General features: G+C 46.7%; 56 protein-coding genes and 1 tRNA gene (2 of these 57 running past the window's edge). 27 read left to right on the top strand and 30 right to left on the bottom strand.

Annotated features, from left to right (window positions below; all coding sequences use genetic code 11):
• The 6 genes from LSG34_RS07380 to nudF all read right to left on the bottom strand — a co-directional run.
• Positions 1-880, bottom strand: partial view of a hypothetical protein gene (locus LSG34_RS07380; RefSeq protein WP_233008183.1) — the 5' portion only. It extends 551 nt beyond the left edge of the window; 880 of the gene's 1,431 nt are visible here — the first part of the coding sequence; the start codon lies at positions 878-880; the stop codon falls past the left edge of the window.
• A 29-nt stretch (positions 881-909) separates the two neighbouring features.
• A complete protein-coding gene (parE, locus tag LSG34_RS07375) occupies positions 910-2,805 on the bottom strand; it encodes a DNA topoisomerase IV subunit B (protein WP_233008182.1) in 1,896 nt (631 codons plus the stop codon).
• Positions 2,806-2,939: 134 nt separating this feature from the next.
• Entirely contained in the window at positions 2,940-3,509 is a 570-nt protein-coding gene (locus tag LSG34_RS07370) for a YqiA/YcfP family alpha/beta fold hydrolase (RefSeq protein WP_233008181.1), read from the bottom strand.
• On the bottom strand, positions 3,510-4,280 hold the full coding sequence (locus tag LSG34_RS07365; protein WP_233008180.1) for a metallophosphoesterase family protein: 771 nt from the start codon (positions 4,278-4,280) through the stop codon (positions 3,510-3,512).
• Positions 4,280-4,723 carry a DUF1249 domain-containing protein gene (locus LSG34_RS07360; RefSeq protein WP_233008179.1) on the bottom strand — a complete coding sequence of 148 codons (444 nt, stop codon included), beginning with the start codon at positions 4,721-4,723 and terminating at the stop codon, positions 4,280-4,282. Before LSG34_RS07360 ends, LSG34_RS07365 begins: the two co-directional genes overlap by 1 nt.
• 43 nt (positions 4,724-4,766) lie before the next feature.
• Positions 4,767-5,414 (bottom strand): ADP-ribose diphosphatase, encoded by a 648-nt coding sequence (nudF, locus tag LSG34_RS07355; RefSeq protein WP_233008178.1) that lies wholly within the window; start codon positions 5,412-5,414, stop codon positions 4,767-4,769.
• A 104-nt stretch (positions 5,415-5,518) separates the two neighbouring features.
• Here nudF and tolC point away from each other — a divergent pair, with 104 nt between their 5' ends.
• The 3 genes from tolC (at position 5,519) to LSG34_RS07340 (ending at position 8,621) form a co-directional block, all read left to right on the top strand.
• Positions 5,519-6,865, top strand: coding sequence for an outer membrane channel protein TolC (tolC, locus tag LSG34_RS07350; protein ID WP_233008177.1), 1,347 nt, complete (start codon positions 5,519-5,521; stop codon positions 6,863-6,865).
• Positions 6,866-6,995: 130 nt separating this feature from the next.
• On the top strand, positions 6,996-7,919 hold the full coding sequence (lpxL, locus tag LSG34_RS07345) for an LpxL/LpxP family Kdo(2)-lipid IV(A) lauroyl/palmitoleoyl acyltransferase (protein ID WP_233008176.1): 924 nt from the start codon (positions 6,996-6,998) through the stop codon (positions 7,917-7,919).
• Between the two features lie 93 nt (positions 7,920-8,012).
• A complete protein-coding gene (locus LSG34_RS07340; RefSeq protein ID WP_233008175.1) occupies positions 8,013-8,621 on the top strand; it encodes a TcpQ domain-containing protein in 609 nt (202 codons plus the stop codon).
• Positions 8,622-8,655: 34 nt separating this feature from the next.
• Here the strand turns inward: LSG34_RS07340 and glnE are convergent, their stop codons facing one another.
• Positions 8,656-11,481 (bottom strand): bifunctional [glutamate--ammonia ligase]-adenylyl-L-tyrosine phosphorylase/[glutamate--ammonia-ligase] adenylyltransferase, encoded by a 2,826-nt coding sequence (gene glnE / locus LSG34_RS07335; protein WP_233008174.1) that lies wholly within the window; start codon positions 11,479-11,481, stop codon positions 8,656-8,658.
• A 7-nt stretch (positions 11,482-11,488) separates the two neighbouring features.
• Entirely contained in the window at positions 11,489-12,364 is an 876-nt protein-coding gene (locus tag LSG34_RS07330; protein WP_233008173.1) for a CYTH domain-containing protein, read from the bottom strand.
• Between the two features lie 247 nt (positions 12,365-12,611).
• Here LSG34_RS07330 and LSG34_RS07325 point away from each other — a divergent pair, with 247 nt between their 5' ends.
• From LSG34_RS07325 to brnA, 3 genes are all read left to right on the top strand, one after another.
• The gene (locus LSG34_RS07325; protein WP_233008172.1) at positions 12,612-13,235 is read left to right on the top strand and encodes a TIGR04211 family SH3 domain-containing protein; all 624 of its coding nucleotides are present in this window, start codon (positions 12,612-12,614) and stop codon (positions 13,233-13,235) included.
• A gap of 437 nt (positions 13,236-13,672) precedes the next feature.
• Positions 13,673-13,939, top strand: coding sequence for a BrnT family toxin (locus tag LSG34_RS07320; protein WP_233008171.1), 267 nt, complete (start codon positions 13,673-13,675; stop codon positions 13,937-13,939).
• Positions 13,926-14,168 (top strand): type II toxin-antitoxin system BrnA family antitoxin, encoded by a 243-nt coding sequence (brnA, locus tag LSG34_RS07315; protein WP_233008170.1) that lies wholly within the window; start codon positions 13,926-13,928, stop codon positions 14,166-14,168. The genes LSG34_RS07320 and brnA overlap by 14 nt, the downstream gene beginning before the upstream one ends.
• Positions 14,169-14,269: 101 nt before the next feature.
• On the opposite strand, the gene LSG34_RS07310 is transcribed toward brnA, so the two are convergent.
• Entirely contained in the window at positions 14,270-14,737 is a 468-nt protein-coding gene (locus LSG34_RS07310) for an Lrp/AsnC ligand binding domain-containing protein (RefSeq protein ID WP_456300272.1), read from the bottom strand.
• A 176-nt stretch (positions 14,738-14,913) separates the two neighbouring features.
• Here LSG34_RS07310 and putA point away from each other — a divergent pair, with 176 nt between their 5' ends.
• Both putA and LSG34_RS07300 read left to right on the top strand, forming a co-directional pair.
• Entirely contained in the window at positions 14,914-18,687 is a 3,774-nt protein-coding gene (putA, locus tag LSG34_RS07305; protein ID WP_233008168.1) for a bifunctional proline dehydrogenase/L-glutamate gamma-semialdehyde dehydrogenase PutA, read from the top strand.
• A 136-nt stretch (positions 18,688-18,823) separates the two neighbouring features.
• On the top strand, positions 18,824-20,038 hold the full coding sequence (locus LSG34_RS07300) for an HD-GYP domain-containing protein (RefSeq protein ID WP_233008167.1): 1,215 nt from the start codon (positions 18,824-18,826) through the stop codon (positions 20,036-20,038).
• A gap of 8 nt (positions 20,039-20,046) precedes the next feature.
• On the opposite strand, the gene LSG34_RS07295 is transcribed toward LSG34_RS07300, so the two are convergent.
• Positions 20,047-20,865 (bottom strand): general secretion pathway protein GspB, encoded by an 819-nt coding sequence (locus LSG34_RS07295; RefSeq protein WP_233008166.1) that lies wholly within the window; start codon positions 20,863-20,865, stop codon positions 20,047-20,049.
• Between the two features lie 9 nt (positions 20,866-20,874).
• Entirely contained in the window at positions 20,875-21,783 is a 909-nt protein-coding gene (locus LSG34_RS07290) for an ExeA family protein (protein ID WP_269822821.1), read from the bottom strand.
• Positions 21,784-21,986: 203 nt separating this feature from the next.
• On the opposite strand from LSG34_RS07290, the gene LSG34_RS07285 reads away from it, so the two are divergent.
• On the top strand, positions 21,987-23,231 hold the full coding sequence (locus LSG34_RS07285) for a multifunctional CCA addition/repair protein (RefSeq protein WP_233008165.1): 1,245 nt from the start codon (positions 21,987-21,989) through the stop codon (positions 23,229-23,231).
• Here LSG34_RS07285 and folK read toward each other — a convergent pair.
• Both folK and folB read right to left on the bottom strand, forming a co-directional pair.
• Positions 23,194-23,703: a 2-amino-4-hydroxy-6-hydroxymethyldihydropteridine diphosphokinase gene (gene folK, locus LSG34_RS07280; RefSeq protein ID WP_233008164.1), complete on the bottom strand. Its 510-nt coding sequence runs from the start codon at positions 23,701-23,703 to the stop codon at positions 23,194-23,196. The two genes, LSG34_RS07285 and folK, sit on opposite strands and share 38 nt — an antisense overlap.
• Positions 23,703-24,056: a dihydroneopterin aldolase gene (gene folB / locus LSG34_RS07275; RefSeq protein ID WP_233008163.1), complete on the bottom strand. Its 354-nt coding sequence runs from the start codon at positions 24,054-24,056 to the stop codon at positions 23,703-23,705. Before folB ends, folK begins: the two co-directional genes overlap by 1 nt.
• A 137-nt stretch (positions 24,057-24,193) precedes the next feature.
• Here folB and plsY point away from each other — a divergent pair, with 137 nt between their 5' ends.
• Positions 24,194-24,817, top strand: a complete 624-nt coding sequence (gene plsY, locus LSG34_RS07270) for a glycerol-3-phosphate 1-O-acyltransferase PlsY (protein ID WP_233008162.1) — start codon at positions 24,194-24,196, stop codon at positions 24,815-24,817.
• Here plsY and tsaD read toward each other — a convergent pair whose 3' ends face one another.
• The gene (gene tsaD / locus LSG34_RS07265; protein ID WP_233008161.1) at positions 24,818-25,831 is read right to left on the bottom strand and encodes a tRNA (adenosine(37)-N6)-threonylcarbamoyltransferase complex transferase subunit TsaD; all 1,014 of its coding nucleotides are present in this window, start codon (positions 25,829-25,831) and stop codon (positions 24,818-24,820) included.
• Between the two features lie 169 nt (positions 25,832-26,000).
• Here tsaD and rpsU point away from each other — a divergent pair, with 169 nt between their 5' ends.
• From rpsU to LSG34_RS07220, 9 genes are all read left to right on the top strand, one after another.
• Positions 26,001-26,216: a 30S ribosomal protein S21 gene (gene rpsU, locus LSG34_RS07260; RefSeq protein WP_008899776.1), complete on the top strand. Its 216-nt coding sequence runs from the start codon at positions 26,001-26,003 to the stop codon at positions 26,214-26,216.
• Positions 26,217-26,232: 16 nt separating this feature from the next.
• Complete coding sequence (locus LSG34_RS07255) at positions 26,233-26,676, top strand: GatB/YqeY domain-containing protein (protein WP_233008160.1); 444 nt, start codon at positions 26,233-26,235, stop codon at positions 26,674-26,676.
• A 76-nt stretch (positions 26,677-26,752) separates the two neighbouring features.
• The gene (gene dnaG, locus LSG34_RS07250) at positions 26,753-28,477 is read left to right on the top strand and encodes a DNA primase (protein WP_233008159.1); all 1,725 of its coding nucleotides are present in this window, start codon (positions 26,753-26,755) and stop codon (positions 28,475-28,477) included.
• 103 nt (positions 28,478-28,580) lie between these two features.
• Positions 28,581-30,431, top strand: a complete 1,851-nt coding sequence (gene rpoD / locus LSG34_RS07245; protein WP_233008158.1) for an RNA polymerase sigma factor RpoD — start codon at positions 28,581-28,583, stop codon at positions 30,429-30,431.
• A gap of 171 nt (positions 30,432-30,602) precedes the next feature.
• Positions 30,603-30,679: transfer RNA gene (locus LSG34_RS07240), tRNA-Ile, on the top strand.
• Positions 30,680-31,578: 899 nt separating this feature from the next.
• Complete coding sequence (locus LSG34_RS07235) at positions 31,579-31,758, top strand: hypothetical protein (protein WP_233008157.1); 180 nt, start codon at positions 31,579-31,581, stop codon at positions 31,756-31,758.
• Positions 31,759-31,928: 170 nt separating this feature from the next.
• Complete coding sequence (locus LSG34_RS07230; protein WP_233008156.1) at positions 31,929-33,695, top strand: MotA/TolQ/ExbB proton channel family protein; 1,767 nt, start codon at positions 31,929-31,931, stop codon at positions 33,693-33,695.
• Positions 33,692-34,393: an OmpA/MotB family protein gene (locus LSG34_RS07225; protein WP_233008155.1), complete on the top strand. Its 702-nt coding sequence runs from the start codon at positions 33,692-33,694 to the stop codon at positions 34,391-34,393. The genes LSG34_RS07230 and LSG34_RS07225 overlap by 4 nt, the downstream gene beginning before the upstream one ends.
• Entirely contained in the window at positions 34,394-35,542 is a 1,149-nt protein-coding gene (locus LSG34_RS07220; RefSeq protein WP_233008154.1) for an HNH endonuclease signature motif containing protein, read from the top strand.
• Positions 35,543-35,653: 111 nt separating this feature from the next.
• Here LSG34_RS07220 and LSG34_RS07215 read toward each other — a convergent pair whose 3' ends face one another.
• From LSG34_RS07215 to LSG34_RS07200, 4 genes are all read right to left on the bottom strand, one after another.
• A complete protein-coding gene (locus LSG34_RS07215; RefSeq protein WP_233008153.1) occupies positions 35,654-36,769 on the bottom strand; it encodes a methyl-accepting chemotaxis protein in 1,116 nt (371 codons plus the stop codon).
• Positions 36,770-36,847: 78 nt separating this feature from the next.
• The gene (hmpA, locus tag LSG34_RS07210) at positions 36,848-38,041 is read right to left on the bottom strand and encodes an NO-inducible flavohemoprotein (RefSeq protein ID WP_233008152.1); all 1,194 of its coding nucleotides are present in this window, start codon (positions 38,039-38,041) and stop codon (positions 36,848-36,850) included.
• 40 nt (positions 38,042-38,081) lie between these two features.
• Entirely contained in the window at positions 38,082-39,317 is a 1,236-nt protein-coding gene (locus LSG34_RS07205; RefSeq protein ID WP_233008151.1) for an NnrS family protein, read from the bottom strand.
• A gap of 3 nt (positions 39,318-39,320) precedes the next feature.
• Positions 39,321-39,590 (bottom strand): hypothetical protein, encoded by a 270-nt coding sequence (locus LSG34_RS07200; RefSeq protein ID WP_233008150.1) that lies wholly within the window; start codon positions 39,588-39,590, stop codon positions 39,321-39,323.
• A 208-nt stretch (positions 39,591-39,798) separates the two neighbouring features.
• Here LSG34_RS07200 and norR point away from each other — a divergent pair, with 208 nt between their 5' ends.
• A complete protein-coding gene (gene norR / locus LSG34_RS07195; protein WP_233008149.1) occupies positions 39,799-41,370 on the top strand; it encodes a nitric oxide reductase transcriptional regulator NorR in 1,572 nt (523 codons plus the stop codon).
• 6 nt (positions 41,371-41,376) lie between these two features.
• Here the strand turns inward: norR and LSG34_RS07190 are convergent, their stop codons facing one another.
• Positions 41,377-42,084, bottom strand: coding sequence for a glutamine amidotransferase (locus tag LSG34_RS07190; protein WP_233008148.1), 708 nt, complete (start codon positions 42,082-42,084; stop codon positions 41,377-41,379).
• A 12-nt stretch (positions 42,085-42,096) separates the two neighbouring features.
• Positions 42,097-42,657, bottom strand: a complete 561-nt coding sequence (locus tag LSG34_RS07185) for a MarR family winged helix-turn-helix transcriptional regulator (protein WP_233008147.1) — start codon at positions 42,655-42,657, stop codon at positions 42,097-42,099.
• A gap of 142 nt (positions 42,658-42,799) precedes the next feature.
• Between LSG34_RS07185 and LSG34_RS07180 the strand changes: the two genes are divergently transcribed.
• The 4 genes from LSG34_RS07180 to LSG34_RS07165 all read left to right on the top strand — a co-directional run bounded on the left by LSG34_RS07180 (position 42,800) and on the right by LSG34_RS07165 (position 44,626).
• Entirely contained in the window at positions 42,800-43,054 is a 255-nt protein-coding gene (locus tag LSG34_RS07180; RefSeq protein WP_233008146.1) for a DUF2024 family protein, read from the top strand.
• Between the two features lie 43 nt (positions 43,055-43,097).
• The gene (locus tag LSG34_RS07175; RefSeq protein ID WP_233008145.1) at positions 43,098-43,373 is read left to right on the top strand and encodes a Rho-binding antiterminator; all 276 of its coding nucleotides are present in this window, start codon (positions 43,098-43,100) and stop codon (positions 43,371-43,373) included.
• Between the two features lie 261 nt (positions 43,374-43,634).
• Positions 43,635-43,877 (top strand): thioredoxin family protein, encoded by a 243-nt coding sequence (locus LSG34_RS07170; protein ID WP_233008144.1) that lies wholly within the window; start codon positions 43,635-43,637, stop codon positions 43,875-43,877.
• Between the two features lie 8 nt (positions 43,878-43,885).
• Entirely contained in the window at positions 43,886-44,626 is a 741-nt protein-coding gene (locus LSG34_RS07165; RefSeq protein ID WP_233008143.1) for a hypothetical protein, read from the top strand.
• 42 nt (positions 44,627-44,668) lie between these two features.
• On the opposite strand, the gene LSG34_RS07160 is transcribed toward LSG34_RS07165, so the two are convergent.
• Genes LSG34_RS07160 through LSG34_RS07150 form a run of 3 tightly spaced genes read right to left on the bottom strand, consistent with a single transcriptional unit; the run spans position 44,669 to position 46,349 of the window.
• Positions 44,669-45,154, bottom strand: a complete 486-nt coding sequence (locus LSG34_RS07160; RefSeq protein WP_233008142.1) for a CC0125/CC1285 family lipoprotein — start codon at positions 45,152-45,154, stop codon at positions 44,669-44,671.
• Between the two features lie 2 nt (positions 45,155-45,156).
• Positions 45,157-45,864: a hypothetical protein gene (locus LSG34_RS07155; RefSeq protein ID WP_233008141.1), complete on the bottom strand. Its 708-nt coding sequence runs from the start codon at positions 45,862-45,864 to the stop codon at positions 45,157-45,159.
• Positions 45,861-46,349 (bottom strand): RNA polymerase sigma factor, encoded by a 489-nt coding sequence (locus LSG34_RS07150; protein WP_233008140.1) that lies wholly within the window; start codon positions 46,347-46,349, stop codon positions 45,861-45,863. Before LSG34_RS07150 ends, LSG34_RS07155 begins: the two co-directional genes overlap by 4 nt.
• 125 nt (positions 46,350-46,474) lie before the next feature.
• Here LSG34_RS07150 and LSG34_RS07145 point away from each other — a divergent pair, with 125 nt between their 5' ends.
• Positions 46,475-47,821, top strand: coding sequence for a S8 family serine peptidase (locus tag LSG34_RS07145; RefSeq protein WP_233008139.1), 1,347 nt, complete (start codon positions 46,475-46,477; stop codon positions 47,819-47,821).
• Here the strand turns inward: LSG34_RS07145 and LSG34_RS07140 are convergent.
• The 7 genes from LSG34_RS07140 to hemN form a co-directional block, all read right to left on the bottom strand.
• A complete protein-coding gene (locus tag LSG34_RS07140; protein WP_233008138.1) occupies positions 47,818-48,732 on the bottom strand; it encodes an outer membrane beta-barrel protein in 915 nt (304 codons plus the stop codon). The two genes, LSG34_RS07145 and LSG34_RS07140, sit on opposite strands and share 4 nt — an antisense overlap.
• Before the next feature lie 45 nt (positions 48,733-48,777).
• Positions 48,778-49,359, bottom strand: a complete 582-nt coding sequence (locus LSG34_RS07135; protein ID WP_233008137.1) for a hypothetical protein — start codon at positions 49,357-49,359, stop codon at positions 48,778-48,780.
• A gap of 55 nt (positions 49,360-49,414) precedes the next feature.
• Positions 49,415-51,046: a sensor domain-containing diguanylate cyclase gene (locus tag LSG34_RS07130; RefSeq protein WP_233008136.1), complete on the bottom strand. Its 1,632-nt coding sequence runs from the start codon at positions 51,044-51,046 to the stop codon at positions 49,415-49,417.
• A gap of 1 nt (position 51,047) precedes the next feature.
• On the bottom strand, positions 51,048-51,488 hold the full coding sequence (locus tag LSG34_RS07125; protein WP_233008135.1) for a nucleoside deaminase: 441 nt from the start codon (positions 51,486-51,488) through the stop codon (positions 51,048-51,050).
• 120 nt (positions 51,489-51,608) lie between these two features.
• Positions 51,609-51,824 (bottom strand): YfhL family 4Fe-4S dicluster ferredoxin, encoded by a 216-nt coding sequence (locus LSG34_RS07120; RefSeq protein ID WP_233008134.1) that lies wholly within the window; start codon positions 51,822-51,824, stop codon positions 51,609-51,611.
• Positions 51,809-53,137: a prephenate-dependent tRNA uridine(34) hydroxylase TrhP gene (trhP, locus tag LSG34_RS07115; RefSeq protein ID WP_233008133.1), complete on the bottom strand. Its 1,329-nt coding sequence runs from the start codon at positions 53,135-53,137 to the stop codon at positions 51,809-51,811. The genes LSG34_RS07120 and trhP overlap by 16 nt, the downstream gene beginning before the upstream one ends.
• Before the next feature lie 85 nt (positions 53,138-53,222).
• Complete coding sequence (hemN, locus tag LSG34_RS07110; RefSeq protein WP_233008132.1) at positions 53,223-54,584, bottom strand: oxygen-independent coproporphyrinogen III oxidase; 1,362 nt, start codon at positions 54,582-54,584, stop codon at positions 53,223-53,225.
• Positions 54,585-54,787: 203 nt separating this feature from the next.
• On the opposite strand from hemN, the gene LSG34_RS07105 reads away from it, so the two are divergent.
• Positions 54,788-55,951, top strand: coding sequence for an efflux RND transporter periplasmic adaptor subunit (locus LSG34_RS07105; RefSeq protein WP_233008131.1), 1,164 nt, complete (start codon positions 54,788-54,790; stop codon positions 55,949-55,951).
• Between the two features lie 18 nt (positions 55,952-55,969).
• On the top strand, positions 55,970-57,671 hold the 5' portion of the coding sequence (locus LSG34_RS07100; RefSeq protein WP_233008130.1) for an efflux RND transporter permease subunit. It continues 1,430 nt past the right edge of the window; only the first 1,702 of its 3,132 coding nucleotides appear in the window; it begins with the start codon at positions 55,970-55,972; its stop codon lies off the right edge, out of view.

Raw genomic sequence — 57,671 nt, 5'->3', positions numbered from 1 at the left:
CTTTTTCGATATAAGCCAAAGCTGCATCCAGCTTTTCATTGTCTTTACTGGTGGAGGCCAACCCCAGATAGGCAAAATACAAATTGGCCTGATCCTGCTGGGCTACCGCCAGTTGCAACAACTGATCATAACTTTGCATGGCTTTGTCGTATTGTTCTAAGTAGCTGTAACTTCTGGCTAAATTAAACAAAACATCCATTTTATCTTTTTGCCAGCCTAAAGCGTCGTACCCTTCGATCGCCTTTTCCATAAAGTCTATGGCTTCTTTATCAAAACCAAGACCCACGTAAAGCAACCCGAGTTCAGCATTTACATAAGCCAGAATTTCCGGATCTTTTAACAGCACAGCTCTGTCGTAACTGCTTTTCAGCAACACCAAAGCTTCCTGAAATTTATCCTGAATGCTGTAGATGGCGGCAATATTAATGTCGGCTTCGATATGCAGCTTCTCGGCTTTTAGCTTTGCAGCCAAAGCTGAAGCCTGCAGATAATAATGCAAGGCCTGCTGATACTGACTTTGCATCTCGAGTGCAAATCCAAGATTATTCCAAAAATCGATAGTGGTTAAATCCCGGCGCTCGCCCAGCAAAGCCAGACCACGTTCAGCCACTTCCTGCTGCTGTTGGTGTTTACCTAAACTTTCATACACATCACAAAGCTGCAATAAAAACTGCACCTGCAGTTCAGCATTCCACTCACCATAAGAGGCTTGCTGTTGCTGTAATACCAGTAACATTTGCTCTGGTTGTTGAGCTTTTTGTTGCTTCACCTGCACCAGCCAGTCAGGCAATACAGGCTCATTAGCCTGTAGGCTAAAAGCCAGACAGAAGCAGAGGCTTAACAGTGTTCCCCATGATCTGAGGTATTGTTTTTGTTTCATCTGTAGTCCTTCAGGCAAGTAACTTAAAGCTACACAGCCACTATAGCGCGGTCGCCTTTCATCTCCAGCCAATCTTTTCTGTCGGTTGCCCGCTTCTTCGCCAGCAACATATCCATCATTTCCATCGTCTGCACCAAATCATCTATGGTCAGTTGCACCAGTCGTCTGGTGTTTGGATCTATGGTGGTTTCGCGCAGCTGCAATGGGTTCATTTCACCCAAACCTTTAAAACGTTGCACGTTAATTTTGCTACGTTTTTTCTCCGCTTCTAAGCGGTCCAGAATGCCTTTTTTCTCGTCTTCATCCAACGCATAAAACACTTCTTTGCCACAGTCGATACGGTACAAAGGCGGCATAGCCACATAGATATGACCGGCTTCGACCAGCGGACGGAAATGGCGCATAAACAAAGCACACAATAAGGTTGCGATGTGCAAACCATCAGAGTCGGCATCGGCCAGAATACAAATTTTGCCGTAGCGCAGTTGGCTTAAATCAGCTGAGTTTGGATCCATACCTATAGCTACAGAAATATCGTGCACTTCCTGTGAGCCCAGAATCTGTTCAGATTCCACTTCCCAGGTGTTCAGAATTTTACCGCGCAGTGGCATCACCGCCTGAAACTCACGATCCCGTGCCTGCTTGGCTGAACCACCTGCAGAATCCCCTTCGACAAAAAACAGCTCTGTGCGGTTTAGATCCTGTGATGAACAGTCAGATAACTTGCCTGGTAAGGCAGGACCAGCCGTCACTTTTTTGCGGATAATTTTTTTCGCAGCACGCAAACGTTTTTGCGCGTTGTTGATACAAAACTCAGCCAGTTGCTCAGCAATATCTGTGTGTTCATTCAGCCATAAGCTAAAGGCATCTTTCACCACACCGCTGATAAAAGCCACGGCCTGACGTGATGAAAGTTTTTCTTTGGTCTGGCCGGCAAACTGAGGTTCCTGCATTTTTAACGACAGGATATAACTACAACGATCCCAGACATCTTCAGGAGTTAACTTAATGCCACGGGGCAATAAATTACGGAATTCACAAAAATCACGCAGTGCTTCTAACAAGCCCTGACGTAAACCATTAACGTGGGTACCACCCTGAGCTGTTGGGATCAGGTTGACATAACTTTCAGTCACCAGCTCGCCACCCTCAGGTAACCAAAGCACAGCCCATTCAACCGCTTCGTGACTGGCGCTTAAGCTACCAACAAAAGGCTGCTCAGGCAGCGCTATCATGTCTTTGACCGCATCCATTAAATAATCACGGATACCAGCCTGATAACACCACTGATAACTTTGATTATTGACCTTGTCGTCAAACTTGATGGTCAGGCCCGGACACAATACAGCTTTGGCTTTCAGCACATGCAGCATGCGGCTGACAGAAAACTTAGGCGAATCAAAATAATCCGGTGCAGGCCAGAAGCGTACTCTTGTGCCTGTATTACGTTTGCCTACAGTACCGGTAATCGCCAGTTCGCTGACTTTATTGCCATGCTCAAAAGCTATTTCATAGACATTGCCATCGCGGCGTACCGCCACATCAACCCGACTTGACAGGGCGTTGACGACAGAAATACCTACGCCGTGCAAACCACCGGAGAACTGGTAGTTTTTATTGGAGAATTTACCACCGGCATGCAAACGACAAAGGATCAGTTCAACACCTGATACCCCTTCTTCAGGGTGAATATCCACTGGCATACCACGGCCATTGTCTATGACTTCCAGCGATTGATCCTCATGCAGAATCACATGCACTAAATCGGCATGGCCAGCCAAAGCTTCATCGACGCTGTTATCTATAACTTCCTGACCTAAGTGGTTAGGACGGGTGGTATCGGTATACATACCTGGACGGCGCTGCACTGGCTCAAGGCCTGTCAGCACCTCAATGGAATCGGCGTTGTATTGCTGGTCTGTCATAAGGCAAACATCACTTCTTTTTTAATAACTCGTTTTAGTCTATCCAAAGTCATTGGAGTTGCAGCGAGAGAAAACGCCCGACAAAGCTGCGGCTTCAAGTACGCAGGATATAACTGTATTAACAACCAGTTGTTTTACGCTATTTGGCAAAACTTGACAATAGCGGGCAGGCAATTGACGTAGCCTTGATAACTGTGATCACCACCTGGTTGCACATCCACTGTACAACCTGCATAAAACTGCACCGCTTTGCGATAATCCAGCACTTCATCCCCTTCCTGTAGCAGCACCAAATAACGATCCAAAGCCGAAGGTTTATGCTCAAGTTCAGCCAGCAGCGGCATATGCTGAGGTTCAACGTTAAAATCCTGTTTCAATACCGGATGATGATAAGTACCAAAATGCTGACTTAACAGCTCATAAGGTGCCACAGCCGGGTTAATCAGCGCGGCATAACAGCCGGTCTTTTCGGCCAGATAAGTGCCTAAAAAACCACCTAAAGAACTGCCTATCACCGCATCAGGACGACGGCCATTCAATGCCTGCTCAATTGCGGTTACTGCCTCTTTTGGCGTGTAAGGTAAATCCGGCATCAAGAGTTCCACATCAGGCAACTCTTGCTGGAAAAAAGCTTTGGTCATTAAGGCTTTTTCGGATTGAGACGAGCTGGCAAAGCCATGTAAATAGACAACAAGTTTAGACATTTACCCTTCCAGAAATTGCCAACGCACCGCGGTATCCGCATTAGCATTGGCATTAAAAATCCATTCGATATAACCAGGACGAGCAGCAACAGGCTGATAATCCGGTGTTAGCAGAAACTGCACTGAGCTGGCAGGACAACCCACCAGGTGAATACCCTGCTGTATTTTGGCATAGGCATAATGGCAATGACCATGGGCAAAACCTTTGATCCGTCGATCAGAGCCAATAATCTGCCACAAAGCAGCGGCGTCGAGCTGAATATGCTCATCAATAAAACTACCCATAGGGCTGATATGATGATGACAAAACAACCAGACAGCGGAATCAAACGGATAAGACAACAACTGCCGCTGCAACTGCTGTTGTCGTGCTGTATCAAAATAGCCTGCCGGTGTTGGCCCTTTGCTATTGAGCAAACAGAGCCGCCAATCGCCCAGGCTTAACTCTGTATCCGCAGAAAAAGGTGTTGATGCAAATGCCTGCTGCATCAATTCCAGATCATCATGATTGCCGGGCAGATAAAACACAGGGCAAGACCAGTCACTAAACAGTTGTGAGATCAACTGATAAGAAGCCAGACTATGATCCTGAGTTAAATCTCCGGTCAGGAGCACAGCATCAGGTTGATTGGATTGAAGTTGAGATAACAGCAGTTCCAACTGACGATAAGGCTGTACGCCACAAAACCAGCCCTCGGGTTCAGATACTAAATGACAATCAGAAATATGCACCAGACGATAAGAATCTTGTTTGCTGAATACCACAGCCATCAGGCCAATAACCCTGTGTTTTGATAACCACGGCGTGAACACAAATTCAGCCAGTCGCGCAGCAACAAATTAATCTGCCGTTTTTCATCCGGCAATAACATATCCACATTTGGGTAACTGTATACGGCTTTGAGCTGACGCACCTGCTGACAAGCCAGTACTTCAGCCAGCCGCGCATCGTGATACAAACGCACTTCAAAACGTGGCTTAAACCAGCCCACCATAGACTGACTAATGAGTTCAATACTGACAGTCGTAGTGTATTTACACAGCTCCAGCAATTCCACCTGATAACTTTCGCTGGCGTTGATATGAATCAAACAACGCTGGCCCTGACGCTGGTTACCTGGCAAGAAAAAACGTAGCTGTGCGTAATTGCGCTCACATAAACTGAGAAAATCAGGCAGGTAAGGCACATAACGTTTTCGGGCCAGATTTGGCATACCAGCTACTTAACCTCTTTAACTCGTGTTGTGATCATGAAAATTATACAGCCCAGCTTTTGCGTACTTCATCCAGATTCAAGGTTAACCATTGCAAGGCTATGACAGTTGCAGCGTTATCTATTTTTCCAGCCTGTAAAAGTTGCATCGCGGCCTGACGTGACAAGCTATGAACTTTAATATCTTCCTGCTCGGATGCCAAGCCATAAACCCCGATATCTACCTTATCTTTAAGCCGCGCCAGCACTAAATAAATTCGTTCTGTACTACCGCCAGGGCTGCTTTGATAACTAAGCATAGGCCAGAATTCTGTCAGCTTCAGACCCGCTTCTTCTTCCGATTCACGTTGTGCGACTTGTTCAACAGTTTCTCCCGTTTCAATCATGCCTGCTATCGCCTCCAGCAACCATGGACCGTTTGGATTCTGTAAGGCGCCGATACGGAATTGTTCAATTAATACCAGACTGTCATTTTTTACATCATAAGGCAGTACTATGACCGCATGACCGCGCTCAAATAATTCGCGCTTTACTTCTGCACTCCAGCCACCGTTAAATAACTTGTGCCTTACTTTGTAGCTGTCGATCCGGAAAAAACCCTGAAAAACTGTGTTCTGGTCGAGTATTTTTACATCAGCGCTATGAAAGGATGGATAATTTTCTGGCTTGAAATCAGGCATTTGAGGACTCACATTCTGTTACACTTGAGCATATGCTGTTTACGCTTTAATCATTACTTAGTTAATACCAACAAGGTATTATTGGCTCACTTTCGCAAAACTATGGACTTTCGGTTATGAAAAAAACCTTGTTAGGCACGTTGGTAGTCTCGGCACTGGCTCTTCTGAGTGTGCAGGCGAATGCCGAAAATTTGCAAACCATTTATCAGTTAGCTACCAAAAAAGACCCGCAGGTATTAAAAGCTGCAGCTACCCGTGATGCAGCCAAAGCTGGGATCGACGTGTCCAAAGCCAGGTTATTACCGCAAATTAATTTAACTGCCGGTGCTGATAAATCCTACAGTGACCAGTTGGATAACGACACAGGTGGTCAATACAAGTCAGAAAGCACATCCACTAATGCTGGTATAGGCTTACGCCAATCAATTTTTGACTGGAGTCGTTATGAGAACCTGTCTATCGCTGAAAAAGCAGCCATGCAAGGCCAGACTGCTTATGACGCAGCAGTACAGACGCTGATCGTACGAGTCTCTCAGTCTTATTTTGATGTATTAACAGCTGAAGATAATTTAAGTTTTGTTGTGGCTGAAAAACGTGCCATTGAACGTCAGTTAGAACAAACCAAACAACGATTTGCTGTAGGTTTAACCGCCATTACTGACGTACATGAAGCTCAGGCTCAATATGACAGCGCTGTTGCCCGTGAAATAAGCGCGCAAAATGATCTGGAAACAGCTCGCGAGTTTTTGCGGGAAATTACCGGTGAATATCATGCTCAGCTGGATCCATTAAACACAGCCCGTTTCAGCACCAGTCAGCCAACCCCAAACAATCCACAGGATTGGGTGGAAACAGCGCAGGACAATAACCTTGAACTGAAAATCCGTAAGCTGTCGTTAGATATTGCAGAACACAATATCCAGATTGCTAAATCTGGCCATTACCCGACTGTTGATCTGACAGCTCAAACAGGCTTCAACAACAGCACCAACAAAAACCGCGATACAGGAGCAGGTTTCAACTCTCCACGTTCAGACAGTAGTTCTGTTGGTATAGAGCTGGTACTGCCTTTATACGCTGGTGGCGGCACTGTCGCTAACGAAGAAGTAGTTCGTGCTAACTATGTAGAAGCAGCTGAAGATTTAGAACTGAGTCACCGCAGCGTGATCCGTCAGGTTCGCAGCAACTACAACAATGTAGGTGCTTTGATCTCCAGCACCAAAGCGTTACAACAAGCAGTAATTTCAGCGGAAAGTGCGTTAAAAGCCACTGAAGCAGGTTTTGAAGTAGGTACCCGTACTATTGTTGACGTATTGCAAAGTACCCGTAACCTGTTTGATGCCCGCCGTAACCTGTCTAAAGCCCGTTACGACTACATCCTGTCTGTTTTAGCTTTAAAACAAGCAGCTGGTACTTTAACTGAAGAAGATTTATTCACTGTAAACAGAGCTTTAGGTAACTAAATTTCTTTTCAGACTTTCTCACCTGAAGCTGCAGTTGCGGCTTCAGGTGAGCCTGTTCCTACCAGTTAGCACTTTTTTCCCCGCTTTTTTTCGTTACAATAGCCGCACTTTTTTTGCCTGAGGATTTGCTGTGGTTCATGTTCCACGTTTTACCATTGGTTTTTTATATCCAAAGCATTGGCCCTTATGGTGTGGTTTAGGCCTGATGTGGATCCTGCTGTGGTTGCCTTACCCTGTGCTGATGAAAATGGGCGAAGGTGTCGGCTGGTTGCTGATGAAAGCGATGAAATCCCGGGTGAAAGTAACTCGCCGTAATCTGGAGTTGTGTTTTCCGGATATGCCGGAAGCCGAACGTGAAGCCTTAGTAAAACAAAACTTTAAAGAAACAGGTAAAGCCGCCTTTGAAACCTTTATCGGTTGGTGGTGGCCAGACTGGCGCGCCCGTCCTTTGTGTCATTTCACCGGCAAAGAACATATTCAGGAGATCTTAGATCAGGGCAAAGGTGTGCTGCTGCTCAGCGGTCATTTTTTATCGCTGGAAATGATTGCCCGTACCTTTGGTTTTCATTGCCCTGCTGTAGGCTTTTACCGCCCTAATGACAATGAAATTATGGAGTACTTCCAGTATCACGGCCGTGTACGTTCCAACCGCTACCTGATTGGTAAACGGGATGTCCGCACCATGATCAAAGCCTTAAACGAAAAAGAAGTGTGTTTTTATCTGCCCGATCAAGACTATGGCCGCAATAAAGCCGAGTTCGTACCATTTTTCGCCGTAAAAGAAACAGCCACCACCACAGGTACTTTGTTGTTTGCCGGCAGTGCCAATTGTGAAACTGTACCTATTCATTGTTACCGTTTACCTGGTTATCAGGGTTACCGTGTGGATGCCCTGCCTGCCTTTGAAAACTTTCCAAGTGGTGATGACAAAAACGACGTAACCCGTGTCAATCAATGGCTTGAACAAGGTGTGTTGGCACACCCTGAACAATACATGTGGCTGCACCGTCGTTTTAAAACCCGGCCTAACCCAGACGATCCAAGTCTGTATTAACAATAGCTGCTGCAACTTCCGCCTAAGCATGGAAGTTGCAGCGCAGCGTGAAGGCAGGATATGATGCTGTGACGCTGACCAGGGATAAAAGCTATGTGGTTTTGGATCAAGCACTTATTGCTTGCAGCTTTATTGTTTATACTTGCTGCTATCGTGATGTTTAAACCGGAATTGCTGTATTTCAAGCCGGAGAAACTGTCTGAAAAAAGTTCAGAGGCAGTCAAAGGCTTTACCAATTTTTATAGCAATATTCGTAGTTCTTTTACCAATAAAGACGAAGACTCAGCTGACTTTGTTATTGAACTCACTGAAGATCACAGCAATCTGATCCCGCTTTTACAAGACAGAGCCAACCGTATGGTCGCTTTGCCAGAAAACTGGAAAGGCAATGAAACCGACAGACGTTTCCGTGTTGGCGATACCTTAAAAACAGTGCTGACCATGCAAGGCAGAAAAGAAGGTGTTGAGCTGTTTTGGGTTTTATCCAAAGACTACAAAGTAAAACACTATTTCCAGACCGACTTCAGTTATATCAGCGCCATCCAGGAAGCTTCACAAGCTATATCCTCTGACTTTGAGCAACCAGTGCAGGCTTACTTTTGTAATGTGTCCAGAGCCGTCGTACTAACCGATAAAATCATTCCGTTTTTGCAGCAAAATTGCATCAATATCAACGCACCACGCCGCAGAGTAAATAGCTGATTTATACTCTGCGTGGCATGGCATATTAAATTCTTCAGCTAAATAACTGATCCCACACTTGTCGCACTTGCTCCATAGCTTGTTCTAATTGCTGAGCGGTTTCGGTAGCAGGATCCAGGGTTTGTCTGTGACTGACCCCTCTTAATTGCTGATACGCCTGCTGTAGCGCCTGGGTTTGTTCCAACTGCAACAAACCAGCGGCAGCGGCCGCATCCAGAATACGAATATTGTCACTGTAGAAATACAAATCCGCATACTGACTGCCATAAGCCAACACCAGATACTGGCTGATAAACTCAAGATCCACTATGCCACCGGACGCATGTTTCACTTCAGTCGACTGCTCGCCATGATGCTGCCGCAGCTTTTGGCGCATTTCAGTGACTTCAGCTTTAAGCACTGCTAAGTCCCGCGGTTTAGCTAACACTTCACTGCGTATTTGATTAAAGCGCTGAGCGATTTTCTCATCACCATAAACTAAACGGCTACGTACCAGCGCCTGATGTTCCCAGGTCCAGGCTTCTTTTTCCAGATAATCAGCATAAGTATCAATATGCACAGCCAATAAGCCTGCGTTGCCTGCAGGGCGCAGGCGGGTGTCTATGTCATACAACACGCCACTTGGGGTTCTGGTGGTAAACATATGGACGATGCGCTGCACCATCTTGATATAAAACTGACGTGAATCAATGACTTTCTCGCCTTGAGTCGGCGCAAGATTGTCGCACTGATGCACAAAAACTAAGTCCAGATCCGAACCATAACCCAGCTCCAATCCACCCAGTTTGCCATAAGCCAATACTGCAAAAGCTTTGGCGTCTTCTGGTTTTAAACCTGCAGGTAAACCGTACTTTTCTGCCATTTGCTGCCAGGATAACTCCACTACTGCGGCAATAATGGCTTCGGCTAAAAAGGTCAGATGGTCACTGACTTTCATCAAAGGCAAAATACCCGTGATATCGGCCGCCGCAATGCGCAGTTGCTGTGCCTGTTTAAACTGGCGCAACACTTCCATTTGCAGCTCTAAATCATCGGTCGGCACCCTTAGCATGCTTTGACGTAATTTATCCCGGTAATCCGTTGAATCCGGTACCTGATACAACTGAGATGGGTCTATCAGTTCGTCCAGCAACAAGGGGTAACGCGCCAGATGTTCGGCCAGCCAACCACTTTTATGGCATAACATCACCAGTTGCTGCAGCGCAGGTGGATTCTCAGAGAGCAGCTCAAGGTAGGCCGTGCGGCTAACAATCTGCCGGAATACGCCCAGCACCCGCTGCAATACCAGAGCCGAGCCTTGCTGTTTAGCCAGTTGATGCAATAAAAACGGAATAAGTTTTTCCAGCAGTTCACGACCTCTTGGGCCTACACTGCGCTTTTGGCAATCCTGCTTAAACTGCTTTAAATGCTGCAGCAGTTGCACTGCTTCATCGGCTGCTAACCAGTCCAGATGTTCAGCTAAATCTTCTGACGGCAATTCACTGTCCCAGCATAAACGCCCTAAGACCATTTCTTCAGGTTCAGGATTGTCGCCTTGATCAATGACCAGTTTAAAATGCTGATGAATACGACCCATGGCCTGTTCTGTGGTGTCGGTCAGTTGTTGCCAGTTGCTAAAGCCTAAACCCAGCACCATGCGTTGCCGGTTCAGCTCATCGGCTGGTAAGGTTTGAGTTTGTTGATCGTCCAGGCCTTGTAACAGCTGCTCGACTTTACGCAACCACAGATAATCCTGCCGCAATTGCTGATGCTGATCCGGCTCTAATAACTGCTGACTTTGCAAAGCGTCTAATGCTTTAAAAATAGAAACTTGCTGCAACTGTGGAATACGACCACCACGAATAAGCTGCAGAGTTTGCACCACAAACTCCACTTCGCGTATACCGCCTGCACCGAGCTTAATATTGTCTACGCGGTTGCGACGGCGGTTTTCCTGCTCTATCAGCTGTTTCATCCGGCGTAAGGATTCCAGCGCCGAGTAGTCGATGTAACGGCGGTAGACAAAAGGTTTTAGCAGCTGATTTAATTCCACCGCATGCACTGGATCCGGGTTCAGAATACGGGCTTTAAGCATGGCGTAACGTTCCCACTCCCTGCCCTGCGCCTGATAATAATCTTCCATAGCCGCAAAACTCAGCACCAACGGGCCGCTGTCGCCAAAAGGCCGCAAACGCATATCAACTCTAAACACAAAACCATCGGCCGTGACCTGATGCAAAGCTGATATCAGCTTCTGGCCTAACTTGGTAAAAAACTGCTGATTTTCAACAGACCGACGGCCACCACTGGTTTCGCCGTTGTGCGGATAAGTAAAAATTAGGTCGATGTCGGATGAGAAATTCAGCTCACCACCACCGAGTTTACCCATACCTAAAATCAGTAAAGGCATAGGTTGGCCGTGCTGATCCAAAGGCTGGCCCCACTGAATGGCTACATCCTGATAAGCCCACTGATAAGCGCTGTTAATCAGGTTGTCTGCCATAGCTGAGATATCCAGCAGGCACTGCTCTGTCGATTTCACAGCGAGAATATCGGCTGCCAGAATTTGTGCCAGTTGTGCATTACGGCAACGGCGCAAAGCTTTAAATACAGTAGCTTCGGTTTGATTGGCAAGATCAGGCAGAGGGTTCTGATGTGTTAAAGGCTTAGCCAACAGCTCTTTATTCAGCAGCACAGCAATCAGTTCTGGTTGCTGTTGCATCACCCGGCTTAAAAATGGGCTGACCGCCAGTAAAAGCTTGAGATCCTGCTGCTGTTCAGCATTTAAATCCGGCATCACCAAAGTGGGTAATACCAGATCGACTTCATGCTGTAACTCAGACGGCAATACAGCGGCTAACCGGGCGGTCAATTGGCTCATCAGTACCTCAGGCAGAAAACAAAGATTCAGAACAATTCAGCAAAGCACAGTTATAAGCTGCACTGCTGAAAAAACACAAGGCTTGTGTCGCATCAGCTGACGGCAAAGCCGCGAAGTCTGCAGACACTAGAGACAAAGCCTTTACACATTGACCAATTACCTGCCATGACTGCGGATCCTGACTACGTAAAAAGTAGCTTTCGTGATACTGCAGAGATTTTAATAAAGCCGCTGTACTGCTGTGATCGGCTGGTATAAAAACCAAAGGCTGATTCTGCACCAGACGGTAACCCCGCTCTGCTTTAGACTGCCAGCCCAAACGCAGTTGCAACAACTGCACCAGCTGGCGTGACAGTGCAAATAAAGCTTTAACATCACCTTGTTGCAGCTCCAGTTCCAGCTCAAATATCGCTTCGCTTTGATCTCCTGATACCACTTCGCCCTGATCCAACACGGCTTCTACTGTGCTGCCATCTGCTAAGGTAAGTAACCAGCTTTGACGAACAAAGTCAGTGCGAAACAGCTGTTTCAGCTGACTTTGCAGCAGTGCTAAATCTGTACCTTGCGGCCATATTTCAGCTGGAAAAGCATTTAATTCAGGCCAGACCGAAGCACAAGGCAGATTGTATTCAGGCCGCAGATGCAAACCACCATGCTGCTGCCCCGCTAATTTAATGGTTTGTTCAAACTGACCTTTCTTGAGCCGGGTGCGAAGGCCAGCATCAAAACGACGAAACCACAGATCATCAGTTTCATAATAAGCATTCAATAACTGCACGCTTTCATGCTTCTGTACTGTGACTGCCAGCTGCTGCCATACAGAGTTCAAAGCAGGTAGTGTGCTTTGGGTAAGTAAAAATTTAAGTTCAGCTTCCATCGCCATAGCGGCTTATTTCCTGTTCTGTAAACGCATTTCACGCCCTAAGTAATTGGTGTTGCAGTGCGGCGGCAAGCGAATGAGTCCCCATGAACATAGATAAACTATGTGATTGGGGCGAGAGAACGTAGCCAACAAAACTGCAACTTCAAGTACAACGGGGATAAGCTCTTGTCAATTGATCATCTTCTGGCCTATGATCGGCTCAATTCTTCATTTTGGCCAGATGTTGGTCGGTTTTTTTAGGATTTTTATGTTGATCACCTCAAGACCATGGCAAGCAGGAATGCTACTGGCCACAGTGTTGCTAAGCACAAGCGTCACTGCACAACAAGAAACAACAGGCACTCCGGTCAGCCCACAAAACGCCTATATCAGCGATAAGCTGATCACTTATCTGTACAACGGCCCAGGCCGCGACTTTAAAATTATTGGCAGCATTGCCGCTGGCGAAGAAATTAAATTGATTGCTGAAGACAGTAGCTCAGAATACTGGCAACTGACCGACAGCAAAGGTCGCACCGGCTGGATTTTAAAACAGTACGTCAGCTTAACCCCTGTATTTGGTGGTGAAGCAGGTGAACTGCAGCAACAATTACAGCAGCAACAAAGTCTGGTTTCACAGTTGCAGCAAGAAAAAGATCAGTTGCAACAACAACTCAATGAAACCGACGCCGCAGTACAACAAGCAGAAAAAGCCACAGCCACAGCGCAGCAAACTATTGCACTGCTAACACAGCAACTGCAGGAAAAACCATCCGCCTTCTGGCAAGACAAAATGGTATTAGGCTCAATTCTGGGTTTTGCCGGTTTGTTATTAGGTTTACTGGTCCCAGCACTGATTCCAGGACGCCGCCGCAAAGAACGTTGGATGTAATTTAAGGCTATTAGCCTTACCTTCTGAAATACCGCTATTTATTGTTGAAAAATCAGGTGCTGAGTTGGCTGTAAAGGCTCAGCATCTGGTTTTAGCCCCTTCAGCTTGCGTCAGTTCAAAACCTTTAACTATTCCGCTTTTATGGTCAGAACTGCAGATCCAGTATTGGCTGCAATTACAGCTGTGTTATCTAAGTAAAATCTGAACAACTCCTGCACTGTCTTGCTTTGGATACCTCTTTTTTGGCAAAGCAAAAGATAGTATCTCGTCTGCAGCGAAACGCCTTGAACTCAAATATTATCTAATTTGTTGCTGCAAGTTTCATTGTTGTGCGCAGCTGTGCAACGAGTACAGCCTATAAGAATAATCCTCTCGATTTTAAAACCTTAACCTGGACAACATTTGCTTTATGAGTAAAAAAGGTTTAATTTTTACTCATGATTGAGTTTGAATTTGATCAAGACAAAAGCAGAAGCAATCTCAAAAAACATGGTATTGATTTTCATACAGCACAAGGCTTGTGGAATGATTCAGACCTTGTAGAGATCCCTGCTAAAACTATCGACGAACCACGATCTATAGTGATAGCTATGCTTGATGGCAAACGCTGGTCAGGTGTAATTACATACCGGGGTTCAACGATAAGGATCATATCTGTCAGACGTTCGCGAAAATCCGAGGTAGAGCTGTATGAAAGCGCATGAATTCGATGCCAAATTTGAAGCAGATGAAGATGTAACAGAGGATCTTGATCTGACCCAGATAAAAAAACCAATGCTAAAACAAAAACGGGTCAATGTAGATTTTCCTGCCTGGATGCTCGAGTCATTAGATCGTGAAGCGCACAGAATAGGGGTGACTCGTCAGTCCATCATTAAAATCTGGCTTGCGGAAAGGCTGGAAGCTATACCGCAGCATAATACTGGCAGCTGATTGCCATTTTAGACGGGCGGGTGCAAGACCCGCCCCTACAGTTGAGCCGCGGATGTGATTAGCCGATGTAGACCTCGCTATACCATGCCGAATAGCCGCGATTAGTCGGTTTTAACCTCAGGCGCCGCAGCAAACTTCAAAGGCAAACCCGCATCCTGCTTTACCTGCTCAATCACCACATAAGTATGAGTCTGTAACACGCCCGGCAAATCCACGATCAAGCCCAATACGCCGCGATACGCCTCCATACTGGATAAGCGTAGTTTCAGCAGATAATCAAAACCACCGGCCACCATATGACATTCCGCCACTTGTGGAATTTTCACCACAGCATCGCGAAACTGATCAAAGACAGCGCCTGTGGTTCTGTCCAGCGTCACCTGAATAAAAGCCGCAGTACCAAACCCCAGTTTACTGGCGTTTAAACGGGCGCCATAACCTTCAATAAAACCGTCCTGCTCCAGCTTGCGAACCCTGTCTATGCAAGGGCTTGGGCTTAAGTTGACCTTTTTTGCCAGTTCGACATTAGAAATACGTCCATCTTTTTGTAGCGTGTCTAGAATTGTCATGTCGATACGGTCCGGTAACCGGCCTTTGGCGCTTTGAGTCATGGCAGTATTTTTTCGGGTTTTATGATTTATAAACCGAATTATATAAGGTTAGTTTGAAAAAGAAACCACCAAATAGGGCTGCGCTTTCACTAAAATGCAGCATAATTTTTTTCAATTCACTGGATTAAAACCCTATGTTATTCCAAGGCCAACTGACCACCAGTCACGCTATTCGTCAAACCATGCGCGATCATTACCGCGCTGATGAAGATCAGGTACTCAACAACTTATTGCCTATTGCTGATATTGGCCCTGCGGCGCGCAGCCGTGCCTGGGAAAAAGCCCGTCAGTTGGTAGTGAATATCCGTGAAGCTCAGGTCGGTAAAGGTGGTGTAGACGCCCTGCTGAACGAGTTTTCGTTGTCGACCGAAGAAGGTTTAGTGCTGATGTGTTTAGCCGAAGCCTTATTACGTGTGCCAGACAAACATACGGCCGACCTGCTAATTCGCGACAAGTTATCCAACGGGGATTGGAGCTCGCATTTAGGCAATAGCGAATCCTTATTTGTGAATATCTCGGCCTGGGGTTTATTGCTGACCGGCAAGCTGGTGAATTACAGCGATGATCAGAAAAAAGCTCAGTTTGGTTTATTAAAACGTACCTGTGGCCGTATGGGCGAGCCAGTGATCCGTCAGGCCGTGCGTTATGCGATGCAAATTATGGGCACCCAGTTTGTCATGGGCACCAGCATTGAAAAAGCGGTAGAACGTGCAGTAGAGCTGGAAAGCAAAGGTTTTACTTACTCCTACGATATGCTGGGTGAAGGCGCCCGCACTATGGACGACGCCAACCGTTATTTCGACAGCTACATGATGGCCATTAAAGTCATAGGCACTGCAGCGAAAAAACGTGGCCCATTAAAAAGCCCTGGCATTTCAGTGAAATTATCGGCCATTCACCCACGCTACGAATTTACCCATCGCGACCGCGTGATCAGCGAATTAGTACCCCGCTTAAAACAACTGGCGATTGCTGCTAAAGCTTATGACATCAGCTTTACTGTGGATGCTGAAGAAGCTGACCGTTTAGATTTGTCGTTGGATATTATCGAAGCTGTATTCTCCGATCCTGAATTAAACGGCTGGGAAGGTTTTGGTTTAGCAGTTCAGGCCTACTCCAAACGTGGTTTGTTTGTGATTGAATGGCTGCGTGAGCTGACGGTCAAAGTTGGCCGTAAAATGATGGTGCGTCTGGTGAAAGGCGCATACTGGGATACTGAAGTAAAAGTCAGCCAGACCGAAGGTTTAAGCGACTTCCCGGTGTTCAGCCGCAAGCCGTCGACCGATGTGTCTTATCAGGCTTGTGCCAAAAAGATGCTGGAATACCGCGACAGTATTTACCCTATGTTTGCCACTCACAACGCTTATACCGTCGCCACTATCTTAGAAATGGCACCGGATCGCACTGGTTATGAGTTCCAGCGTTTACACGGTATGGGTGATGCGCTGTACGATCAAATTGTGGCTGATGACAAAGTACCTTGCCGTATTTATGCCCCTGTCGGTGAACACTCAGACTTACTGGCCTATTTAGTCCGTCGTTTATTAGAAAACGGCGCTAACAGCTCTTTTGTGAACAACATTGTTGATGAAAATATTCCGGTTGAATCTTTATTAAAAGATCCGGTGGAAACTGTGCGCGCCTGGAGCAAAAAACGTAATAACTCTATTCCGTTACCAGATCAGCTGTACGGTGCGGCTCGCCTGAACTCTAAAGGTCAGGACTTTACCGATATCGATCAGGTCACAGCTATGCGTGCAGCTATGGACACATGGCTCGCTTCTGTCAGCCAGATTGAAGTACCAGCAGGTGCTTTTGCTGTGACTAACCCGGCCAACACCAAAGAAGTGATAGGTTTCCATCATCACAGCAACAGTGCTCAGATGGAACAGACGGTAACCAACGCTGAAGCCGCATTCCCGGCCTGGTCTGCGACTGCTGTGACTGAACGCGCTCTACTTTTAAATAAACTAGCTGATCAGCTGGAGTTACACCGCGACGAATTACTGGCTTTATGTATTAAAGAAGCGGGTAAAACAGTGGGCGACAGCATGGCCGAAGTACGCGAAGCTGTTGATTTCTGTCGTTATTACGCTGCTGAAGCCAGCAAGAACCTGCAAGCATCTCAAGCCCGTGGTGTAGTGCTTTGTATCAGCCCGTGGAACTTCCCATTAGCTATTTTCTTAGGTCAGGTCAGCGCAGCTTTAGTGGCTGGTAATACAGTAGTAGCTAAGCCTGCCGAACAAACCAGCTTAATTGCTGTGCGTACTCTGGAGCTGATGAAAGCTGCTGGTTTCCCGGACAATGTAGTTCAACTGGTGATAGCACCAGGTCGTCAGGTTGGCGAAGTCATAGTGCCGGATACCCGTATTCAGGCCGTGATGTTTACAGGTTCTACTGAAACAGGTGCCTGGATTGCCCGTAAACTGGCCGAACGTGGTGGCGAGCCAGTGCCTCTAATTGCCGAAACCGGTGGTCAGAACTGTATGATTGTTGACTCTACCGCTCTGCCTGAGCAAGTGGTTGACGATGTGATCTCTTCTGGTTTCCAAAGCGCTGGTCAACGTTGTTCTGCCCTTCGTGTGCTGTTCCTGCAGGAAGATGTCGCCGATAAGATCATCACGATGATCAAAGGCGCTATGAAAGAGCTGCATGTTGGCGACCCGGCCTGGTTAAGCACTGACTTAGGTCCTGTTATTGATACCAAAGCTTTAGAGCGTTTAAACCAGCATGTGCAGTATCTGGAAGGCAAAGCCACCTTGCATTATGTCTGTGATGCACCATCTGCAGGCGATCACTACTTCTTCGCACCACGTTTATATGAAATCAGCAGCCTGAATCTGCTGGAACGTGAAGTCTTTGGCCCAGTAGTGCATATCATCCGCTTTAAAGCGGAAGAGCTGGATAAAGTCATTCAGCAAATTAACGCTACAGGTTATGGCCTGACTATGGGTATCCATAGCCGTATTGCACAAACCACTATGAAAGTCGCCAGCGAAATCAAAGCAGGTAACATCTATGTGAACCGCAATATGATCGGTGCTGTGGTGGGTGTTCAGCCATTTGGTGGCCGTGGTTTATCTGGTACTGGCCCTAAAGCCGGTGGCCCGTTCTACTTAAGCCGTCTGGTAAAAGAACATGAATTACAGGCCCCTGCTTTGGATGCTGCTGTACAACAACAGTTGGAAGCGGCCAGCGGTTTTGATGCTCAGTTGAATACTCAACTGCAGCAAATAGCTGTGGCTCAGGTGCCGTGGCTGAACCAAAACGTGACAAATCGCGGCTCTGTGTTACGTCGTTTTATCGCTCAGCTGGCTGGTAACAAGCTGGTATCAGAGCAAGAACACGACTTAAACGACGTGATCACCGCAGCCCGTGAACAGCTGCAGTTTATCGAAAAAGAGCTGGCTCAGCCTATGACTCTGCCAGGACCTACAGGTGAGTCCAACCAGTTGCATCTGGAAGCCAAAGGTGTAGTGGCGCTTATTCGCAGCGAACACAGCAGCTTCCAACACTGGATGCTGGCGTTAATCACGGCTCTGGTATCAGGTAATGCAGTGGTCAGTACTGCAGGCGAAGCTCAGCATGCAGAAATGGATACCTGCCGTAAGTTGTTACTGCAGGCTGGTTTACCAGCGAACTTGTTCCATTGGGTGAAGCTGCCAGCCTTAAAAGCGCTGTTAGCTCATCCTGCCCTTGCAACAGCTGTGATTGAAGGCACTAACCCGCTGAAAGCTTTATCTGCGCAGTGGATGGCGGCCCGTGATGGCGCTATCAGTGCTTTAGTCACCAGCCCTGCGGATCATCAGTTATTGCATCGTTTAGTGACAGAAAAAACCGTTACTATCAATACAACAGCTGCAGGTGGTAATGCCTCGTTAATGACGATGACAGACAACCTGGGTTAAAACTTCAGCAAAAGCTAATTAAATGTCAGGCCCGCCTTGTTGCGGGCTTTTTTTTTGCCTGAAAACGATGTATCATTTTTTTCATATTTACACATATTAACGAATTTCCGAAGTTCGGCAATTCCAGAGTCAGCCTATGACAGCACCAGCTCAGCTTAAAGTTCTTAGAATTACCGAATTGCAGCCAGGCATGTACGTGGTGTCTGTGCATAAGCAAAAAGGCAATGTCGAAATTAAAACCCAGGGCTGGGCCAGAACTGAGGCTGTGATAGAGCAACTGAAGAAAAAAGGCGTGCTGGAACTGGTGGTGGATTTAAGTAAAACTTTGGAGCAACCCAAAGTGGAAGCAGCCGCATCATCAGAACCTATGCCTGTAGCGTCAACAGGAAGAATACGCGAAAAAGTCAGTTTCGAACAAGAGTTAGGCCAGGCCAACACCTTATACCAACAAGCCAAAGGCCTGCAGAAAAAAGCTTTTGCCGATATTCAGGCGGGCCGTGAGTTGAACCTGCAACAGTTTCAGGACTGCGCTACGGGCTTTATCGACTCGGTATTTCGTAATCAGGATGCCCTACTCTGCATCAGCCGCATCCGCGAAAAAGATGCGTACCTGCTGGAACACTCGGTCAATGTGTCTATTCTAATGACCATTTTTGCCAAACAAATGAAATTTGACGAAGAGCTGATCCAGCAACTGGCCACAGGCGCCTTGTTGCACGACATAGGCAAAATTCTGGTACCGGACAGCATACTGAATAAACCCGGCAAACTGACGGCTGAAGAATTTGGTGAGATGCGCCGCCATGTGGTGTATAGCCATGAAATTTTACAGAAAATACCAGGCTTAAGCCCCATCAGTATTGATGTGGCGGCCGTGCATCACGAGCGGCTGGATGGCAAAGGTTATCCTCATGGTTTGGCTGAGCAGCAAATCTCTGTTTATGGCCGGATGATTTCTATAGTCGACACGTACGATGCCATTACTGCACAACGCTGTTACAAAGAAGGCCAGACCGGTATTTCGGCGCTGAAAATATTAAAACGCGAATCCCCTCAAAGTTTTGACCCTGTGCTGTTGGCGCAGTTTATTAAAGCTATAGGTATTCACCCTGTTGGCACGCTGGTCCGGCTAAGCAATGACAAACTGGGCATAGTGATTAAAACCAACGAACAAGATCCGCTGCGTCCTGTGATCAAAGTGTTTTACAACTGCAAGTTCAGACGTTATATCGAAATTTCTATTGTTGATCTGGCGAGTAATAAAGTGGATCTGGAGATTGAAGGCGCTGTGATGCCTGAAGATTTTGGCATTGATATTATTCGTTTTTTCCGTCAATCAGTGCTGGAGTAACAACGCCTTTAACGGCGTTGATAACTCCAGTCAGCTAAGGCTTCGACACTAAACTGTACCTGATTAAACTGCAGCACCACATACTGCGGCAATATTTCTTTGACCTGAATATCAGCGGTCACCCACTGGCCTTGTTGCAAGTCTTTGCCATTTACTTTGATCCAACGTTGTTTGGCATCCGTTGCGTAGACATGAGCTTCAAAGCGTAACGAAGGTAACTGGCGCTGTAATAAATCATCCAGCTGATTAATATCCTGGGCCGGGACATCGTGGTAATTAATTTCTTGTTTGCGTCGCTCCGGACTTTCGGCGGCCGCCAAAGCAGACTCAAATTTACCACGAAGTTCAGCTGATACATCGGATTCTTCCAGCTCTGCTGCTGGTAATAATTCGTCAACCGGGGTTAATTCTTCTTCTGTGTCCGCTTCCTGCATTTGTTCAAAATCAACAAAGTCTTCATCGGTCGAGCGCCCTAATACTTTCTCACCGCGTTTGGCCGATACAACCAATTGCGGATCTTCTTCCGGCACTGCTTCCAGTTGCACAGGCTCTGTTGGTTTTAATAAATCGGCCGCCAGTTGCAGTTCCATCGCGATATCAGCCGCATTGGCAATAGCAGGTGCAGCCTGAACAACAGGAGCAACCACCACTTCAGCGACAGGCTGTTTTTGATCGAATTGATACTGGCCAATAAAAAAGCCCAGCAGTAAACCTAAAACCACTAATAAAGTTAAAGCAGCAATACGCCAGCCATGGCCTGATGCAGCTTTTACTGCGGCCACCGGCACTTGCTGTTGTTGCTTTAACGCATCCATTAATAACGACATGACGGGTTCCTACCAAATAAATGCAGACAGCCCTGCACCAACACCTAACGCCACCAGCGTTAACACCGGCCATAACCACACAGGCCAGGCCGCTTTTTCCGGTTGAGGTTTTATCGCCAGCACTTCTGAAGCCGCCTGATTGACCAGACCTGCGTCAATTAACGCCTTTTGCTGACTATAACCCCCTAACAAAGCGCGGTCGCAGATTAAATTGAGCAGGCGTGGAATACCACCTGATAATTGAAATAATTTTTTTACCGCAGAAGCTGTAAACACAGGACGGCTACAACCAGCAACTTGTAAACGATAACTGATGTACTGCTGCACTTCCTGCTCGGTCAAAGGCATTAAGTGATAACGCGCCGTGATCCGCTGCGCCAGCTGACGTAAATCCTGACGCTGTAACAGCTGCTGCAATTCAGGCTGACCTATTAAAATCACCTGCAGCAGTTTTTTAGTATTAGTTTCTAAGTTGGTTAACAAACGCAGTTGTTCGAGCACGGCGGGCTGTAAATGCTGGGCTTCATCGATAATTAAAATGGTATTTTTACCGGCCTGATGGTTTTTCATCAGACGGTTGGTAATTTTGTCGGTCAGCATTTTTAAGCTGGCGTCGGATTTTTTGTAGCGGATTTTTAGCTGATCACAAATAGCAGCCAGCAATTCCAGTTCGTTTAAAGTGGGATTTAAGATAAAAGCCACTTCAGTTTGATCGGTCAGTTCCTGCAATAAACAGCGCGACACTGTGGTTTTGCCAGTACCGACTTCCCCCGTTAACAACACAAAACCACCAGCCTCACCTAAACCATAACGCAAATGCGCCAGAGCTTCGGCGTGGCGAGGACTTAAAAATAGAAAGTCAGGGTTAGGCGCTATGGAAAAAGGCTGACTGGTTAAACCGAAAAATCCGGTATACATAAGGTTCCCGCTGCTGAGTTTTGGCGACAACGCCAAGCAAAAATTTTACCCTAAGTAATTGAAGTTGCAGGGAGGCGACAAGCGAACGAGACCCCATGAGCATAGTTTTCCTATGTGATTGGGGCGAGAGAACGCAGGCAACAAAGCTGCAGCTTTAAGAACGACGGGTATATAATGGCAAAAAAATCAGGGGTGTGAAAGCATTGAAAATTTATCTTGTGGGCGGAGCTGTTCGCGACGAGCTGTTGGGCTACCCGGCTTTGGACCAGGACTGGCTGGTGGTTGGTGCTACACCTGAACAATTACTGGGGTTGGGTTATCAGGCTGTGGGCAAAGATTTCCCGGTGTTTTTGCATCCCAAAACCAAACAGGAATACGCTTTAGCCCGCACAGAACGTAAACAAGGCCAGGGCTACACAGGTTTTGCCTGTTATTTTGCACAAGACGTCACCTTAGAGCAGGATTTGCAGCGTCGTGACCTAACCATCAATGCGATAGCCAAAGATGATGCAGGCCAGCTGCACGACCCTTATGGCGGTGTGGCTGATATCAACGCAAAAATTCTGCGTCATGTCTCCCCTGCTTTTAGTGAAGACCCACTGCGGGTATTAAGAGTTGCCCGTTTTTATGCCCGTTATTTCCATAAAGGTTTTACTGTTGCTGCTGAAACTCTGCAGTTAATGACAGAACTGAGCCACAGTGGAGAGCTGCAGCATTTAACCGCTGAGCGGGTCTGGCAGGAAACGGCCCGCGCTTTAACAGAACAAGACCCACAAGCTTATTTTGAGTTGCTGCATAGCTGTGGCGCGTTAAAAGTATTGATGCCCGAACTGGATCAGCTGTGGGGAGTACCCAACCCGCCGCAGTGGCATCCGGAAATAGATACCGGCATCCACTGCATGCTCGTGCTGAAACAAGCGGCTTTATTGTCTGACCGATTAGATGTGCGTTTTGCCGCGCTTTGTCATGATGTGGGTAAAGGTATTACAGACCCGGCTTTATGGCCAAAACATCATGGTCATGAGCATAGTGGCTTGCCTTTAGTACAGGAGCTTTGTAGCCGCATTAGAGTACCCAACGACTGTCGTGATTTGGCGTTATTGGCCTGTGAATATCATCAGTTGCTGCACAAAGCTTTTGAGCTTCGCCCTGCCACAGTACAAAAGTTATTTGATAGCATAGATCTGTGGCGTAAACCCGAACGTCTGGATTTATTGCTGCTCTGTGCCATAGCCGATTTACGTGGTCGTACCGGCTTTGAACAGGCTGATTACCCACAAGCTGACTATTTACGTCAGCTCGCCAATGCAGCTCGTGCTATCGATGTGAAGACTATTGTCGCTTTGGGTTTAAAAGGTGAGGCTATTAAACTGGAAGTTGCCAAGGCACGGCTTGAGGCTATTAGCGCAGCTAAACAGCAGTGGCAGGAGCAGCATCCGGCCAGTTAAATGCCACTTGCCACAGCTTCTGTGGCACTTGGTAGTTTTGCCACATCTGCTGATAGTTTTGACCTGTCAGCGGATGGATTTGCTCTGGTGCCAGTTCGGACAAAGGCAACAATACAAAGGCGTTTTTAGTAATTTCGTCCCGCGGTAATTCAACAGGTTCTTTGCACACGAGTTGATCGTACGTCAGCAAATCCAGATCCAGCCGTTTGCCGCAAAACTTAGGCGATTTGGCAGGCCGGCCATATTTCTGTTCTATCGCCTTAAAAGCCGCGACACAGTCAGCCACAGATAAATGGGTGTTGGCTTCAGCCACCAGATTATAAAACGCATCACCATCAAAACCCACAGCTTCACTTTCATACACAGCAGAGCAGCGAATGTCACCGAATAATGCAGACAGCTCAAGATAAGCAGCGCTGATATGCAAATCACGCTCTATGTTGCTGCCAATACTGATATAAATCAGCGCCATTACCAATTCCCGCGGGATATAGATACACCGACACTGGCAGCAGCTGGCACAGCAGCAGGCTTAGCAATAGTCACTTTTACCGCTTTAGTCGGGAATTTTTCCAACACCATAGCTGCTACTTTTTCAGCCACAGTTTCAATTAATTCATGAGGTTGCTGGCATAGTTCTGCAATAGCAGTACAAACAGCGCTGTAATCCAGCGTATATTGCAAATCGTCAGTCGCGGCGGCCTGGCGGATATCGGTCGACAGTTCTAAATCAAACTCCAGCGTCTGCTGTATGGCTTTTTCCCACTCATACACACCTATTACCGTCTGAACCTTGAATTGCTTGATAAAAACTATATCCGTCATAGATTTCCGCTTTTGTTAAAGACTTGTTTCAGGTAGGCTGGTCGGATAGGCAAAAATTAAAAAAGCCTATACTCTGAACACCTTATTAAACAGGACGCGATTTTAGCGCACTTTGCCGGACTGAGGAACCTTAATCCATGACCGTCACTATAGCGATTTTGATGCTGTTAGCTTATTTAAGCGGCTCAATCTCGTCTGCCATTCTGGTCAGCCGCATATTCAGGCTGCCCGATCCGCGCACTCATGGTTCAGGTAATCCGGGCGCAACCAACGTATTGCGTTTAGGCGGCGCTGTTCCAGCCTCTATGGTGCTGGTATTTGATGTGCTCAAAGGCACTATTCCGGTTTGGGGTTCTTATTTTTTAGGCATAGAAGCCTTTTATCTGGGTATGATTGCAGTCTGCGCCTGCTTAGGTCATATATTCCCCATCTTTTTTGGCTTTAAAGGCGGTAAAGCAGTTGCTACAGCTTTTGGCAGTATGATGCCTATAGGGCTTGATTTAGCGGGTTTATTGATTTCTACCTGGATGATGCTGATAGGGGCTACCGGCTACTCGTCATTGGCCGCTATTGTCACTGTAGGCCTTGCGCCCATTTTCACCTGGTTTATCAAACCTCTGTATACCATTCCAGTGTCTATGCTAAGCCTTTTGATTATTATCCGTCACAAAGACAATATCATCAGGCTCTGGAATGGTCAGGAAACTAAGGTTTGGCATAAAAACCGCAAAACCAAACCTCAAGATCCCGAACAAGAATAATTAAAGTGCTGGCAACTGCTCCATAGGCCAACGTGGCGTTACGCCTATGGTTAAATCTTGATGCTGCCCTGCTCTTAAGCGCTGGAAGCCAGCAAAAGCAATCATAGCGCCATTGTCGGTGCAGAATTCTTTACGTGGGTAATAGACTTCGCCTTTTAAGCTTTTCAGTAAAACTTCCAGCTGTTCACGTAACGATGTATTGGCACTGACACCACCTGCCACCACTAAACGTTTTAAGCGCTGCTCTTTTAACGCACGACGACACTTTAAAACCAGTGTATCCACTACAGCCTGCTGGAATGACGCTGCGATATCTGCCTGTACTTCAGGGCTTTTGCCTTCAGCTGCAATCACATTAGCAGCGGCAGTTTTTAAACCACTGAAACTGAAATTCAAACCTGGTCTGTCTGTCATTGGACGAGGAAACGCATATTTATCGGCCTGACCCTGGGTCGCTAACTTGGCAAGCAAAGGTCCACCCGGATACTCCAGCCCCATCAATTTAGCTGTTTTATCAAAAGCTTCGCCTGCAGCATCATCGACAGATTCGCCCAATAACTGATAATGACCTATGCCATCTACCCGAACTAACTGGGTGTGACCGCCAGAGACTAACAAGGCGATAAAAGGAAACTCCGGTGGGTTTTCTTCCAGCATAGGTGCCAGTAAATGGCCTTCCATATGATGCACTGCAAGTGCTGGTTTGCCCCAGGCAAAAGCTAAACTGCGGCCTATTGAAGCACCCACTAACAAAGCTCCGGCTAAACCCGGGCCTGCTGTATAAGCCACACCGTCTATGTCGGACGCCTCACAACCTGCTTCTTTTAAAGCTTGTTGAATTAAAGGTAATGTTTTACGGATATGGTCACGTGAGGCCAGTTCAGGCACTACACCACCATAATCGGCATGCAAAGGGATCTGGCTGTATAACACATGACTTAGCAGACCCCGCTCTTCGTCGTACACAGCGATGCCGGTTTCATCACACGATGTTTCTATGCCAAGTACTCGCATTTTTCTCCCCTTACCTATATGCTACGCGGCGAATTGTACTGGGATCCGAGCATCATCACCAGTACAACACTTATTGCTTTACATTGGGGCTGGCTTTTGAGTAAAATGCCGCACCATTTTTAATCGTATTGGTTAGACACTAACCAGAGTTGACCGAGGTGAGAATTTAATGCCTGTTGTTAAAGTAAAAGAAAACGAACCATTTGACGTAGCTTTACGTCGTTTCAAGCGCTCTTGTGAAAAAGCTGGCGTATTAGCTGATGTACGCTCTAAAGAGTTTTTCGAGAAGCCAACTTGGGTTCGTAAGCGTAAGAAAGCTGCCGCTGTTAAGCGTCACATGAAAAAGCTTTCTCGCGAAAACGCTCGTCGCATCAAGCTTTACTAAGATTATTGCCTGACCTATGGCATTGTTAGAACAGCTGCAAGAAGCCCAAAAAGACGCAATGCGTGCCAAAGACAAATTGCGTCTCGGCACTATTCGTTTAGCTTTAGCTGAAATCAAACAACGTCAAATTGACTCGCAGCTGGTGCCTGATGACACCAATATTCTTCCTGTGTTGACCAAAATGGTAAAACAGCGGAAAGAATCTGCCAGTCAGTACAGTGCAGCAGGTCGGCAAGATTTAGCTGATATTGAATTAGCAGAAATCGTAATCGTAGAACAGTTTTTGCCACAAGCCTTATCTCAGGCTGAGCTGGATGATTTAGTGCAACAAGCTATTACTGCTGTTGCAGCCTCTGGAATGCAGGACATGGCGAAAGTCATGGCCCACTTAAAACCACAGGTTCAAGGCCGTACTGATATGGCCGTTTTAAGTCAGGTTATTAAAGCTCGTTTGAGTTAAGCTTCTAGCTGAACTACTGCACGCCGTGCCCTTAGCACGGCTTGTCTTTTTCTGAATACAAGTAAAAAGGAAAAAGGTGGCAGGACAAATCCCCAGACACTTTATCGACGACTTATTAGCTCGTACCGATATAGTGGAACTGATCGATCACAGAGTTCCGTTAAAAAAGGCCGGTAAGAATTACCAGGCTTGTTGCCCTTTCCATAACGAAAAATCCCCTTCTTTTACCGTAAGTAGCGACAAACAGTTTTATCATTGCTTTGGTTGTGGCGCTCACGGCAATGCCATCAGTTTTATGATGGCGTACGAACAGCTTGAATTTGTAGAAGCCATTGAAGAACTGGCGAAACAGCATCATTTAGAGATACCACGCGAACAAGGCAGTGGTAAGCAGTATCCGCAGGCTCAGGCCGACGATTACAGCCAGATGCAAAAAGCGGCACATTTGTATCAGCAACAGCTGAAGCAACAGGTTCATGCTGCCACTTATTTGCAGAAACGTGGTATTTCAGAAGCCACAGCAACAAAATACGGCATAGGCTACGCACCTGACAGCTGGGATTTTGTGTTAAAGCAATTAGGCGCTTCACGTTCAGCTCGTGATCAGCTGTTTGAAATTAAACTGATCAGCCGCAATGATCAGGGCCGTGAATACGATTTTTTCCGTGACCGGCTGATGTTTCCGATCCGGGATAAACGCGGCAGAGTGATAGGTTTTGGCGGCAGGGTGATAGGTGAAGGTACGCCAAAGTATCTAAACTCACCTGAGACCCGACTTTTCCATAAAGGCCGTGAACTTTATGGTTTATACGAAGCCAGACAAAGCCAGGATCGGCTGAATCGTGTGCTGATTGTTGAAGGTTATATGGACGTGGTGGGGCTTGCCGAGCAAGGAATATCTTTTGCTGTGGCTTGTTTAGGCACCGCCACGACCCCAGATCACATGCATACGTTATTCCGCCTGACCAGCACTGTGACTTGCTGTTACGACGGCGACAGAGCAGGCCGCGACGCCGCATGGCGCGCCTTACAAAGTGCTTTACCGCATTTAAAAGATGGCGTGGAACTGAATTTTGTATTTTTACCGGACGGCGAAGACCCGGATTCGCTGGTGCAAAAAGAAGGCAAAGATACCTTTTTAAACCGTCTGGAACAGGCCATGCCTTTAGGTCAGTATTTATTTGACCATCTGGCCAAAGAGTTAGATTTAAACAGCGATGCCGGAAAATCCGCCTTATGGGTTAAAGGCAATGAGCTGATTAAACAAATTCCAAGTGAATTTTATCGCGATGCCTTGTTTGAAACCCTGGGATCGCTGGTCGGTAAATCGTCGCAGCAAAACACTGCAGCCAGAAGCCAGACTAAAGTGCAGAGCAAAGCTGCTGTAACCACTAAAATTACGCCGATGCGCCGGGCTATTGCGTTATTACTGCAATACCCTGCCCTTGCCAAAGTGATGCCACTGGCTCCTGAACTGGCAGAAGCGAATTTACCTGGTATTCAGTTATTGCTGACAGTACAGCAGACTTTATTAGCTCAGCCTGAACTGACCACAGCACAATTGCTGGAACATTGGCGCGATATGCCTGAATACAACATATTAGTGAAGCTGGCTTTATGGGACCATCAGGTTGCCGAAGAGCAGTTAACCAAAGAATTTCTGGATACCTTCCGCTCTATAGAAGATCAGTATCTGGGTCAACGTCTGGAAGAATTGCAGCGCAAAGATACTTTGCAGCAACTGACCACGGCGGAAAAACACGAATTTGTGTTGCTGTTAAAAGCTTTTAAAAGCAAATAACCGTGAGTAAGCCGTCATTGCGCGGTGGCTAGAAAAGCCGCGCTTTGTTATAATCGCTAATTCGCATTTTTGAACTAACTATTTGGGTGGAAGAACAGCCTCTATGGAGCATAATCCTCAGTCGCAACTAAAACTCCTGATCTTAAAGGGTAAAGAGCAAGGTTATTTGACCTTTGCTGAAGTTAATGATCATCTTCCACAAGATATTATTGACTCCGATCAGATCGAAGACATTATCCGTATGATCAATGACATGGGTATTCAGGTGTTTGAAACAGCACCAGATGCCGATGACCTGATCATGTCTGACGCTGCGCCGGATGAAGACGCCGCAGAAGAAGCCGCTCAGGCTTTAGTCAGTGTGGATAAAGAGTTAGGTCGCACTACAGATCCGGTCCGCATGTATATGCGCGAAATGGGCACTGTAGAGCTGTTAACCCGTGAAGGCGAAATCGACATCGCCAAACGGATTGAAGATGGTATCAATCAGGTTCAGACCTCTGTGGCTGAATACCCTGAAGCCATCACCTACCTGTTAGAACAGTGGGATAAATTCGAAGCCGAAGAAATTCGCTTAAGTGACATTGTCACCGCTTTTATCGATCCAAACGAAGTGGATGATATGGCCCCAACGGCCACTCATATCGGTTCTGACGTGCCAGAAGAAGAACTGGCCGATGAAGACGCTGATATCACAGGCGATGACGAAGAGTCAGAAGACTCGGACGAAGAGGCTGACACTGGCCCGGATCCGGAAATGGCGCGCGAGAAGTTTGGTGAACTGCGTACTCAGTACGAAGTAACCCGTGCCTCTATCGTCAAAAACGGCCGTGAACACCAGACCACCAAAGAAGAAATTGAAAAACTCAGCGAAGTTTTCCGTTGCTTCCGTTTAGTACCAAAACAGTTCGACCGTCTGGTCAAAAACATGCGTGAAATGATGGACCGCGTACGCGTCCAGGAACGTATTGTGATGAAGAACTGCGTTGAGTACGCAAAAATGCCAAAGAAAAACTTTATGAAGTCTTTCAGCGGCAACGAAAACTCAACGGCATGGATCGACGCCGAAATTGCTGCAGGCAAACCTTATTCAGCCAAGCTGGGTGAGATGCGTGACGATTTGTTCCGCAGCGTTGAGAAGCTGAAAAAAATTGAAGAAGAGACTGGCCTTTCGATCTTTAAAATTAAAGATATCAACCGTCGCATGTCGATTGGTGAAGCTAAGGCCCGTCGTGCGAAAAAAGAAATGGTTGAGGCGAACTTACGTCTGGTTATTTCTATCGCGAAAAAATACACCAACCGTGGTTTACAATTCCTTGATTTAATTCAGGAAGGTAACATCGGCTTGATGAAGGCTGTCGACAAGTTCGAATACCGTCGTGGTTATAAGTTTTCAACTTATGCTACATGGTGGATCCGTCAGGCCATTACCCGTTCTATCGCTGACCAGGCCCGTACTATCCGGATCCCTGTGCATATGATCGAAACCATCAACAAACTGAACCGTATTTCGCGTCAGATGTTGCAGGAAATGGGTCGTGAGCCGTCTCCGGAAGAATTGTCCGAACGTATGGGCATGCCGGAAGACAAGATCCGTAAAGTGCTGAAAATTGCGAAAGAGCCAATCTCCATGGAAACACCTATAGGTGATGATGAAGATTCGCATCTGGGCGATTTTATCGAAGACAGCACTTCAGAATCGCCGCTGGATTCAGCGACCATGGAAAGCTTAAAAGCCGCCACCAACGAAGTATTGGCCGGTTTAACAGCCCGTGAAGCAAAAGTACTGCGTATGCGTTTTGGTATCGATATGAATACCGACCATACGTTGGAAGAAGTGGGTAAACAGTTTGACGTAACACGGGAACGTATCCGTCAAATCGAAGCCAAAGCGCTGCGTAAACTGCGCCACCCTTCCCGTTCAGAAGTATTAAAAAGCTTCCTCGACGAGTAGATTTATCTGCATAAAAAGGCACCTTCGGGTGCCTTTTTTATTGAAGCGGATAAAAAGTAAGCAATCGATACAAACTCTGTGTTATCAAGCGGTGACAACGGCGGAAAAACTTCTTATACTGCCTGCGCTCTTAAGGGTTGCGATTGCAAAACCTAAAGACGCTTCTCAAATGGCCCTATAGCTCAGTTGGTTAGAGCATCCGACTCATAATCGGCAGGTCCCTGGTTCAAGTCCAGGTGGGGCCACCATTTATCAAGCACTTACGTTACTTCTTTTGATTCACTTTAAGTCTGTGCTACCAATATCTTCATCTTTTTCAAGTAACTATCCAATATCTCAGCTAATTCGCTAATAACATTGATGTTCGCGCGCACAATCCACATGGATCCCCTAATGATGCCAAGGATAACGAATGCTGTAGCTTCTCCATTCAAAGCAGGAGCAATTAAACTCTTACAATAGCCTATTGCAGGAACGCTTAAATATATCATCATGGTATAACGAGCTAACCTTAGTAGACTTGCGACATGAGCTAGCATCTGTCAAAAGAGAGATTGCCCAACTTTGTCGGTAATATAACGACCTAGCACTGATATTACTTTTTTCATAGTAGACCCTTCTTTTTGGAAACAGAGGGTACTGTAAAATAAATTTCTGACTTTCTGGGATGACAAAGAACGCTAAATTGCCCGCTTAATAGTTTTGTTTAGGTTGTTAGCTATTAAACGTAAATATGTCTCGATAACCTCCGGTCTAAAATATCCCATTTCCTGCAATACAGTTTCCAGTGCGAAATGCCGTATTATAACTGTAACTCGCGCATACGCTCCTGCACATAAATATCGCGCAGGGCATGTGCACTAGTAGATCAGTTTAATGTGCTAGTGGATACTGAACTAAAAGATATAGGCGAGTCAGTTCTGAAAACAGAAATAAATAGCCCACACTAGGCGACCAAAACACTTGCTCCCGCAGCGCTGTATTGTTTTATCTGCTTATCATTCGGATTTCAACAATTCATTGCACCTAAGCAAGATGTACTGTTAAATACTGTTAGTTCACAAACTAACTACAGCAACACTTAAATCGCTTATTTCTCTAGAAGGTAGTAGTGAGCAGTTACCGGTTGAAATGGAGTTTCCAGAGAATGGAGTTAAACGTTAATAATCGCAATTTTGGTTTTCTGGCAGAGCACTATTCACTTTTTGTAGAACTTGCACGTGTAGGTATCGAACTTGACGCGCAAACGACTCAGATAGACCTTCTGTATAACACCAACCGCGAATACAAACTTGAACCTGTCAGCAAAACTGAAGCTGAACTGTGATTTGCACCCAGTTAAAAAGAAGGAACAAAGCCTGATTTATCTGAGAACCTTGAGTTCTATAGGTGAGTACAGGACTGATGCTAGTGGGGAATTAGCTACGCCGATTCCGACTGAGCAAGATGATTGTAAAAACAGTTTTTACCGATAAACAATAAGTAAAGAGTACCAACATGGAAATATTAGAAAGTTTACTTCGTAGCTTTAACACGGACACAGTTAATACCATTATTTTATTGGCCATGCTGGTGATCGTTGGGCTGGGCCTTTGGTTCACCAAACAGGCAAAGCAAATTGAATTTGTTCATTATGTACCAACCCTACTAACCACTCTGGGTATTTTTGGTACTTTTTTAGGTATTGTGCTTGGCTTACTTGATTTTAATCAACATGACATCGAAGCGAGTATTCCGCCGCTGCTTGAAGGATTAAAAACCGCATTTATTACAAGTTTGGCCGGTATTTTTTTCTCAGTCGTCTTTAAAACCTTGTCTACGTTCTCCTTTCTCAAACCCAAACTGGTGGAGGAAAGCATCACGCACGCAACCCCAGAGGCTATTTTGGGTGCTATGCAGGCCCAGATCGTTGAAGTTAAAGCACTAAAAGATGCTCTAGTGGGCAATGAAGAATCTACGCTATTTGGTCAATTGAAAATCCTGCGTGGCGATATGAACGATAATGCCAAAGCATCCCTTAAAAGCACTACAGAAAAAGCTGAACAACAGCAACAGAACTTTGCAGCATTCTCTGACAAATTGTGGCTTAAACTGCAAGACTTTGCTGACACCTTATCTAAGTCTGCCACTGAGCAGGTTATTGAGGCACTCAAGCAAGTGATTGTTGATTTTAACCACAATCTGACAGAACAGTTTGGCGATAATTTTAAGCGACTCAATGAAGCTGTGTTTAAGTTGGTTGAATGGCAGGAAACCTACAAACTGCAACTAGAGCAGATGCAACAGCAATATGCACAGGGTGTGGAGTCTATTAGTGCCACAGAAGCCTCAGTTGCGCATATCTCCGAGCAAAGCAAAATGATCCCCCAGTCTATGCAGGAACTGAAAACAGTTATGGAAGTGAACCAACATCAACTGGCTGAACTTGAGCGTCACCTTGAAGCGTTCAAAGACATGCGTGACAAAGCTGTTGAAGCAGTACCGCAAATTCAACAGCAAGTCCAGGCAACTGTGAACGACATATCTGCAGCCGTCAATGCTGCGAGTGAGCACTACCAGAAGTTGTTGTCCGAGTCAGACGAGTACATAAAAGCACACGTCAATACTTCAAATGATTTGCTAGACAAGTTTGCGCGCGAAACGGAAAAAGGTATTACCCACGTGGGCGAGCGCCTGAAAGAAAGTTCTGAGCGCATCAGTAAGGATGTAGAACTAGCTGCAAACGAATTCACTGACAACACGTCTCGCACCAATGAAGCGTTGCAATCAAGTTCCGATTATTTACAGGCTCAGACTGAAGTAATCAAACAACACCTGCAAGATGCAGTCAGTGATCTGAACTCTCAGATGCGTGACATGATTGAAAAAATGGTGGCTGATGCTAAAGATATGACCTCAACCATGAAAGAAGCTAATAAGAACCTAGTACAAGATACCGAGCAAATGCGCGATATCGTGATTACATCTGCCGATAAGCTTCAACTACGCCTCAATGAAGTGATTGATGAGGCTGCAACTCAGCAAATCAATCAAGCAAAACGGACTTTCGATGCGATGGAGGAGCAAGTTAAGCAACAAGTAGGTTTCACCGCTGAGGCTGTAGATTCACAACTGAAGCTGATAGATTCAGCGATGCAGCAAGAGATCAACCGCGTCATGAATGAGATGGGCCAGGCTCTGGCTCAGGTTAGTGGCAGGTTCGTTGAAGACTACATCAGACTGACACAAGCTATGAATGAAATTGTGAATAAGCGAGTAGCATGATGAATAAGCTGTTTGGAACCAGTTCAGCATCACAAGAAAGCGGCGAGCATTGGCTGACTGTCTCCGATCTGATGGCAGGACTGATGATGGTGTTTTTGTTTATTGCTATAGTCTTCATGATGAATACGCAAAAAGAAAACGAAAAAATAAAAGATGTTGCCGTTGCATATCAACAGAATCAGGTAGCTATCTATGAGGCTCTACAGACAGAATTTAAAAATGATCTACAAAAATGGGGAGCCACTATCGACAAGGAGACGCTGGCATTTAATTTTCAATCTCCTGATGTGCTATTTGCCAACAATGCAACAACGCTCAGTGATGCATACAAAGAGATACTGAAAGATTTCTTTCCAAGGTATATAGAAGTATTGAGACCCTACCGAGAGTCTCTGGACGAAATTCGTATTGAGGGACACACCTCAAGTGCTGGTCCTCGAGGATCAACAGAAAGCCAAGCCTATTTCCACAATATGAATTTATCTCAGGGACGCACCCGTGCTGTACTGGAATACGCTTATGCGTTAATGCCACTAGAGGTTAATTGGATTAAAGCTAATATCGCGGCGGTTGGTTTTTCATCGTCACGATTGGTCTTTAAAGACAGCGCAGAAGATGCAGCGCAATCCCGACGAGTCTCTTTTAGGGCAATTACCAATGCCGATATTCAGATCAAACGTATCTTGGAGAGTCAGTAAGTGAAATTGACTGTCGACCTCACCGCTTTACACAAAGCGATCGCGCCGCTTGGAAATGTTGTGACTAATTTTTCTGTCCAAAGCAAATCTGGCGAATGGACTGACATTGGAGAGCATCTCAAAAACGGAATGATTCTGGGCGTTGATATTGAACTAAATGACATCGACGGCAGCAACGGCATACTTGGCTATGATGGTCATCAGGTTATGCTTTATATACCTGACCAAAGCAGCAATATCATACAGATACTTCATGACGGGAAACAAAAAACTGCAAAACGTGTTCATGTCGCTGAATGTAAGACTATTATTAGCATGCGCGAACGCGGAAGGTTTAATGACAGGTACGATGTAATTAGTCGTATTGATGGTTTCTTTCCTGTCTTTGGCGTCGATTATCGAACACAGCAAGAAATTAAAGGTGATGCAGACTTGGCGGTGTGTCAGAATTGCCTAAGCCTTCTGAACCATCAGGATTTCTCAAACGCTAGCTGGCCTGAAAAAAACAAACTCGTTAATGAGTTTTCTTATGCAAAATTTTTTGAGACGTATAGTTCGTATTTCAAATCTTTACCAAAATCCACCGTAGGATTCCAATCAGCGGGATATACAGCTGACTGGTCAGTCATTTCCTCAAAGATTAGAGCTGATCTTGATTACGCCTGTGAACAGTGTGGTGTTAATCTAACAGACAATCCTAAATTACTGCACGTCCACCATATCAATGGCAATAAAGCGGACAACAGCAAACAAAACTTGCGGGCTTTATGTGCTGACTGCCACAAGAAACAGCCCCATCATGGGCACCTGTATGTTAGTAACGAAGATATACAACGGATCAACGAGTGTCGACGCGAGCAACATAAATTCGATGTGTTTAACTATGCCAACGTACTTAAATGCGCTGATTCAGCGCTAGAAGGTTTGATATTGAAGTGCAAATCTACCGCTCTGCCAGGGCCAGAACTTGGGGTTGCCCTTAATGATGGTAGTAAGATGATTTCAATCGATCTCTGCTGGCCAAGACGAAAAGTTGCTGTGCTGATAAATATGAGCAACGCTCATAGTTTGAAAGAACATGGTTGGAATGTGTTCTCAGCTTTTGATGCATTAAATAGTTTCACAGGATTTCAGGCGAAAATAAGATGATCTGGAATGCTAGTTAAAATTTAAATCGAGGACATGCAACTGAGGAATATCCTCACCTTAGCTGCATATACTCCGACGTTGTGTTTCTGTAAAAACACCAAGCTGGTTGATTCAGATTCTTGCAGCCTGCCCCAAATCCATTTCCGTCAATAATTGCTGCATCAGCTGCATCACCTTTAGGTTGGCTTGTTCCATTTTGCTCAGGCTTTGCAAGGTTTCAGGTAAGCGCCCCTGATGGTAATAGTCCAAAGTGAGTTTGGCTTGTTGATGCACGGCTTGGTGTGGCGCTTCAATCTGCTGGTAGACGGAGCCTTTGGCCATACGCTGCTGTGTGGGCAATTGATCGTATAAAGCACCGAGCCGGCATTGGTGTTCATCTGGTAAATCTTTGGATTGAAAGCTGGCGCCTCCCAATAAGGTGCGGTACACCATCATCTTCATCACCAGTTCTTCCAGGTTGGCAAGCTCCACAGCAAACACCATAGCTGAGTAGGTGCTGCTGCGGTCGGCCTGAATACAGTTCTGGCTGATATGCTGGCTAACCTCCGCTGTATCGGCAAACAAAGTGGACAAGGCTTGAGTTTCCTCATCCATAGCGCTGACATGCACACTGACTTCATCCACCTGCTGCAAAATACTTTGAATAGAGCTGCTGATTTCTGTGGTCGATGCTGTGGTTTTTAAGGCTAATTTGCGCACTTCATCCGCCACCACTGAAAAACCGCGACCATGCTCACCTGCCCTTGCGGCCTCAATAGCGGCATTCAGTGACAACAAATTCGTTTGCTCTGAAATAGAGCGAATAAGCTCTACTACACCGGAAATAACAGAGGTTTCGGTTTTCAGTTTTTGCAGCGTCTGCAGGCTTTTACTGCTTTGTTGCTGCAAAGATTGAAGTTGCTTATTCGATTCCTGCATCTGAGAGCCACTGCGCTCTGCCAGTTGCCGGGCTTCGAATGCCAGTTGTTGCTGCTGCTTTAAGTCATCAGCGAGTCTTACCATGCTGCGTTCCATATGCAGCATACTTTGTTCAAATTGCCCCAGCTCTGTGGCAGTTTTTGTTGTGCTCTCCACTTGTTGAGTTATGGTTTTGAGCTGCAGATCCCTGGCGGCCAGTTGGTGTTCAAGTTGCTGATTCTGCTCTAACAACTGCTGTAGTTGTTGCTCCGTCTCTTGCCGCTTCACTTCGGCTTGTTGCAACTTCACAGTACGTACCAGGCTCCACATAAGTCCCCCTTCGCTTGTTCTCTACTTGTGAGCCAGACCCAGCAAAACGCCGGGCCTGGTAGCTAGCGCTGATCGCTATTACAGGTCGCTATGAGGACCAAAAACTTCATAGTGAATTTGAGCCGAAGCCACACCCAACGCCAGTAACTGATCTTTGGCAAACTTCATAAAACCTGTAGGACCACAGAGGTAGAAATTGGCACTTTGCAGCGGCAACTGGGCAGCAACAGCTTTCAGATCCATCAAACCAGTAAACTGACCGGCAGCTGTGTTCTGCTCCGCTTTGTTGAACCAGGTAAAGTTGTGCAGTAATGGGTAGTCTTTTTCCAGTTGCGAAATACGCTGTGCAAATGAATGTTGCTGCGTATTTTCACAAGCGTGCAGGAAAAACACCGGGGTTTGTTGCTTTAAAGCCACAATGCTTTCCAGCATAGACACCATAGGGGTTAAACCCACACCAGCTGAGATCAACACTGTAGGTAAATGAGCAGATTGCAGGAAGAAGTCACCAGCTGGCGGCAGAATATCCAGCTCATCTCCGGCCTGAATTTCGTCATGCAGATAATTAGAAACTAAACCAGCCACTTCACCCGTTTCACGTTTGACGCTGATCCGGTAACTATGGCCATTCGCTTTGTCAGACAAGGAATATTGACGGATTTCATAGTAGTCACAATGCGCAGGTTTTACTTTCACACCCAGATATTGGCCTGGCAGGTAATCCACCACGGCTTCACCATCTTTTGGTACCAATACGAAGCTTGATACCAGTTCAGATTCACGGATTTTTTCTTTCACTTTAAAACGACGTGGACCATACCAGCCACCCGGCTTTTGTTCAGTCTGGTTATAAATTTGACGCTCGCGGCCTGTAAAAATATTCGCCAGCACGCCATAAGCTTCAGTCCAGGCCTGTTCTACTTCTGGCGTAAATGCATCAGGAGCCAGTTCACGTAAAGTTTCAATCAGGTGATGACCTACAATGTCGTAGTGCTCAGGCTGAATAAAAAAGCTGGTATGTTTATGCGCCACACGCTCCACAGTTTCAGTCAGCACAGACAAGTTATCTATATTTTTGGCGTAAGCGGCAATAGCACTAAACAAGGCAAATTGCTGGCGGCCACTGTGCTGGTTGGTCATATTAAATATATCTTTCAGCTCAGGATTCACCTGAAACATACGCTGATAGAAGTGGTTAGTGATGGCCACACCGGCACCTTCCAGTAAGGGCACAGTGCTTTTAACGATGGCAATAGTTTGAGCAGATAACATAAAAAACCTCATTTAATTAAATAACTTAGAACAGCAGAAACTAACCCGGTCTGCCGTCAGCACGGGGCTGAGTCAGAACAGGCCAATAAAACCAAAGGAAGATTGCAAAGGCGCACAGCCATAACACAGCGCTGGCTTGCCAGAACATCAGAGGGAACCCTGCTAAGCTGGCCACCATCCGCACAGGGCCAGCGAGCAACAGCAAAGCAAAAGCTACAGTGATAGTTTTGCCAACCTGCAGTAGCCGGCCTGTATGACCTAAAGACACACGGGCCATCATGGCGAGGATCATGCCTGCCATAGCGCTGATGCTCAGCAGATGCAGCACGTCTTTAAATACCAGTAGCAGAGTTAAATCGCTGATGCCTAAAAGAATTAAACCTAAAGCCAAGGCCAGATAAGCCAGCTGTAAGGACCAAAGCAAAGGGGCTGCCCAGATTTTCCATGACGTCCAGAAGGATAAACGCACCAGATGCAAAGACCCCACCAGCAGTATCAACCAGCCCGCTTTAAGTGGCAGTTGGACAAAAAAACCTGTGATAAACAATGCGGTGCCAAACACAGACAAAGGCAATAACAACTTATCCAGCAATGGCGTTTTGATTTGTTCCAGTCCTAAAGCCCTGGCGGTGAAAAATGGGATCACCCGTCCACCTACTATGCCCATCAGGATGCCAAACAGCAGGATCATGCTGTGACTTAAATGCGAAGCGGCGGCAAACTGCTGAGTCGCAGCTGCATAAATAAAAGCCGTATTGAGCAAAGCCATCCCAGACAAGAGTGGAATAAACAGATAGTTATTTTTACTTTTAGCTCTGATCAGTAAGCTCGCTAAACTGTAAATAGCACCAGCCCACCACAGCAGTTGAGCGGCGATAAAAAGCCATAACAGTGGAGTGTATTCTGCGAATAACAAGCAAAAACGGGCAGTCAGCCAAAGCCCGGTTAATAACAACAGCGGTTTGCCCGATAGACTGGGCAAGCCTGTCCAGTTTTGTGCTGCCGTCAGTAAAAAGCCCACAGCAACTAAAGCACCAAAGCCAAATAACATCTCATGGGCGTGCCACAGGGCTGCAAGAAAACCAAACTGAAACAACATCAAGCCGCTAAACCACAAGGCCCAAATGCTGATCGCCACGAAAGCCCAACAGGCACCGGCCAGAAAAAAAGGCCTGAATGCCAACGCAAACAAAGGATAAGAGGACAGAGCTTTTCGCTTGCCCTCTTGCACTTCGTCAGGCCAGTGGATATTCATCAAAGGAGGACGCTGGCTCATGGCTTAACGCACTTCTTTGTGCAGTTCGTACTGAGCTATGCAGCGGCAGACATAGGCAATTTTCACCAAAGTCGCGCTGAAAATCATAGTGACGTGACCTGCCAGTTGCAGTTCAAACGAAAACATATAAGAGAGCGGATAACAAACAACCACAGTCGCCAGTAGTAAGCTAAAAGACAAAGCTAATAAAGTATTGGCAGCCAGTAACAAAGTTTCGAACTTGTCAGAGGCGGACAGTTTTTCATTACTAAAAAATTGGGCAACATGAAACATCATAAGCTCCTGTGGAATCATTGGATTCCGGTTTGGTTTCCTTATGTATTGCAGTTCTGATGCCAGTTATTTTTAACTTTAATTTCAATAACTTAATAATTAACCAACCAAAATTCATGTCAAAATGACACAATAAATAAGAGTCAAAATGACAAACTAGATTCTTTGTGACACAATTTAAGCAGAACAAATGTCAGCAGGAGCTGCAATGGCCGAACTCAACTCAACCTTGTTGCTGGAAGTGGCGCTGGATCTGGCGAACAGCATCACCACCACAGATCGCTTTGACCGCTTGCTGGGCTCTGTGCGTAAAGCCATTAACTGCGATGCGGTGGTGCTGCTCTCTTATCAGGGGGAGCTGCTGATGCCGCTGGCGATCCAAGGCTTAACAGCTGATACCTTAGGCCGTCGTTTCGCTCTGAAGGATCACCCTCGCCTTGCGCTCATTTGCCAAAGCAGCAGCCCGGTGCGTTTTCCATCCGACACTGAATTGGCTGATCCTTACGATGGCTTGTTACTGGCGCAGGCCGGTGACTTGCCTGTGCATTCCTGTATGGGTTTACCTTTGTATTCAGATGGCCAACTGATAGGGGTGCTGACGCTGGACAGCCTGAAACCTGATGCTTTTTCTGCCATAGCTGAACGGACCTTAGACTTGATTGCAGCTATGTCGGCAGCCACCTTAAAAACAGCTATTCAGCTGAAAAAACTCGAACAACAAGCGCTGCAGGCGCAACATTTAGTCGAAGAACTGACTCATGAAGCCCTGATCCGCGATGGTGGCGAACTGATAGGTCAAAGCCAGGCGATGCTGGCGCTAAAAAGTGATATTCAACTGGTCGCGGGTTCAGATTACACAGTGCTCATTCAGGGCCAGACTGGCGTAGGTAAAGAGCTGGTCGCCAGAACTCTGCATCAGTTATCCAGAAGAGCCAAACAGCAACTGGTGCATTTAAACTGTGCTTCTTTGCCTGAAACACTGGCTGAATCTGAGTTGTTTGGTCATGCCAAAGGTGCTTTTACCGGTGCCGAGCGGGAAAGACCTGGTAAATTTTTATTGGCCGATGGTGGCACTATATTCCTCGATGAAGTCGGTGAACTGCCACTTAGCGTACAAAGCAAATTATTGCGGGTGCTGCAAAGCGGCGAAATTCAGCCTGTCGGCAAAGATGAAGTAAAAACGGTGAATGTGCGGGTGATAGCGGCCACCAACAGAGATTTAGCTGCTGAAGTGGCTGCAGGTCATTTTCGCGCCGACTTGTATCATCGATTATCTGTTTATCCCATTACTGTCCCTGCACTCAAAGAGCGACAACAGGATGTGTTGCTGCTGGCCGGCTATTTTCTGGAATTGACTGCCCGCAAATTGGGCATACGTCAGCTAAAACTCAGCACCGCAGCTCAGTCTGTGTTGTTGCAGTACAACTGGCCTGGTAATGTGCGGGAGCTGGAACATGTGATTAGCCGCGCTGCGCTCAAAGCCAGAAAAGAAGCCAAAGCCCAGGATATTATTGCTCTGTTACCACAGCATCTGGAGCTGGCAGAGCGAGGAGTTTCAGCCGATAGCCACTCGCCAGCAACTTTGCCTATGCTCCACAGCAACGGCTTAAGCCTGAAAGCTGCCACTGAAGAATTTCAGAAGCAGCAAATTATTCAAATCCTAAGCCAAACAGCTGGCAACTGGAGTCTGGCGGCGAAGCAGCTCGATTTAGACAGGGCCAATCTGGCCCGCCTCGCCAAACGCTTAGGTATTAAAGTCGAAAAGACGGTGCGCAGCTAAGCTAGCTTACAGCTGATCCAGCCAGCGCGTAAGTAATTGCTGGCTAAACTGGCGTAAAGCCGGGGCATAAGCTTTGGTGTCCTGGCGAATTTTCGCTAAATCTGCCAAAGGCCAGGCTGCTAATTCGGCGGCATGGCCAAGCAACCATTGTTCGATACGCTGGCCTTCCAGTTCAGGGTGGCATTGAAACGCCAGTACCTGCGAGCCTATATGGTAAATTTGTTTGTAGTCTTCACTCGATGCCAACAGCTCTGCACCAGCAGGCAAATCAAAGGTATCGCCATGCCAGTGGAACATCTGGATTTCTGTATTCGTGTCCTCAACCGCAAAAAGCTGAGTGTCCAGCGCCGCTTGAGTAAACTGAATAGGCGACCAGCCAATTTCTTTGCCATAAGCGCCCGGATAGACAGCAGCACCAGCAGCTGCAGCTATTAGCTGCGACCCGAGGCAAACCCCTAACAAGGGCCGCTGTTCTGCCAAACGTTGTTTGGCGATCAGCAGCTCAGTCTGTAAAAACGGATACAAAGCTGTGTCGTACACGCCCACCGGGCCACCTAAAATGACAGTTAAATCCGCCTGATACGCCGCAGTTAAATCATCCATAGCCGCATCCAGATACTGCAGCTGATAACCAGCAGCCGTTAATGGCTCAGCAAAACTACCGAGATCTTCAAACTGTAAATGCCGGATCACCACGCAACTTTTCGTCTTCATCTATTTTCTCCTCTATGCCGTATCCTGATGTTCACGACAAATCAGCTCTGTACTTGTTACCGGCAAAGGCTGCTGAGTTAAACCACAAAAGGGCAAACCGTCCTGCTGCTGATGGAAACGGCAGCTTTTGCACACGCCAAAACTTTTGCGCTGCTCTTGCTGCTGCACATGACTCAACAACTGATGCAAAGCGCCTGTCAGTTGCTGTTCCAGTTCAGGCCCCAGCTGCTGCACTGCCTGTTGCAGCACCTGCACAGCCACCAACTGTTGCACCACAGCTAAACCTGCTGCTGTTGGTTTTAAATGCACTATGCGTTTGTCCTGCAGATCCGGCTCTTTGTAAATCCACTGCCGCTCTTCCAGCGCTTTTAACGACTGAGACACTGTGCCTTTAGTCAGGCCCAGATAATCGGTCACGCCCATCACAGTATCTGAGTAATGATTACAAATACTCAGATAACGCAAAGCGCTAAGCTGCACAGCGGGCACCATAGAAAGTTCGGCATCGTCCCGCTGCCAGCTACGCAGCAAACTGTTGATGCGTTCGACATAATCAAAAAAGCTTAAAGCCATAGTTTTAACACCTGCACTTGCATCTGGATCTAGACCTGTATTTTATCTGCACAGTATAGCTTGACATTGTATCGAAGCGAAACTATTATTTTAATAACGTATCGATTCGATACTTAATTTAAGGTTGAGTGAGGAGCTTTTTATGAACGTTCAGGTTTTTGACACCCATGTAAAAACGACCAATGGCCATTACCTGCATTTTGATGTGTTGGTGACGCCAGAGCATGCAGCTAAGGCTAAACTCTATGCACAGCAGTTTTTACAACAACAAGGCTATAACAGTGACGACATACAGCAACAAAGCTGTGATTTTTGTCATAACGAAATAGCCACCCCAGCGGTTATTTCAGCTATTAATGTGCAGGGGTATTACATTCTGAAATTACAGGGCTGCTAAGCGGCTCTGTGTTTAATTAACCCAAGATCAAAGGAGCACCCTGATGAACCCGGCCATTCTTGCTTGCGATTTACATGATCATGTCGAAATTATCTGTATGAGACGATACCCGGTCCTGATCCATCAGCTGGATGGCAGCACTATTCAGGGTATTGCCCGTGACACCCGAAGTACAGCACAGGAAGAATTTCTGCTGCTGGATAAGGACGGACAAAAAGTGGAAATTCCACTGCTGCAGATAGAACGTATTGAGGTATTGGATGCCAATGCCCCCCAACAGGAAATTTGGTTACAGCAAGGCGGAAGCTGCGCTATTTGAGCCTTTCCCCCCTTTAAAAAAGAAGCCACCGACCAGGTGGCTTTTTTGTTTTCTGGCATTTAACTGCACAGAACAAAAAAATAAAACGATAAAAATCAAAACCTTAATAAATAATCCACAGTTTTATTAAAACATAGCCTTGACACTGTTTCGATTCAAAACAATAATACGTATCGAATCGAAACATAATGTAGAGTACAGCGCAATGCAGTGCAGCGCAGTACAGATTCTTAACCTGACTCTTTTAAAGGAAACAAAGCTATGAACACTAAAACTATTGCTACTTTTTACCATGCTGGTTGCCCTGTTTGCATTAGCGCCGAGCAAGCCTTGTTAAGCATGATTGACCCGAACAAATACCAAATTAATGTAGTGCATTTAGGTGAACAGAGTGCTGAAGTCGCAACAGCCAAAGCTGCAGGCGTCCAGTCAGTACCAGCCTTAGTGATTGATGGCCAGGTATTACATATCAACTTTGGCGCTGCCATCACAGATTTAGCTTGAGGTGAATGATGAAAAAATTACTATTAAGTTCTTTAATAGCTTTAGCCGCCAGCCAGGCATTCGCGCATGGCCCAGGTGGTATTCATGCAGAAAAGTCAGCCACTAAAGCTGCGTTTGACTTAGTTCACACCCGGGTATTTAAAGACGGTACCCATCTGGTGTTTGAGCAGGTGGTTACAGGCACTGCAGGTGCAGAAAAACCAGTCAGCAATGGCGGAAAATTTGCCACAGCAGACGTACTAAGTTATGTCTGGCCCACCACACTGGATTCTTCAGTCATTGGTTTTGATGGTAAAAAAGGCATAGTGGCGCTGGCATTAACAGCCCACCCTGACTTTGATGACACGCCTTTGTATGACGAAAACAACGATGGCAATCTGGCGAACGACGGCGACGACTGGCATTCACACTGGGTAGTGTTAACCCCAGATGAAAGCTGTGGCCCTAAAGGTTTAAAAGTACGGGATATCCCTAAAGGTGAAACTCCTAAAGTGCCAAAAACCTGGCCAGGCGCTCCAATTTATATCGACTCTCCTGGTTATGATTTCAACCTGAAAAAAGATACCGTCACTATCCGTGTGCCGTTAAAAGAAGTGGGTTTCCCAACTGATTTTAACTACGACGGTGTGACAGCTGCACTGAAAGTAAATGCCAACCTGCACAACCCGCTGTTATGCGTAGTGAACGTGTACGATGTGGCTTCAGGTGATTTATCTTTACCTGCCACCTGGCCGGAAAAAGCTAAATAAATCTGCTTTAGCATCAGAATAACCAGCAGCAATCCCTGCTGGTTATTGCTCCATCTTGTTTAGCACTTCAGCAGCCTGAAATATACTGGTCCCTTGTGGACTAACACCTTTGCCCAAACGAATATCAATCCGCACTTCGGTGTAATCCGTTACTGTATCCGGCTCAGGCATCATGTCAGGCTGGTAATAACTACTGCAGCTGAGTAAACCACAAGACGTCTGCCGATGATGGTTGGCTGTGCTGAGCCTGGTTGTCACTTCATAGGTCTTGCGGTCTACCAGTGTTTCTTTTTCCACCAAATCAAACCAATCGTAACCCTGACTCAAAGTTAGCTCGGCCGCCCTTTGCAGGGCATAATCCATAGCTTTGGTTTTGTTTTTACCTCTGAGTTTAAACTGGACCCTGTGATAATTAGGACCCAGCTCGGTATCACTGTAACCATAACCCGCAGCCGATGCACTGCGGTAATCAGGCGCACTGCTGCACGCCGTCAGACTTAACAACAAAACAGCAAGAAGTAGTTTCATGATCATTCTCCTTTGTGTTTTGTCGACCAGCCTTGCTGGATTAATTGTTGTTCACCCGAAAGGCTTAACACCTGACCTGAGATCATCTGGTCAATCACTGGGTCCAGCACCGCAGTGCCACTGGCCGTCTGGTACAACGGACTCTCTGTAGCTGCAGCCTTGATCATAGCTTCCAGCTGCCAGCCTTCTGCAGAACGGCAAGCCAATTGCTGGCTGAGTTCAGTAGTGCTGCTGATTTGATATTGCCGGCAGTACCTGCCTTGTTGATCTAAAAAGGTCAGATGTGGGGTTAAGGTTGAATCTGTTCCCAACTGATAACTGGCACCTGCGGGCTGAGTCTCCAGTGCAACGCTGATCTCAGACCATGGGTCCTGCTGTTGCCAAAGCACCATGGCATAACCAGCAGCAAAAGCCATACAAGCTGCAGCTGCGCTATGCCACTGCCGTGGCTGTGCCAACCGGCGCCAGAACGGAAACCGGATCACCGAACCTTGTTCTGGTTCATCCAGCAGCGCCATCAGTTGCTGTGGCACCGGAGTGCCATCTATCAGACTTGCCTGCTGCCTGAGCAGCAGATCCACTTCAGCCAAAGCCGCCAGACGTTCAGCTAATTGCTCGTCCTGAAGCAACAATTCACGAATATGCTGCATTTGTGGTTCAGGTAATTCAGAATCAAGAAATGCAGATAACATTTCATCTGTGATCTTCATACAACGTAACTCCCCTTTGCGAGCTGAACGCTTTGAGCTAAAGCGCTGCGGGCTCTGGCAAGACGACTCATAATAGTCCCGGCCGGTAGAGCCAGGATTTGGGCCGCTTCGGCATAACTACATCCCTGCACAGCCACCAGACTCAAGACTTCTTGTTGGTCTTGCGGTAACTGGCTGATGGCGCTTTGTACCTGCGTTAGCTGAATTTGTGCCAGCATAGTGGCTTCTCCATCTGTACTTGCTTCCTGTAGTTCAGGCTCATTAGATCCGGCCTGCCGCACTTTACGGCTACGGTATTCGTCTATCCAAACATTGCGACAGACCCGAAAACACCAGTGCAATAAAGTCACATGGGGTTCAGGCGGGCTATTCAGTAACCGCTCTATGGTGTTTTGCACCAGGTCATCAGCGTCCTGAACTGAACCGGTCAGCGAAAACGCAAAACGTCTCAGCTGAGGCAATAAAGTTTTTAATTCAGTTTTCATCGTCAGTAATACTCCCTGTTAAAAAGGAGACGAAGCAACAGACAGATTTATTCCACCACAATGGAATTTTTTTTCTGCTCAGACGTTTTTATGGTACATAGTTTTTTGTAACCAAAGAGATCATCATGAAAAATAAACTGACCTTTGTACTGCTGTCCTTGTTGGCACTGGAGTCACAAGCTCAGCTTTTGCCTTCAAACCCGTTGACCGACAGGCTGGAACAGCCTCTTGGTTTGCCCGTAACCGATCGTCTGACAACTTTAGAACAGCAGTTGTTACATCAAACCAGACAACAACTACTTCAGGATAAGCTTGCCACTGACAGATTGCGCCAGCGCTTGAGACTTAACCTGGATCCAGTCATGCAGTTGCCAGCCAACCTGCCAGTAGTGAATCAGCAAAACCAACTGCTCTGGCGTGAAATTGAACTGGAGCACGGAGTCAGAGTCGTCGAAGGTCAATGGTTACTGATGTTAAGTTCGCAGCAATGGCAACAACAGACTCAGTTGCACAGTTATTTAGTCGACCAAAAGCGTTACCCGGAATTAGGCTTATTTTTATACCGGATCCAGCTGCCAGCAGGTTCAGGAACTAAACCTGAGCTGCTGCAATCCTTACCAGCAGATATACAAGCACAGGTTTTCAGCAATACTATTTACAATCCACAACAAGGCAAAACCAATGGCGCCAGCAAAGTTTCCGCTTCTGACAGCCTCTGTCAAAGTGCCGTAAAAGTAGGTATGGTGGATTCCGCTGTTGATCGACAACATCCAGCCTTTGCTCATCCTGAAGCCTTAATCAGTAAAAATTTCTTACCGCCCGATCTGGCACAAGACAATCAGCATGGTACGGCTGTAGCCTCATTACTTACAGGACAGGGACCGGGGCTTAAGCCTTTGTTACCCAAGGCGCAGCTATTTAGCGCAGCGGTGTTTTATCAGCAGAACGCTTATCAGCAAGGTGCTACTTTGGTCCATTTATTGGAAGCGCTGAATTGGTTAGCCTCAGAGCAAGTGCAACTGATTAATCTAAGCCTTACAGGCCCGGCTCATCCCTTGTTGCAACACGCCATCAGCGCATTAGCACAGAAAAGTATTGTATTGGTTGCAGCGGCTGGTAATGCAGGTCCTGCCGCAGCGCCTTTGTATCCGGCAGCATATAAAGAGGTGATTGCCGTCACAGCTGTTGATCAACAGCAACATATTTATCGCTGGGCCAATCAAGGGGATTATATTGAGTTCGCCGCGCCCGGAGTCGCTGTCACCGTGGCCAAAGCCGGCGCTGGCTTTGGTTTGGAAACAGGTACTTCATTGGCTTCACCTGTGGTTGCAGCTATTGCCGCCTGTCAGTTGGCATCAGGTGTAACTACAGCTCAACTCAGAGCCCAATTACGGCAACAGGCTGTGGATTTAGGCGAACCGGGCAAAGACACCGTTTATGGTTTTGGCCTGCTTCGCCCTGGCTCCCATTAAAAAGATAAGCGCAATGCCATACCAGCCAGATTTTGAGAGTAATCTGCACTGGGTAAGCTGGACGCGGAATTCTGATGCTCCAGCTGGGCTGTCAGCGCCAGATAGTTATTCAATTGCCATTGCCAGTTCATCAGCCAGCTTTGGATCCGATCCTGCCGTTTTTCAGCGTCAGCAGCAATCTGATAGTCTTTGTGTTGCCACTGCCAGCCGAACTGAACCTTGTGATCCTGCTCAAACCAACGCCACTGCTGTGACGCTTTCAGTTGTATCAGAGGCCCCCGAAAATCAAACAATTCAGACTCAGTCTGTTCGTCCTGATAAGCCAGACCAAGCTGCATAAAACCCTGCTGATCGGTGCTGAATGCAAAGAAATCACTGCGCAGTTGTTGTAGTTTGGCATCTCTGTCATCAAGTACAGTAAAATCTTTATCGGTCTGGGTCAGACTCAGCCGCAGGTAATAACGCTGCAGCCAGAGTTTAGCCATATACAGGCTGTATTGATCCAGACTAAGCAAATCCTCGCTGGCTAAGCTGGCATCTGCTTTGTGGTAACTGCTGCCAAGTGTCAGCCACTTTGCCTGATAACTCAGATCTGCAGACCATAAACCTAAACTAGTATTAAAGTCTGAATTATCTTGCCAGCTGTTTTGTTGGTGCCTGTAGCCAAGATCCAAGGTCCACTGCTGGGCCGGAGTCCAGTGCAGAGCCAACTGAGCTTCCAGTTCCTGCCCTGAAGCTGAACGACCTGACGCATTGTCCAGCTCAGCGGTTTTAAGGTTTGAATTGTAGCTCTGACCATAACTCATATAGCCAGTGACTTTGGTCTGCTCTGATGGCTCAAGCGCTTCTGCCCGGACACTTCCAAACAGGCTGACTAGTTGCAGACACAAAATATAATGCAGTGTTCTCATGATAATACTCCAGAAAAAGGCCAGCAGAACGCTGGCCTGACTGTTTTATAAACCCAGAGTTAACACACTGTTCAGGCTCGATTGCACAGAATTCACTACTTCAGCTTTGATGGTGTCATCCACAGCTTTTGTCAGTTCAGTATTTATTTGCTGCTGAACCAGAGCATTTGTGGTTTGACTAACTGCAGCCCGGGCAGAATCATTGACCAAACCAGGTAATGCCGGAAGCTCTGCTGGCACAACTGAGCCTGCGGACGGAAGCTCTGGTATTGTTACAGCAGGTTGAGGCAACAAAGCGTTTACGGCCGTGGAGCTTTGCTGAGCTATGCTTGTACTTTGTGACAAAGCCGCAGATGTCAGCTGCGCTTCACTTTGTTCAGCGCCGTCTGAATTGGTAGTTACCTGATTATTTGTTTCAGCGGAAGTTGAACTGGCAGAGAGAATACCCAAAGACGTAGCGCCTGAGGATGAGGCCATCGAATTTGGTTGTTGCTGTTGCAAGGTTACAGTGGCTGCAGTGTTTTGTGCTGCAGCTGTGACTGTCATTTCGGCCTGTGCCATACAAAGACCAGACAAAGATGCTAAAACCACTGCTGCTGATAAAGAAGAAAAGCGGATTGTGTTCATATTGATTACCTCTGTTGTCACCATTGACACAGAGGTAACGATTCAGCTCCCGGATTTATTCCACCACAGGAAAAAAATCTGTCGCAGTTTCTAATTGAATAGCCAATTCAGCCTTCTGCTGGTACATGCGCTGATCGGCCACTTTACTCAGCACTAAATCGGTTTCACCATCCTCTGGAAAACAAGCCACTCCAATACTGCAGCTGATCTGGATTTCCAGGCCATGAATATCAAAAGGTAAGGCGATAGAATGCTGAATTTTTTCTGCGACCAAGGCGGCGTGATGGAATTCATCCACAGCAGGCAACAGGATAATAAACTCATCGCCGCCGATCCGGGCTACCGTATCAGATGAGCGGATTGCATGCTGTAAACGCTCTGCCACCTGCTGTAATAACAAATCTCCCACTGCGTGGCCATGAGTGTCATTCACAGGTTTAAATTTGTTTAAATCCAACAACATCAAGGCCAAGGCTTTTTTATGCCGCACTGCGTATTGCAATGCCTTTTGTAAGCGGTCAGAAAACAACGTGCGGTTAGGTAAACCTGTTAAGGTATCGTGCTGCGCCATATAACGCATACGTTCTTCAATTTTTCGTCGTTCTGTTAGATCCCGGCTAACCCCCAAAATGCCGACAAATGCCCCTTCAGCATCATACATACCGGAAATTTTTACTTCACTCCAGACCCGGCGGCCGTCTTTGCATACCTGCTCTACTTCACCGACATAATCCGGATAGGCTTCACCTTCCTGTAAGGCTTTGGCAGCCTTCTTCATTTGTAGTTTCACCTGTGCATAAGAGTCTGGCGTCACCAGTTGCAGCATCTGTTGCTGCATCAGCTCTGCTACAGTAAAACCTGTCAGCTTCTGCGCTGAAGGGCTGATATAGGTAAAATGACCATTTAAATCCATAGTCCATATAACATCAGTCGCATGATCAGCCAATAAACGGTGTCTTTCTTCACTGCGTTTTAATGCTTCTATTGCGTGGCTACGTTCAATCACAATTTCCGCTAAGGCCGCACTTTCACTAATCAGTTGAATGTCCTGATCCGACGGCACTGTCACCTCTTTATGATAAATCGCAAAAGTACCCAACACTTTACCCTGACGGTTTTTAATAGGTTCAGACCAGCAAGAGCGGATACCCGCTAAATCAACTAAAGCCTGATAAGGTTGCCAATACGGATGCACACGCACATCTTCCACTATGACCCGCTGCCCCAAAAAAGCTGCTGTACCACAGGAACCCACGCCATAACCCGAGGCTAAACCGTCAATAGCTGCGTTGTATTCATCCGGTAAATGCGGAGCTGAAGCTACATGTAAAAGCCCCTGATCATCCAGTAACAACACAGTGCAACTGGCCGACGGATCCATTTGCTCTGCTCCTTCAACCAAAGCATCCAACACCTGTACTAATGGTGCCTGCTCAACTATCATCGCAAGAACCCGACTGCGGTTTTGTTGCATCATGGCAGCGCGCTGACCTGTAATTACAATAGCTTTGAGTTTACGGTTGACCCGGAATATAAAGAGAAGGAAAGCCAAAGTGGCAGGAATAATAAAAAGCGCAGCCGCGGCCAACAACAGCCAACCTGAGCTGCTACTTCCCCACGAGAATGCATCCGCTGATGCCGGGACAGTGACCAACAATCCATGTAACAGAACGAGCCATAACTTCACGTTATTCCCCTATATCTTCATTCCATAACTCTGGTTTAGTGGCAATAAAGTCCTGCATCAGTTGCACACATTCAGCATTGTCCTGAACGATAAGTTCAACCCCACGGCTTTTGACATAACCTTCAGGTCCCTGAAAAGTACGGTTTTCACCCACTACGACTTTAGGAATGCCATAAAGCAACACAGTGCCGCTGCACATATCACAAGGGGATAAGGTGGAATACAACACAGCCCGTTTGTAATCTTTTGCCGTTAAACGACCGGCGTTTTCCAGACAATCCATTTCCGCATGCAGCACACAACTGCCCTTTTGTACCCGCTGATTGTGGCCCCGCCCTACAATTTCTCCATCAATCACCAGCACTGAACCTATTGGAATACCACCTTCGGCTAAACTTTTTTTGGCTTGTTCTATCGCGGCTCGCATAAAAGGGTCTGTCATTCACTTCATCCTGTCGATCAACTGTAAATCATCTGAAATCAGCCAGCTGCGTTTTAGTGCTTGTGGCTATGTTTCAATAGTTTAGTGAGAAAAACAGAAAAAGAAGTACAGATCAATAAATTAAATTGCCGCAGGTCCAGACTGGGCCGGAAGGTACTTGATACAATCCAGCGGACAAACTTCTATACAGGCTGGCTGGTTATAAAAACCTACACATTCAGTGCATAAGTCCGCATCCGCTTGATAATGGCTCTCGCCACGATAAATGGCAGTATTCGGGCACTCCGGCACACATAGATCACAGTTAATACATATAGCTTCTATCCACACTGACATAAAGTCTCCCTACAAGATGCTTTAGCCTGAACCTTCTGTTGCTTCAGCAAAAAGCCATAGTGCGGACTTACACCTGCAGGCAATTTAAACCAGACCTGATAACCAGAACCAGGTGCAACCAGCAGTTGTTGACCATCTGCTGCATAGAAGACAGACTCTATCTCTGTGATGCCTTGTGGTGTCATCAACAGCAGTTGATCGTCAAAGCTAAAACGGTTTTTTACCTGCAACATAGCCTGACCATCAGCATTCAGCTCACCGCTGAATTCCCCCACCAGTAACTGCTCACCTTCGCTATGGCTGGTCTGGTAATTTTGCAAATCAGTTGGCACATGACGGCGCAAAAAGCCTTCGGTAAAACCGCGGTTCGCCATACCGTTCAGTTGCTGTAGCAAATCAAAATCAAAACTTTTGCCCGCCATCGCATCATCTATGGCTTTACGATAGACATGCGCTGTGCGGGCCACATAATAAGGTGACTTGGTACGGCCTTCTATTTTCAGTGAATGCACGCCCATAGCAGTCAAAGCCGGCACATGCTGTACCGCGCGTAAATCTTTAGAGTTAAAGATATAACTGCCATGCTCGTCTTCATCCAGCAACATCAGCTCGCCGGGCCTCCCTTGTTCTTCCACCAACACAGGTGGAGCTAATGGCGAAATAACAGGCTTGTATTGCCCTACTTCATCGGCTTGTGCTTCATGGCTTTGATAAGACCAGCGACAGGCATTGGTGCAGGCGCCCTGATTCGGATCGCGTTTATTGATATAGCCAGACAATAAGCAACGGCCTGAATAGGCCATGCACAAAGCACCGTGCACAAAGACTTCCAGCTCCATCTGTGGCACTTTTTCGCGGATTTTCGCTATTTCTTCCAGCGCCAGCTCGCGGGATAAAATCACCCTTTCTATGCCTTGTTGTTGCCAAAACAATACAGCGGCCCAATTGACTGTGTTGGCCTGCACCGACAAATGCAGCGGCATTTGAGGGAAATGTTGGCGTAATAAAAATACCACACCGGGGTCAGACACAATAAGTGCATCAGGCCCCAACTCTATCGCAGGCGTCATATCTTCAACAAAACGCTGTAACTTACTGTTATGTGGCGCAATATTAACCACCAGATAAAACTTTTTGCCCTGCTGATGAGCTTCCTTAATACCAATGGCCAGAGTTTCAAGATCAAATTCGTTATTGCGCACCCGCAAACTAAAACGCGGCTGACCGGCATACACAGCATCAGCGCCATAAGCAAAAGCCATACGCATAGCTTTTAAACTGCCGGCAGGGGATAAAAGTTCAGGAGCATTCATTGGGAAATCCACAGGACATTAAAATAATCGTTAAAATGGAACAGGCGCATCATAGCGCCTGCTTTTATCTGAGTTTTGCGTTGGATCAAACCACTTTGGAATAACTCAAGCTATTGGCCTGATGCAGGTAACGGTCAAAACTGGCACAAACCAAACGCACCAATAACCGACCTAAGGGAGTGACCTGAATCAAAGTGTCAGAACAGACTACTAAACTATCGGAAATCAATGGGTCGAGCTTAGGTAAGGCATCGGCGAAATAACGCCAGAAATCCTGTATAGCAAAGCGCTGGCAAAAGGCCGGAATATCTAATTCAAAATGGCAAATCAGTTGGCTGATTAATGCGGCGCGGATTTTATCATCCTGACTTAAACTAAAACCCCGCTCCAGTGGCAATTGTCCGGCAGAAAGCTGTTGCTGATAATCTTGCAGTTCTTTTTGGTTTTGCCAGATCACACCATTGACCTGACTAATAGACGACACACCCAAGCCAATCAGAGCGTCTTGCCCTGCTGTGGTGTAGCCCTGAAAATTACGCTGTAATTTACCTTGTTGCTGGGCTATGGCTAAAGAGTCTGTGGTTTTGGCGAAATGATCCATACCAATACATTGATAGCCAGCTTCACTGAACTCTTTGATAGCCAGTTGCAACAAAGCCAGCTTATCTTCAGCCTGCGGCAGGCTTTGGGTAGGAATTTTGCGCTGGGCGGCAAAACGGGTGGGCATATGGGCATAACTGAATAACGACACTCGGTCAGGATCAAGCTGCAGGACGCTTTGCAGCGTCTGTAAAAATCGCTCCGGTCTTTGGTAAGGTAAGCCGTACACCAAATCCAGATTAATAGAGCTAAATCCTAAACGCCTGGCTTCCAGCACCAAAGCCTGAACCAGCTCTTCGCTTTGCACTCTGTTAATGGTGATTTGCACTTGCTCGTCAAAGTCCTGCACACCAAAACTAACCCGGCTAAAACCCAGTTGGCGTAAATGAGCCAGCTTTTCCAGACTACAACTGCGTGGGTCTATTTCTATCGAAAGTTCAGCATCGGCTTTAAATACAAAATGTTGTCTGAGTAACTGCATAAGCCTGGATAACTGATCTTGTGTTAAAAAAGTAGGAGTACCGCCACCTAAATGCAGCTGAGAAATGGTTTTATCTGAAAGTAACGGCTGATACAGCGCCATTTCCCTGGCCAGGCTTTGTAGATACACATCTGCTTTTTCACTATGGCGGGTCACTATTTTGTTACAGCCGCAGTAATAACACAGCTGTTGGCAAAACGGGATATGCAGGTACAAACACAGCTCTGAAGCTGAATTGGCCAAAGCCGCCTGTACAGCAGATGAAGGAAAATCAGGCTGTAAAGATAAAGCCGTTGGGTACGATGTATAACGGGGACCATTCACCGAATACTTCTGTATTAACTCAGCTGACCATAACACCTGCATTGAACTTTTCTCTGTTATCCCGTCAAAGGTGGCAGCAGTTTAAAGCATCGGCTTTTTACCTGCTTTGATCTGAAACAAGGTCAGTCACTGCCTCTTTGTAGTTCCGATAACGACCAAAGCCCATAAAACGGCGACAAATCAAGCTGGAAAAATCCAACCAATTAACTTAGAATGAACGTTCACTCTAAATGGAGATTTTAAACATGCAGCGTTCCCGCATTGTATTTTTTGCCCTATCTGCCCTGGCGGGCTCTGTTGCTTTGGCCGGTTGTGGCCAGGCTCAACAAGCCTCAGCTCCTGCGGCTCAGGCCATGCCTGTGGGTGTAGTCACACTGAAAAGTCAGGCCGTTACCCTGACCAAAGAATTACCAGGCCGTGTTGCCGCCTCACAAATTGCCGAAATCCGCCCTCAGGTCGACGGCATAGTGCTGCAACGTTTATTTACCGAAGGTGGTGAAGTAAAAGCAGGTCAGGCTTTGTATCAAATCGACCCTGCCAGTTTTGACGCACAGCTTTCAAGCGCTAAAGCAGCGGTTGCCCGCGCTCAGGCCAGCATTGCCAGCAGCAAATCTAAAGCCAGCCGCTATACCGAATTGTTAAAAATTAAAGCTGTCAGTCAGCAGGAGTTTGATGAAGCGGACGCCAGCTATAAACAAGCTCAGGCCGATTTACTGACAGCTCAGGCTCAGCTGAAAACAGCCCAGATTAATCTGAACTACAGCAAAGTTTTATCTCCTATCAGCGGCCAGATCAGTAAGTCTGCAGTGACAGCAGGTGCTTTAGTCAGCGCCAATCAAACGACAGCTTTAGCGACTGTGACCCAGTTGGATCCAATTTATGTCGACCTGACGCAGTCGAGCAACGAGTTACTACAACTGAAAAAAGCGCTGGCATCCGGTGCTTTAGGTTCTGATGCTGCCATTCAAACCGTCGTTGAGCTGAAAATGGAAGACGGCTCTGTTTATCCACACAAAGGTACTTTGCAATTTTCGGAAGTGACTGTGGATCCGGGCACTGGTTCTGTCACCTTAAGAGCACAATTTCCTAACCCTGAAAAGTTACTGCTACCAGGTATGTATGTGCGGGCTGAAGTCGTTGAAGGGATAAAAGCCAACGCTATTCTGGCACCACAACGTGGTATCAGCCGTAACAGCAAAGGTGAAGCTACAGCCATGGTGATTGGTAAAGAAGGCAAAGTAGAAGCCCGTATTTTACAAGCCGACCGCACTATAGGTTCAGACTGGCTGGTCAGCAGCGGCTTAAATGCCGGTGATCAACTGATTATTGAAGGCTTACAGAAAATACGTCCTGGTGCACCAGTGCAGGCTGTTCCGACCGATGCAGCTGCTCAAGCCAACTCACAGTAAAGCCAACGGAGAATCCTGATGTCACGATTTTTTATCGACAGGCCGATTTTTGCCTGGGTGTTGGCCATAGTGGTGATGCTGGCAGGTATATTAGCCATCAACACTTTGCCAATAGCACAATATCCATCGATAGCACCACCTGCTATCAGCGTCAGCGCCAGCTATCCTGGTGCTTCTGCCCGTACTCTGGAAGATACAGTCACCCAGGTTATAGAGCAGAAAATGAAAGGTCTGGATGGCCTGATGTATATGTCATCCACTTCTGAATCCAATGGTTCTGTGACTTTAACCTTAACTTTCAGTGCCGATACCAACCCGGATATAGCTCAGGTTCAGGTGCAGAACAAACTGGCGCTTGCCACTCCTCTGTTACCGCAGGAAGTTCAGCGTCAGGGTGTCTCTGTAGCTAAATCAGCACGTAACTTCCTGTTAGTCGCAGGTTTTGTGTCTGAAGACGGCAGCATGAGCAACATCGACATAGGTGATTATGTCGCATCAAACGTGCAGGACATTATTTCGCGTGTTAATGGTGTAGGTGAAGTACAGCTGTTTGGTTCTCAGTACGCTATGCGTATCTGGTTAGACCCGGCAAAACTGCAAAATTATAAGCTGACGACTGCCGATATCAGTGCAGCTATTAGTGCACAGAATGCTCAGGTGTCTGCAGGTCAGTTAGGTGGTATGCCCGCTATTGAAGGCCAGCAACTGAATGCGACAGTCACTGCCCAAAGCCGTCTGCAAACGCCGGAGCAGTTCCGTCAGATTCTGGTGAAAACCAACAGTGACGGTTCAGTAGTGCGCTTAGCTGATGTAGCTAAAGTTGAGCTGGGTGGTGAAAACTACGGTGTTGTAGCCCGTTTTAACGGCAAACCTGCTTCTGGTTTAGGTGTCAAACTGGCCAGTGGTGCCAATGCGTTGGAAACAGCGGCAGGCGTGAAAAAAGCCTTGGCCGACCTGGAACCCTTTTTTCCTGCAGGCTTAAAGTCTGTGGTGCCTTACGACACTACACCTTTTGTTTCTTTATCTATTGAAAAAGTAGTCAGCACCTTAATTGAAGCTGTAGTGCTGGTATTTTTTGTAATGTATCTGTTCCTGCAAAATTTCCGCGCCACTTTAATTCCTACCATAGCTGTGCCTGTGGTTTTGCTGGGTACCTTTGCTATTTTATCGGCTTTTGGTTACTCCATTAATACCCTGACCATGTTTGCAATGGTGCTGGCCATAGGTCTACTGGTGGATGACGCTATAGTAGTGGTCGAAAACGTCGAGAGGGTGATGACCGAAGAAGGTTTGTCGCCACTGGAAGCTACCCGTAAATCGATGGACGAAATCAAAGGTGCGCTGGTTGGTATCGCCATGGTGCTGTCAGCTGTGTTTGTGCCTATGGCGTTTTTTGGTGGCTCTACCGGCGTGATTTACCGCCAGTTCTCTATCACTCTGGTCTCAGCTATGGCTCTGTCGGTACTGGTGGCTTTAATTTTGACACCAGCTTTATGTGCCACTTTATTAAAGCCAAGCCATGTGCATGATGACAGCTCTGTCTTAGGTAAGTTTTTCTCTGGCTTTAACCGTGGTTTTGATAAAACCAATCAAGGCGCACAGAGTTTTGTCGGTCGTATGATCAAGCAAAGCAAACGCTACTTGTTGGGTTATGCATTGATTGTTGGCGGTATGGTATTTATTTTCAGTCAGTTGCCTTCAGCCTTTTTACCAGACGAAG

The organism is Rheinheimera faecalis (genome assembly GCF_021290965.1).
In the GTDB taxonomy this organism is placed as follows: Bacteria; Pseudomonadota; Gammaproteobacteria; order Enterobacterales; family Alteromonadaceae; genus Pararheinheimera; species Pararheinheimera faecalis.
This window is presented reverse-complemented; position numbering and strand designations above follow the sequence as displayed.

Coding starts and splice junctions, on each gene's coding strand:
- LSG34_RS07185 (WP_233008147.1), bottom strand. CDS start 42,657: ATGGCTTTAAGCTTTTTTGATTATGTCGAACGCATCAACAGTTTGCTG.
- LSG34_RS07330 (WP_233008173.1), bottom strand. CDS start 12,364: ATGGCGATGGAAGCTGAACTTAAATTTTTACTTACCCAAAGCACACTA.
- LSG34_RS07215 (WP_233008153.1), bottom strand. CDS start 36,769: ATGTGGAGCCTGGTACGTACTGTGAAGTTGCAACAAGCCGAAGTGAAG.
- parE (WP_233008182.1), bottom strand. CDS start 2,805: ATGACAGACCAGCAATACAACGCCGATTCCATTGAGGTGCTGACAGGC.
- LSG34_RS07120 (WP_233008134.1), bottom strand. CDS start 51,824: ATGTCAGTGTGGATAGAAGCTATATGTATTAACTGTGATCTATGTGTG.
- LSG34_RS07135 (WP_233008137.1), bottom strand. CDS start 49,359: ATGAACACAATCCGCTTTTCTTCTTTATCAGCAGCAGTGGTTTTAGCA.
- trhP (WP_233008133.1), bottom strand. CDS start 53,137: ATGAATGCTCCTGAACTTTTATCCCCTGCCGGCAGTTTAAAAGCTATG.
- LSG34_RS07170 (WP_233008144.1), top strand. CDS start 43,635: ATGAACACTAAAACTATTGCTACTTTTTACCATGCTGGTTGCCCTGTT.
- brnA (WP_233008170.1), top strand. CDS start 13,926: ATGAAAGCGCATGAATTCGATGCCAAATTTGAAGCAGATGAAGATGTA.
- hemN (WP_233008132.1), bottom strand. CDS start 54,584: ATGCAGGTGTTATGGTCAGCTGAGTTAATACAGAAGTATTCGGTGAAT.
- LSG34_RS07300 (WP_233008167.1), top strand. CDS start 18,824: ATGACAGCACCAGCTCAGCTTAAAGTTCTTAGAATTACCGAATTGCAG.
- LSG34_RS07200 (WP_233008150.1), bottom strand. CDS start 39,590: ATGTTTCATGTTGCCCAATTTTTTAGTAATGAAAAACTGTCCGCCTCT.
- LSG34_RS07370 (WP_233008181.1), bottom strand. CDS start 3,509: ATGTCTAAACTTGTTGTCTATTTACATGGCTTTGCCAGCTCGTCTCAA.
- LSG34_RS07165 (WP_233008143.1), top strand. CDS start 43,886: ATGAAAAAATTACTATTAAGTTCTTTAATAGCTTTAGCCGCCAGCCAG.
- plsY (WP_233008162.1), top strand. CDS start 24,194: ATGACCGTCACTATAGCGATTTTGATGCTGTTAGCTTATTTAAGCGGC.
- tsaD (WP_233008161.1), bottom strand. CDS start 25,831: ATGCGAGTACTTGGCATAGAAACATCGTGTGATGAAACCGGCATCGCT.
- LSG34_RS07255 (WP_233008160.1), top strand. CDS start 26,233: ATGGCATTGTTAGAACAGCTGCAAGAAGCCCAAAAAGACGCAATGCGT.
- LSG34_RS07360 (WP_233008179.1), bottom strand. CDS start 4,723: ATGCCAAATCTGGCCCGAAAACGTTATGTGCCTTACCTGCCTGATTTT.
- LSG34_RS07145 (WP_233008139.1), top strand. CDS start 46,475: ATGAAAAATAAACTGACCTTTGTACTGCTGTCCTTGTTGGCACTGGAG.
- LSG34_RS07310 (WP_456300272.1), bottom strand. CDS start 14,737: ATGACAATTCTAGACACGCTACAAAAAGATGGACGTATTTCTAATGTC.
- folB (WP_233008163.1), bottom strand. CDS start 24,056: ATGACGGATATAGTTTTTATCAAGCAATTCAAGGTTCAGACGGTAATA.
- tolC (WP_233008177.1), top strand. CDS start 5,519: ATGAAAAAAACCTTGTTAGGCACGTTGGTAGTCTCGGCACTGGCTCTT.
- LSG34_RS07365 (WP_233008180.1), bottom strand. CDS start 4,280: ATGGCTGTGGTATTCAGCAAACAAGATTCTTATCGTCTGGTGCATATT.
- LSG34_RS07235 (WP_233008157.1), top strand. CDS start 31,579: ATGGAGTTAAACGTTAATAATCGCAATTTTGGTTTTCTGGCAGAGCAC.
- LSG34_RS07205 (WP_233008151.1), bottom strand. CDS start 39,317: ATGAGCCAGCGTCCTCCTTTGATGAATATCCACTGGCCTGACGAAGTG.
- LSG34_RS07325 (WP_233008172.1), top strand. CDS start 12,612: ATGTTGATCACCTCAAGACCATGGCAAGCAGGAATGCTACTGGCCACA.
- LSG34_RS07180 (WP_233008146.1), top strand. CDS start 42,800: ATGAACGTTCAGGTTTTTGACACCCATGTAAAAACGACCAATGGCCAT.
- rpoD (WP_233008158.1), top strand. CDS start 28,581: ATGGAGCATAATCCTCAGTCGCAACTAAAACTCCTGATCTTAAAGGGT.
- LSG34_RS07290 (WP_269822821.1), bottom strand. CDS start 21,783: ATGTATACCGGATTTTTCGGTTTAACCAGTCAGCCTTTTTCCATAGCG.
- LSG34_RS07125 (WP_233008135.1), bottom strand. CDS start 51,488: ATGACAGACCCTTTTATGCGAGCCGCGATAGAACAAGCCAAAAAAAGT.
- folK (WP_233008164.1), bottom strand. CDS start 23,703: ATGGCGCTGATTTATATCAGTATTGGCAGCAACATAGAGCGTGATTTG.
- LSG34_RS07155 (WP_233008141.1), bottom strand. CDS start 45,864: ATGAAGATCACAGATGAAATGTTATCTGCATTTCTTGATTCTGAATTA.
- LSG34_RS07140 (WP_233008138.1), bottom strand. CDS start 48,732: ATGAGAACACTGCATTATATTTTGTGTCTGCAACTAGTCAGCCTGTTT.
- LSG34_RS07230 (WP_233008156.1), top strand. CDS start 31,929: ATGGAAATATTAGAAAGTTTACTTCGTAGCTTTAACACGGACACAGTT.
- putA (WP_233008168.1), top strand. CDS start 14,914: ATGTTATTCCAAGGCCAACTGACCACCAGTCACGCTATTCGTCAAACC.
- LSG34_RS07190 (WP_233008148.1), bottom strand. CDS start 42,084: ATGAAGACGAAAAGTTGCGTGGTGATCCGGCATTTACAGTTTGAAGAT.
- LSG34_RS07160 (WP_233008142.1), bottom strand. CDS start 45,154: ATGAAACTACTTCTTGCTGTTTTGTTGTTAAGTCTGACGGCGTGCAGC.
- LSG34_RS07340 (WP_233008175.1), top strand. CDS start 8,013: ATGTGGTTTTGGATCAAGCACTTATTGCTTGCAGCTTTATTGTTTATA.
- LSG34_RS07150 (WP_233008140.1), bottom strand. CDS start 46,349: ATGAAAACTGAATTAAAAACTTTATTGCCTCAGCTGAGACGTTTTGCG.
- glnE (WP_233008174.1), bottom strand. CDS start 11,481: ATGAGCCAATTGACCGCCCGGTTAGCCGCTGTATTGCCGTCTGAGTTA.
- LSG34_RS07320 (WP_233008171.1), top strand. CDS start 13,673: ATGATTGAGTTTGAATTTGATCAAGACAAAAGCAGAAGCAATCTCAAA.
- LSG34_RS07105 (WP_233008131.1), top strand. CDS start 54,788: ATGCAGCGTTCCCGCATTGTATTTTTTGCCCTATCTGCCCTGGCGGGC.
- LSG34_RS07175 (WP_233008145.1), top strand. CDS start 43,098: ATGAACCCGGCCATTCTTGCTTGCGATTTACATGATCATGTCGAAATT.
- rpsU (WP_008899776.1), top strand. CDS start 26,001: ATGCCTGTTGTTAAAGTAAAAGAAAACGAACCATTTGACGTAGCTTTA.
- LSG34_RS07295 (WP_233008166.1), bottom strand. CDS start 20,865: ATGTCGTTATTAATGGATGCGTTAAAGCAACAACAGCAAGTGCCGGTG.
- norR (WP_233008149.1), top strand. CDS start 39,799: ATGGCCGAACTCAACTCAACCTTGTTGCTGGAAGTGGCGCTGGATCTG.
- hmpA (WP_233008152.1), bottom strand. CDS start 38,041: ATGTTATCTGCTCAAACTATTGCCATCGTTAAAAGCACTGTGCCCTTA.
- LSG34_RS07225 (WP_233008155.1), top strand. CDS start 33,692: ATGATGAATAAGCTGTTTGGAACCAGTTCAGCATCACAAGAAAGCGGC.